Annotated in this window: 50 protein-coding genes and 1 tRNA gene; 32 read left to right on the forward strand and 19 right to left on the reverse strand. The window is 61.3% G+C overall.

The genetic code is table 11. From position 1 onward, the window contains the following. Positions 1-15 precede the first annotated feature (15 nt). The 3 genes from AB5Y98_RS18325 (at position 16) to yjjG (ending at position 2449) form a co-directional block, all read left to right on the forward strand. A tRNA-Met gene (locus AB5Y98_RS18325) sits at positions 16-92 on the forward strand. Positions 93-263: 171 nt separating this feature from the next. After that, on the forward strand, positions 264-1760 hold the full coding sequence (locus AB5Y98_RS18330; RefSeq protein WP_368232432.1) for a leucyl aminopeptidase family protein: 1497 nt from the start codon (positions 264-266) through the stop codon (positions 1758-1760). A gap of 8 nt (positions 1761-1768) precedes the next feature. After that, entirely contained in the window at positions 1769-2449 is a 681-nt protein-coding gene (gene yjjG, locus AB5Y98_RS18335) for a pyrimidine 5'-nucleotidase (protein WP_368232433.1), read from the forward strand. A gap of 82 nt (positions 2450-2531) precedes the next feature. Here yjjG and AB5Y98_RS18340 read toward each other — a convergent pair whose 3' ends face one another. The 4 genes from AB5Y98_RS18340 to elyC all read right to left on the reverse strand — a co-directional run bounded on the left by AB5Y98_RS18340 (position 2532) and on the right by elyC (position 7755). Then, positions 2532-3788: a M20 family metallo-hydrolase gene (locus AB5Y98_RS18340; RefSeq protein WP_005300504.1), complete on the reverse strand. Its 1257-nt coding sequence runs from the start codon at positions 3786-3788 to the stop codon at positions 2532-2534. Positions 3789-4974: 1186 nt separating this feature from the next. After that, a complete protein-coding gene (gene pfkA / locus AB5Y98_RS18345; RefSeq protein ID WP_005300508.1) occupies positions 4975-5946 on the reverse strand; it encodes a 6-phosphofructokinase in 972 nt (323 codons plus the stop codon). 147 nt (positions 5947-6093) lie between these two features. Next, a complete protein-coding gene (gene tpiA / locus AB5Y98_RS18350) occupies positions 6094-6849 on the reverse strand; it encodes a triose-phosphate isomerase (RefSeq protein ID WP_011706224.1) in 756 nt (251 codons plus the stop codon). A 135-nt stretch (positions 6850-6984) separates the two neighbouring features. Then, positions 6985-7755, reverse strand: a complete 771-nt coding sequence (elyC, locus tag AB5Y98_RS18355) for an envelope biogenesis factor ElyC (RefSeq protein WP_005300514.1) — start codon at positions 7753-7755, stop codon at positions 6985-6987. 101 nt (positions 7756-7856) lie between these two features. Here elyC and cmoM point away from each other — a divergent pair, with 101 nt between their 5' ends. The 13 genes from cmoM to AB5Y98_RS18420 all read left to right on the forward strand — a co-directional run bounded on the left by cmoM (position 7857) and on the right by AB5Y98_RS18420 (position 21064). Next, entirely contained in the window at positions 7857-8633 is a 777-nt protein-coding gene (gene cmoM, locus AB5Y98_RS18360) for a tRNA uridine 5-oxyacetic acid(34) methyltransferase CmoM (protein WP_010634083.1), read from the forward strand. Between the two features lie 76 nt (positions 8634-8709). Next, a complete protein-coding gene (mukF, locus tag AB5Y98_RS18365; protein WP_005300519.1) occupies positions 8710-10029 on the forward strand; it encodes a chromosome partition protein MukF in 1320 nt (439 codons plus the stop codon). Then, positions 10010-10729 carry a chromosome partition protein MukE gene (gene mukE, locus AB5Y98_RS18370; RefSeq protein WP_005300522.1) on the forward strand — a complete coding sequence of 240 codons (720 nt, stop codon included), beginning with the start codon at positions 10010-10012 and terminating at the stop codon, positions 10727-10729. Before mukF ends, mukE begins: the two co-directional genes overlap by 20 nt. Positions 10730-10731: 2 nt before the next feature. Continuing rightward, entirely contained in the window at positions 10732-15159 is a 4428-nt protein-coding gene (mukB, locus tag AB5Y98_RS18375; protein WP_368232435.1) for a chromosome partition protein MukB, read from the forward strand. Positions 15160-15330: 171 nt separating this feature from the next. Next, on the forward strand, positions 15331-15729 hold the full coding sequence (locus tag AB5Y98_RS18380) for a septal ring lytic transglycosylase RlpA family protein (RefSeq protein WP_017764581.1): 399 nt from the start codon (positions 15331-15333) through the stop codon (positions 15727-15729). A 419-nt stretch (positions 15730-16148) separates the two neighbouring features. Beyond that, the gene (locus AB5Y98_RS18385; protein ID WP_368232437.1) at positions 16149-16622 is read left to right on the forward strand and encodes a cupin domain-containing protein; all 474 of its coding nucleotides are present in this window, start codon (positions 16149-16151) and stop codon (positions 16620-16622) included. Between the two features lie 16 nt (positions 16623-16638). Further along, entirely contained in the window at positions 16639-17124 is a 486-nt protein-coding gene (locus tag AB5Y98_RS18390; RefSeq protein WP_368232439.1) for a GNAT family N-acetyltransferase, read from the forward strand. 252 nt (positions 17125-17376) lie between these two features. Beyond that, positions 17377-17688, forward strand: coding sequence for a putative quinol monooxygenase (locus AB5Y98_RS18395; protein ID WP_019838782.1), 312 nt, complete (start codon positions 17377-17379; stop codon positions 17686-17688). A gap of 288 nt (positions 17689-17976) precedes the next feature. Continuing rightward, complete coding sequence (locus tag AB5Y98_RS18400) at positions 17977-18447, forward strand: GNAT family N-acetyltransferase (RefSeq protein ID WP_368232441.1); 471 nt, start codon at positions 17977-17979, stop codon at positions 18445-18447. Between the two features lie 12 nt (positions 18448-18459). Continuing rightward, positions 18460-18960 carry a peptide deformylase gene (def, locus tag AB5Y98_RS18405; protein ID WP_368232443.1) on the forward strand — a complete coding sequence of 167 codons (501 nt, stop codon included), beginning with the start codon at positions 18460-18462 and terminating at the stop codon, positions 18958-18960. Between the two features lie 64 nt (positions 18961-19024). After that, the gene (locus tag AB5Y98_RS18410) at positions 19025-19636 is read left to right on the forward strand and encodes a DJ-1/PfpI family protein (RefSeq protein ID WP_368232445.1); all 612 of its coding nucleotides are present in this window, start codon (positions 19025-19027) and stop codon (positions 19634-19636) included. 65 nt (positions 19637-19701) lie between these two features. Beyond that, positions 19702-20187 carry a GNAT family N-acetyltransferase gene (locus AB5Y98_RS18415; RefSeq protein WP_336291844.1) on the forward strand — a complete coding sequence of 162 codons (486 nt, stop codon included), beginning with the start codon at positions 19702-19704 and terminating at the stop codon, positions 20185-20187. Positions 20188-20233: 46 nt separating this feature from the next. Then, on the forward strand, positions 20234-21064 hold the full coding sequence (locus AB5Y98_RS18420) for a hypothetical protein (RefSeq protein ID WP_368232447.1): 831 nt from the start codon (positions 20234-20236) through the stop codon (positions 21062-21064). An 80-nt stretch (positions 21065-21144) separates the two neighbouring features. Here the strand turns inward: AB5Y98_RS18420 and AB5Y98_RS18425 are convergent, their stop codons facing one another. Continuing rightward, a complete protein-coding gene (locus tag AB5Y98_RS18425; protein WP_017785290.1) occupies positions 21145-21348 on the reverse strand; it encodes a hypothetical protein in 204 nt (67 codons plus the stop codon). A 199-nt stretch (positions 21349-21547) separates the two neighbouring features. Here AB5Y98_RS18425 and AB5Y98_RS18430 point away from each other — a divergent pair, with 199 nt between their 5' ends. Beyond that, a complete protein-coding gene (locus AB5Y98_RS18430) occupies positions 21548-22435 on the forward strand; it encodes a PhzF family phenazine biosynthesis protein (RefSeq protein WP_336291845.1) in 888 nt (295 codons plus the stop codon). A gap of 68 nt (positions 22436-22503) precedes the next feature. Here the strand turns inward: AB5Y98_RS18430 and AB5Y98_RS18435 are convergent, their stop codons facing one another. Beyond that, on the reverse strand, positions 22504-23781 hold the full coding sequence (locus AB5Y98_RS18435; RefSeq protein WP_368232449.1) for an esterase/lipase family protein: 1278 nt from the start codon (positions 23779-23781) through the stop codon (positions 22504-22506). Between the two features lie 246 nt (positions 23782-24027). On the opposite strand from AB5Y98_RS18435, the gene AB5Y98_RS18440 reads away from it, so the two are divergent. Continuing rightward, positions 24028-25029 carry a Wadjet anti-phage system protein JetD domain-containing protein gene (locus AB5Y98_RS18440; protein WP_368232451.1) on the forward strand — a complete coding sequence of 334 codons (1002 nt, stop codon included), beginning with the start codon at positions 24028-24030 and terminating at the stop codon, positions 25027-25029. Positions 25030-25417: 388 nt separating this feature from the next. Here AB5Y98_RS18440 and AB5Y98_RS18445 read toward each other — a convergent pair whose 3' ends face one another. Then, positions 25418-25996: an alkylphosphonate utilization protein gene (locus AB5Y98_RS18445; protein ID WP_019838775.1), complete on the reverse strand. Its 579-nt coding sequence runs from the start codon at positions 25994-25996 to the stop codon at positions 25418-25420. 237 nt (positions 25997-26233) lie between these two features. Between AB5Y98_RS18445 and AB5Y98_RS18450 the strand changes: the two genes are divergently transcribed. The 5 genes from AB5Y98_RS18450 (at position 26234) to AB5Y98_RS18470 (ending at position 31032) form a co-directional block, all read left to right on the forward strand. Continuing rightward, entirely contained in the window at positions 26234-27463 is a 1230-nt protein-coding gene (locus AB5Y98_RS18450; protein WP_368232453.1) for a methyltransferase, read from the forward strand. A gap of 316 nt (positions 27464-27779) precedes the next feature. Beyond that, entirely contained in the window at positions 27780-29228 is a 1449-nt protein-coding gene (locus tag AB5Y98_RS18455; protein WP_368232455.1) for a chitinase, read from the forward strand. 460 nt (positions 29229-29688) lie between these two features. Then, on the forward strand, positions 29689-29817 hold the full coding sequence (locus tag AB5Y98_RS18460; RefSeq protein WP_368232457.1) for a glyoxalase: 129 nt from the start codon (positions 29689-29691) through the stop codon (positions 29815-29817). Between the two features lie 136 nt (positions 29818-29953). Continuing rightward, on the forward strand, positions 29954-30352 hold the full coding sequence (locus AB5Y98_RS18465; RefSeq protein ID WP_368232458.1) for a GFA family protein: 399 nt from the start codon (positions 29954-29956) through the stop codon (positions 30350-30352). 50 nt (positions 30353-30402) lie between these two features. Further along, entirely contained in the window at positions 30403-31032 is a 630-nt protein-coding gene (locus AB5Y98_RS18470; RefSeq protein ID WP_274181119.1) for a histidine phosphatase family protein, read from the forward strand. A gap of 47 nt (positions 31033-31079) precedes the next feature. On the opposite strand, the gene AB5Y98_RS18475 is transcribed toward AB5Y98_RS18470, so the two are convergent. Next, positions 31080-32375, reverse strand: coding sequence for a diguanylate cyclase (locus AB5Y98_RS18475; RefSeq protein WP_017780146.1), 1296 nt, complete (start codon positions 32373-32375; stop codon positions 31080-31082). A 211-nt stretch (positions 32376-32586) separates the two neighbouring features. On the opposite strand from AB5Y98_RS18475, the gene AB5Y98_RS18480 reads away from it, so the two are divergent. Next, entirely contained in the window at positions 32587-32997 is a 411-nt protein-coding gene (locus tag AB5Y98_RS18480) for an SRPBCC family protein (protein WP_095592813.1), read from the forward strand. Positions 32998-33109: 112 nt separating this feature from the next. On the opposite strand, the gene smrB is transcribed toward AB5Y98_RS18480, so the two are convergent. After that, the gene (gene smrB, locus AB5Y98_RS18485; RefSeq protein WP_017780144.1) at positions 33110-33634 is read right to left on the reverse strand and encodes an endonuclease SmrB; all 525 of its coding nucleotides are present in this window, start codon (positions 33632-33634) and stop codon (positions 33110-33112) included. 65 nt (positions 33635-33699) lie between these two features. On the opposite strand from smrB, the gene prmB reads away from it, so the two are divergent. Both prmB and aroC read left to right on the forward strand, forming a co-directional pair. Beyond that, positions 33700-34635, forward strand: a complete 936-nt coding sequence (gene prmB / locus AB5Y98_RS18490) for a 50S ribosomal protein L3 N(5)-glutamine methyltransferase (RefSeq protein WP_005300587.1) — start codon at positions 33700-33702, stop codon at positions 34633-34635. A gap of 12 nt (positions 34636-34647) precedes the next feature. Further along, positions 34648-35736, forward strand: a complete 1089-nt coding sequence (gene aroC, locus AB5Y98_RS18495) for a chorismate synthase (protein ID WP_005300590.1) — start codon at positions 34648-34650, stop codon at positions 35734-35736. A 91-nt stretch (positions 35737-35827) separates the two neighbouring features. Here aroC and AB5Y98_RS18500 read toward each other — a convergent pair whose 3' ends face one another. Beyond that, positions 35828-36649, reverse strand: coding sequence for an ABC transporter substrate-binding protein (locus tag AB5Y98_RS18500; RefSeq protein WP_268028707.1), 822 nt, complete (start codon positions 36647-36649; stop codon positions 35828-35830). Positions 36650-36973: 324 nt separating this feature from the next. Here AB5Y98_RS18500 and AB5Y98_RS18505 point away from each other — a divergent pair, with 324 nt between their 5' ends. Next, a complete protein-coding gene (locus tag AB5Y98_RS18505) occupies positions 36974-38380 on the forward strand; it encodes a DEAD/DEAH box helicase (RefSeq protein WP_010634055.1) in 1407 nt (468 codons plus the stop codon). A gap of 106 nt (positions 38381-38486) precedes the next feature. Here AB5Y98_RS18505 and AB5Y98_RS18510 read toward each other — a convergent pair whose 3' ends face one another. Continuing rightward, positions 38487-39416: a LysR family transcriptional regulator gene (locus tag AB5Y98_RS18510; RefSeq protein WP_324052790.1), complete on the reverse strand. Its 930-nt coding sequence runs from the start codon at positions 39414-39416 to the stop codon at positions 38487-38489. Positions 39417-39933: 517 nt separating this feature from the next. Here AB5Y98_RS18510 and AB5Y98_RS18515 point away from each other — a divergent pair. Further along, a complete protein-coding gene (locus tag AB5Y98_RS18515; protein ID WP_368232462.1) occupies positions 39934-43035 on the forward strand; it encodes an amylo-alpha-1,6-glucosidase in 3102 nt (1033 codons plus the stop codon). 237 nt (positions 43036-43272) lie between these two features. Here AB5Y98_RS18515 and AB5Y98_RS18520 read toward each other — a convergent pair whose 3' ends face one another. Further along, the gene (locus AB5Y98_RS18520) at positions 43273-44466 is read right to left on the reverse strand and encodes an aromatic amino acid transport family protein (RefSeq protein WP_017785303.1); all 1194 of its coding nucleotides are present in this window, start codon (positions 44464-44466) and stop codon (positions 43273-43275) included. Between the two features lie 306 nt (positions 44467-44772). After that, entirely contained in the window at positions 44773-45759 is a 987-nt protein-coding gene (gene cra, locus AB5Y98_RS18525; RefSeq protein WP_019838764.1) for a catabolite repressor/activator, read from the reverse strand. A 305-nt stretch (positions 45760-46064) separates the two neighbouring features. Between cra and fruB the strand changes: the two genes are divergently transcribed. Genes fruB through AB5Y98_RS18540 form a run of 3 tightly spaced genes read left to right on the forward strand, consistent with a single transcriptional unit; the run spans position 46065 to position 49887 of the window. After that, the gene (fruB, locus tag AB5Y98_RS18530) at positions 46065-47165 is read left to right on the forward strand and encodes a fused PTS fructose transporter subunit IIA/HPr protein (RefSeq protein WP_368232464.1); all 1101 of its coding nucleotides are present in this window, start codon (positions 46065-46067) and stop codon (positions 47163-47165) included. Next, complete coding sequence (gene pfkB, locus AB5Y98_RS18535; RefSeq protein WP_368232466.1) at positions 47165-48154, forward strand: 1-phosphofructokinase; 990 nt, start codon at positions 47165-47167, stop codon at positions 48152-48154. Before fruB ends, pfkB begins: the two co-directional genes overlap by 1 nt. Beyond that, positions 48151-49887, forward strand: coding sequence for a PTS fructose-like transporter subunit IIB (locus AB5Y98_RS18540; protein WP_368232468.1), 1737 nt, complete (start codon positions 48151-48153; stop codon positions 49885-49887). The genes pfkB and AB5Y98_RS18540 overlap by 4 nt, the downstream gene beginning before the upstream one ends. A 90-nt stretch (positions 49888-49977) precedes the next feature. Here AB5Y98_RS18540 and AB5Y98_RS18545 read toward each other — a convergent pair whose 3' ends face one another. Continuing rightward, the gene (locus AB5Y98_RS18545) at positions 49978-50229 is read right to left on the reverse strand and encodes a DUF1289 domain-containing protein (protein WP_017780135.1); all 252 of its coding nucleotides are present in this window, start codon (positions 50227-50229) and stop codon (positions 49978-49980) included. Between the two features lie 150 nt (positions 50230-50379). On the opposite strand from AB5Y98_RS18545, the gene mltA reads away from it, so the two are divergent. Beyond that, on the forward strand, positions 50380-51531 hold the full coding sequence (mltA, locus tag AB5Y98_RS18550; protein WP_005300625.1) for a murein transglycosylase A: 1152 nt from the start codon (positions 50380-50382) through the stop codon (positions 51529-51531). A gap of 113 nt (positions 51532-51644) precedes the next feature. On the opposite strand, the gene yfaE is transcribed toward mltA, so the two are convergent. The 5 genes from yfaE to ubiG form a co-directional block, all read right to left on the reverse strand. Beyond that, entirely contained in the window at positions 51645-51965 is a 321-nt protein-coding gene (gene yfaE, locus AB5Y98_RS18555) for a class I ribonucleotide reductase maintenance protein YfaE (RefSeq protein ID WP_010634047.1), read from the reverse strand. After that, the gene (gene nrdB / locus AB5Y98_RS18560) at positions 51962-53095 is read right to left on the reverse strand and encodes a class Ia ribonucleoside-diphosphate reductase subunit beta (protein ID WP_010634046.1); all 1134 of its coding nucleotides are present in this window, start codon (positions 53093-53095) and stop codon (positions 51962-51964) included. Before nrdB ends, yfaE begins: the two co-directional genes overlap by 4 nt. A gap of 65 nt (positions 53096-53160) precedes the next feature. Next, on the reverse strand, positions 53161-55428 hold the full coding sequence (gene nrdA, locus AB5Y98_RS18565) for a class 1a ribonucleoside-diphosphate reductase subunit alpha (RefSeq protein WP_010634045.1): 2268 nt from the start codon (positions 55426-55428) through the stop codon (positions 53161-53163). Positions 55429-56075: 647 nt separating this feature from the next. Beyond that, entirely contained in the window at positions 56076-56762 is a 687-nt protein-coding gene (locus AB5Y98_RS18570; protein ID WP_368232470.1) for an HAD family hydrolase, read from the reverse strand. Then, entirely contained in the window at positions 56762-57478 is a 717-nt protein-coding gene (gene ubiG / locus AB5Y98_RS18575; RefSeq protein WP_368232472.1) for a bifunctional 2-polyprenyl-6-hydroxyphenol methylase/3-demethylubiquinol 3-O-methyltransferase UbiG, read from the reverse strand. The genes AB5Y98_RS18570 and ubiG overlap by 1 nt, the downstream gene beginning before the upstream one ends. Between the last annotated feature and the right edge of the window lie 193 nt (positions 57479-57671).

Raw genomic sequence — 57671 nt, forward strand, 5'->3', positions numbered from 1 at the left:
GCAGTACAATTCGGACGCGGGGTGGAGCAGCTCGGTAGCTCGTCGGGCTCATAACCCGAAGGTCGTCGGTTCAAATCCGGCCCCCGCAACCAACTTCCTTTCTCTATTACGCCAATCCCCAGCTTGTCATCCAGCCGCCTTCGCGGTTTTTCTGCTTCGTGTCGCCTTCACGCTTGATATTGATTTTCAAGTGCAATCTGGCTGTGACCCCGCTTTGTTGGGTATCATCTCTGGTATCTCTTCATGGACGAGGGCCTTGCCCGATGATGCAACCATTTACCTATCTGCCGCCGCAGATCGACATTCACGACGCCAGCCTTGCTGCCGTTCTCACCAATGGCCTGGCCGCCAACCTGCTGATCTGCGCCGAAGAGCGGCGCGAGAGCTTGCTGGCCCTGCCCGAGCTTGCCGCCGTCGGCGCCCAGATCGCACTGGGGCAGAAAGCCCCCTACAGCCTGGTGCTGCACAATACCCTGCAACTGCTGGTCTTCCTGCCGGCCCGTCCCGCGCGCGATCATGCCCTCTACAAGCAGGTGCGCAGCTGGGTTGCGCCGCTGGCCGGGCTCAAGATTGAGCGACTGGGGCTGCATCTGGAAGGGTTTGACGAGGTCGATACCACTCTCCTGGCCGAACTGGCGCTGGCCACCCTGCTGGCGGCCAACGTGCCGCTGCCAAGTCACAAGCATCGCAGCGAAGATCCCTGGCGCTACCAGCAGATTGCGGTCTCTCCCAATTGCGTGCTGGATCTGGCGCGGATCTATGCCGAGGCCGAGGGCAACGGCATCGCCCGCCATCTGGCGGTGTCGCCCGCTTCCGATCTGACCGCCCGCAGCTACCGTGAATGGGTACGCCAGCTTGCCCAGAGCGAGGGGTGGCAGTGGCATGAGTATGATCAGGCCCAGCTGGCCGAGCAGGGGGCCGGTGCCTTCATCGCGGTGGCACGCGGCTCGGAAGACAACCAGGCCGCCATGGTCAAGCTGAGCTACTGCCCACCCAATGCGGTGCGGCGAGTGGCCCTGGTGGGCAAGGGGATCTGTCACGACTCGGGCGGCTACAACCTCAAGGTTTCCGGCAGCATGTACGGCATGCATCTGGACATGGGGGGCAGCGCGGTGGCGCTGGGCACGCTTCACGCCATCAGCCGGGCCAGGCTGCCCTACGAGGTGCACTGCTGGCTCGCCATCGCCGAGAACCACATAGGCCCGCTCGCCTACCGGCCGGGGGAGGTGGTGACCGCCCTCAATGGCACCACCATCGAGGTGGTGGATACCGATGCCGAGGGACGCATGGTGCTGGCCGACACCCTCAGCATGGCGGTGCAGGACAACCCGGATCTGCTGATCGACTACGCCACCCTGACCGGGGCCTGCAAGCGGGCGCTCGGCAGCCGCTACAGTGGCGCTTTTACCAACCGGCCCCAGTGGCTGAGCGAGCTGATCAGCCTGGGTCAGCGCAGCGGTGAGCGAGTCTGGCCCTTCCCGCTGGATGAGGATTACGACGACAACCTCGATAGCGAGTGGGCCGATCTGTTACAGTGTGCGCCCGGCGCCTCGCCGGATCACATCGATGCGGCCCGCTTCCTCAGCCGCTTCGTGCCTGCCCAGACCCCCTGGCTGCACCTCGACTTGAGTGGTTTTCGCAACAAGGGCGGCAATGGCGTAGTCAGCAGCGAGGTGACCGGTTTCGGGGTCAGATTGACGCTGGAACTGCTGGCCGGCCCGCTGGGGCGGCGCAATGAACTTGATCAACCAGAACAGTAAGGGATCCCGTGAAAGAACCAAGTTATGACTGGGTGTTGTTCGATCTGGATGAAACCCTGGTCGATTTCCCGGTCGCTCAGGCGCTGGAGCAGACACTGCACATTTACGGCGTGACGCCGACTCCGCCCAAGATGGCGGAGTACCATGCCCTCAACCACCGGCTCTGGCAGCAGTACAACTCCGGCGAGATCGATGCCGTCCACCTGCAGCGGACCCGTTTCTCCCTCTTTGCCGAACAGGTAGACGTGGCGCCGATGGCGATGAACGACACCTTCCTGCAGCAGATCATCGCCCTGAGCGTGCCGCTGGAGGGGGTGGAGGAGACTCTGCAGGCGCTGAAGAGCAAGGTGAAGATGGGGATCATCACCAACGGTTTCAGCCTGCCCCAGCGCGGGCGCCTCGACAAGCTGGGCTGGCAGGACTGGTTCGAACCGCTGGTGATCTCGGACGAGGTGCAGGTGACCAAGCCGGCGCCGGCCATCTTCCAGCACGCGCTGGCACTGATGGGACAGCCGAGTCCGGCGCGGGTGCTGATGGTGGGGGACAACCCCAAGACCGATATTGCCGGCGCCGCGGCCCAGGGGCTGGCAACCTGCTGGTACAACCCGGCCCGTCAGGATGGTCCGAGCGAGGCGACCCACGAGATCCACCACTTCGCCCACCTCTCGGCCATCGTGCTGGGCGAATAGGAACGCCATTTGCCTCTGCTGCGCAGGGGAAATGAAAAAAACAAGGCAGCCCGCGGGCTGCCTTGTCTGTATCCGGCTCTTGCTAGCGGCCGAGGCGGGCCAGCAACCAGGACTCCAGCAAGGCCACGCCGGGCGCCAGCACCGCTTCGTCGAAGTCGAACTCCGGGTGATGATGGGGCGCCGCCAGATTGGCCCCCAGGATCAGGTAGGCAGCCTGGCCGCCGTTTCGCTGCACCCGCTCGATGAGAAAGCCCGCATCCTCGCTGGCACCGAAGCGACGGGTGTGGATGGTTTCCAGCTTGAGCGCCTGGGCGAGCGGGATGATCTCCTCAAGCAGGGCCGGGCTGTTGTCGATGCCGATAGCCTCGCCCTGTTTGCGAATGAGGTAGGTGGCGCCCTGCATCATGGCCGCCCCTTCCACCATCTGCTGCACCTGGCTGAACATGTAGTCGTTGAGGGCCGGTGTGGCGCCCCGGGTCTCTCCCTGCAGCAGGGCATGGCCCGGGATCACGTTGCGGCCACTGCCCGCATGGAGCTGGCCCACGTTGATGCGGGTCATGCCGTCGCGGTGGCGGGCGATGCCGAGCATGGCGGTAGTGGCCATGCAGGCCGCCGCCAGCGCATTGCTGCCGGCGTTGGGCTCGAGCCCCGCGTGGGCGGCGCGCCCCATGAACTCCACGTCGAACTTGGTGGAGCAGAGAAACTCGGTGGGATTGACCACCAGCTCGCCGCTGTTGGCGTGAATGCCGATGTGCAGCGCCAGCAGGGCATCCACGTCATCGAGCTGGCCCCCGGCGGCCAGCGCCTTGCCGCCGCGACACCCCTCTTCGGCGGGCTGGAAGAACAGTTTGATACGGCCGTTCAGCCGATCGGCGAGGGCGGCGATCCGCTCGGCCAGCACCAGCCCGATGGCGGTATGGCCATCATGGGCGCAGGCGTGCATCCAGCCGGGGTTGCGCGAGTGCCACCCCTCCTGACTGGGGGGATGCAGCTCATCCTGGCTCTCCTCGACCTCCACCGCATCGATGTCGAAGCGAAAGGCCAGGGTCGGGCCCGGTCGGCCGCTGTCCCACAGTCCCATCACCCCCGTTATCTCTTCGATCCGGCCCAGCCAGTCCGGATGGGCACCCTGGCGCAGGGCTCGCTCCTTCTGGGCCTGCACGTCTATGTTGCGTCCCATGATGAGGTTGCTGGCCAGCAGCTTGTCACCCAGCATGATGGAGAAACCGAGTTCATTGAGGTGGTGAGCGATGAGGGAGCTGGTACGAAATTCACACCAGGCCGCTTCGGGCAGACGATGAAGATCACGACGCCAATGGCTTAGCGCATCCTGTGTCATGGTAATTCCTGCATGGCGAATCCAGCGGATATTGTGACGGGCAGGGGGGCAAGAGTAAATCCCGCAGACACAAATGCAACAGGGGGAGCCACTGGCTCCCCCTGTTTACGCTGCCGTGGCACGACAGCTCTGTTTATATACACCGACTGGTGCTAACCACCTTGTCTGCACTCATTTTCGATGAAACGACCAAAAATGACTGAATGCGGTGAATTAACCAGCGCACTGGTGCCTATCGTTGCCCATGCGGATCACGAAGTGGGCAACCAACCGGCTCAAAGCTGTGACAGCGACGGCAGAGAGACGGCAACCAGAGTGAAAAACACGGTGAAAACGGCAGTAACCACAAACTCTTTCATATTATTGTCTCCCTTGGCTGACTGATGATGGAGCCAAGATACCACAATTGCGCAGTAAAACAATAGTAAAGTGTGTTTATGTGGTCATAGTTGTCGCGTAGCGCTCGAAAGCCTCATTTTTATAAATCTAAGGCTGTTTTATCAGCTTCTAGATGGGTGTTGGGCATTCAACAGGATTTGATGGTGTTTTTATTCAATAAAATCAATGTGTTATTTTTATTTTTGTTGCGTTTCATGCAGGGTCTTATATGAGGCTTTTTTGGTTTTTTAAAATTTTGTCGGCAAAAGCAGACAGTTTTGCTGGCGATGGGGTGAGTCTGGCATGGTTTGAACTGCTGTCAGCCCCATTTTCCCTACCCCCCAGCATTTCTTGTCGTGCTCCGGGGATTTTTCCCAGTAGTGACGCCACCTTCTGGCGGCAGCGCTCTCGCAAATTTGCAGAAATCCTGCGGTTGATGACAGTCGCGCAACCATTGAACCGACCCTGTTCGACTCTTTTCACGGCATGTTGGCGGCTCGATGAGGTACTGATATGGGCTGCTGGTGGCAGGTACATGGCCACTTGATGGCAAGGAGGGTGAGCTGACTGCACAGCGCGATGGCCCTGGTTTCGCTGCGAGCCAATGGCGGGTGGGGAGGTTTGCTGGCTGCATCGCCCTGACCGGGCTGCCTGAAGAGGCGAGGGGAAGGCAGGGAGCCATGAGCGGGGATAACGGCAGACATGGCCAGAGGGTGGAATGGAAGCGGGCGTGCCGGCAGGTGGCCCGCGCCAATAAAAAACCCTCCAGCGGAGGGTTTTTTGTCACAACAACCTGAACAAGCGGGGCTTAGAACAGGGTGGTGGAGAGATCGTAGAGCTCCTGGTTGAAGGGACGCTTCAGGTTCTCGATGCAGTCGATGATGTCGTGGTGCACCATCTCGTTGCCCTGAATACCGACGCAGCGGCCACCCTGACCGGCCAGCAGCTGTTCGACGGCGAAGGCGCCCATGCGGCTGGACATGATGCGATCGCGGGCGGTCGGGGAGCCACCGCGCTGGATGTGGCCCAGGATGGTGGCGCGGGTTTCGCGACCTGTCATGGCCTCGATGTCCTTGGCCAGGGCGTTCACGTCGGTGACATGCTCACAGATGGTGATGATGGCGTGGCGCTTGCCTTTGGCTTCCCCTTCCTTGATCTGTTGCAGCAGCTTCTCTTTGTCGAAGGCCACTTCCGGCACGATCACGTACTCGGCACCGCCGGCGACGGCGGCAGACATGGCCAGGTCGCCGCAGTGGCGGCCCATGATCTCGACCACGGAGATGCGGTGGTGGGAGCTGCAGGTGTCGCGCAGACGGTCGATGGCATCCACCACCACGTTGAGGGCGGTGTCAAAGCCGATGGTGAAGTCGGTACCGGCGATGTCGTTGTCGATGGTGCCCGGCAGGCCGATGCAGGGGAAACCCTCTTCGGTCAGCTTCTTGGCACCCATGTAGGAGCCGTCACCGCCGATCACCACCAGGGCGTCGATGCCGTGTTTTTTCAGGTTTTCGATCGCTTCGGCGCGCACTTTCGGATCTTTGAAGGCCGGGAAACGGGCGGAGCCGAGGAAGGTACCGCCACGGTTGACCACGTCGGAGACACTGTGGCGCTCCAGCTTGACGATACGGTCCTGGTGCAGACCGAGGTAGCCATCATAGATGCCGTAGACTTCCAGGCCATGATGCAGGCCGGCGCGCACCACGGCGCGAATGGCTGCGTTCATACCCGGTGCGTCGCCACCACTGGTCAAAACACCAATACGTTTGATTTGTTTGGTCATGAGTGCCTCTGGATCTGAGTTGTCGAATACGAAAGGGTTAAATGAGACAAGCCACTTTTACTATATCGGCTTTCATATGGGATGCGCTGGCTGCCATAGGAAAAGCGATACGCAGGAGGGGGCAAGCGCCCCCTCCATGGCAGCCGATTACTTGGCCGCGCCAGCGATGATCTGGGAGAAGTCGTCCACTTTCAGGGACGCACCGCCCACCAGGCCGCCGTCGATGTCCGGCTGACCGAACAGGTCGGCAGCGGTAGCACCGGTCACGGAGCCACCGTACAGGATCTGTACCTTGGCAGCCACGGCGGCATCAAACCCGGCCAGGTACTGGCGGATGTGAGCGTGCACGGCCTGTGCGATTTCCGGGGTAGCGGTCTTGCCGGTGCCGATGGCCCATACCGGCTCGTAAGCCACGACGGCGTTCTCGAAGGAGGCGATACCGCAACGGTCGATCACGGCTTTGAGCTGGGTTTCGACCACGGAGTTGGTGGTGCCGGCTTCGAACTGGGCCAGAGTCTCACCGATGCACAGCACGGGGATCAGGCCGCCTTTCTGGATGGCTTCGTACTTGGCAGCAACCACGTCGTCGGTCTCTGCGTGCAGGGTACGACGCTCGCTGTGGCCGACCAGGGAGTAGGTGCAACCGAAGGCTTTGAGCATGGACGGAGCGTTCTCGCCGGTGAAGGCGCCAGACTCGTGAACGTCGGCGTTCTGGGCACCGTAGGCAATCTTGCTGCCGGCGGTCAGCTGCTCAACCAGACCCAAAAAGATAACCGGCGGGCAGACGGCGACTTGTACAGAAGGATGAGCGGCAGCCGCCGGGGTCAGTCCTTTGATCAGTGCTTCGACGGAAGCCTTGGTGCCGTTCAGTTTCCAGTTACCCATTACCAGGTGCTGTCTCATCTTCTATATCTCCTAGGCATTTGATTGCGCGACATTATATGAATTGAACCGAGCCCAAGATAGCTGACCCGGCGGCAAATGACGTAATTTTTTTTCGCTTTCCTGATCCAAATCAGGAATGAAAGGCTCGATCGCTCAATCGGTGACCTGACCCCGCAGACGGGCCCACCATACCCCAATCCATTCGTGAATGGCAGCCTCGGAATACATCAGATAGCGCCCCTTGGGCAGGTAGCTGTAGAGAGGTTGCACCACCTGGCTCTGCTTGGCGGTGTAGTCGGTGGGGGCCGGCACGGCATTGAGTCCCTGACCCTGATAGAGCGCCATGGCCCGCGGCAGGTGGGTGGCCGAGCTCACCAGCGCCACCCGCTTGCCCTGCAGGTGGCGGCTGATGCTGACCGCCTCGTCGTGGGTGTCTTTGTTGTTTTCAAACAACGTCATCCGTGAGCGGGGGATGCCGAGGCTTGCCGCCATGCGGGCGTTGACCTCGGCGTTCGAGAGGGGATCCCCCGACACATAGCCCGAGAAGATGAGCTCCGCTTGTGGATAGGCCTGGGCCAGCCGTACCCCCTCCAGGGTGCGGGCCAGGGCGATGTTGTTCTGCCAGCTGCGCTCAGGGACGGCCGGGTCGCTCACATGGCCGTTGCCGAGCACGACGATGGCCTGGATGTCCGGATGCTGGCTCACCTCGAATGGGGGGAAGGTCTGCTCCAGCGGGCGGGCCAGCTGGTAGCTCACCGGCCGCATCCCCATCAGGGCGACGATGAGCAGGGCCAGGGTCGCCAGCAGCTTGCCGGTTTTCTGAAAACGGGTGAACCAGAGCAGCAGCAGCGCCAGCAACAGCAGGGTGACGGAGAAGGGGAGCGGCATCAGCAGCTGACCCAGCCACTTTTTAAGCACAAACACGGCAGAGAGTTCCTTGAGTTTTCAGCAAATTCGGGATGTGACAGAATACCTCTCTTTTTTGGGATGGCCACAACCCTGTGGCGCAATAGTTGAGTTTCTCCTTGAAGCACGATCAGAGTTTCGACGGGCGGGCCGACAAGTTCGCCCGCAACATTTATGACTCCACCAAGGGGCGCATCCGCACCACAGTGGTCTGGAGCGACATCGAAGCCTGCCTGGCCCGCCTTGGCAACCGGCCTCTGCGCATCCTGGATGCGGGCGGCGGGTTTGGCTACTTTGCCCAGAAGCTGGCGGCCATGGGCCATCAGGTGGAGCTGTGCGATCTCTCCGCCGAGATGCTGGCGCTGGCCCGCAGCCAAATCGCCGAGAAGGGGCTGGAAGACAGAATCCGTCTCATCCATTGTCCCATTCAGGATCTTAAAGCACATGTGACCGGCACCTTCGATCTGGTGCTCTGTCACGCGGTGCTGGAGTGGCTCGCCGAGCCGCGCCAGACCTTGCTCGGTCTGTTCCCTTTCGTCAATGCCGGGGGCATACTGTCGCTGCTTTTCTACAACCGCCACGGCCTGCTGTTCCAGAGCCTGGTGGTGGGCAATTTCGATTATGTGCGCCTGGGTCTTCGCAAGAAGCGGCAGACGGCGCTGACCCCCACCAATCCCCAGCTGCCGGAGCAGGTGTATGACTGGATTGGCCGGGGCGGGCTCAAGATAATCGGCAAGACCGGGGTGCGGGTGATCCACGATTACATGCGCCACAAGCAGGATCAGCTGGAGAAGTTCGACGATCTGCTGGCCATGGAGCAGCAATATTGCCGGCAGGAGCCGTTTATCTCCCTGGGGCGCTATATCCACGTGATGGCGCAGAAACCCGCTGGCTGAGCCCCCTTTTTCGATGCTACCGGATGTAGCCGCGCGCAAGGCTTTGCGCCCAATACAACAACGAGATGACAACGTCATGATGAGTACATCCCGTACCCTGCCAGAGATGGTGGGATGGGTCAGGCAGGAGGGGCTGGCGTTGAGCCTGCCCACCGACCGGCTGGCCTTTCTGATTGCAATCAAGACTCTGTCCGAAGATGAGTCGGACCTGTCGGAAGCGGCCCTGCACGATGCCTTCGGCTACGTCAGCAACGCCTTCGGCCAGATGGACGAAACCCTCACCGGTCGCGCCAACAACGCCATCAACGATCTCATTCGCCAGCAGCTGCTGTCGCGTTTCAACACCGACATGGTGGCGGGGGAGAGCCTCTATCGCCTGTCGCGTCTTGGCATGAGCATCGTCGACTTCTTTATGGATCAGCGCCAGGTCGACTCCATCAAGCTCTCCATCCTGCTCGAGCACCTGGCGGCCGAGCTCGACACCGCCCGCAAGGCGGCGCTCGAGACCAACACCCGCGAGCAGTGGGATGCCGAGGTGCTGCCGCGCCTCACCTTCTCCCTGGAAGAGACGCTGGGGCGCATCGATCTTACCCAGCGCGCCATGGATGAGCAGCAGAATCAGGTCAAAAGCGAGATCGCGGCCCTGCTGACCCAGAACTGGGTCGATGCCATCCACAGCTGCGAGAAACTGCTGCACGAGACCGGCCAGACCCTGCGCGAGCTGCAGGATACCCTGGACGCCGCCGGCCACCGCCTGCAGGCGGGGCTGCTCAACATTCAGGAAGCGGCGCAGGGGCGCGAGGATCTGTTCCACGTCGAGGAGCTGACTCACGCCCTGCAGGGGCGCCTTGACGTCATCACCAGCTGGGGCCAGCAGTGCATCGAGTTGTGGGCCCGCTACGACAGGCACGTCCACAAATTTATCCGCAACGCCATCGACATGGACAAGAACCGCGCCTTCAGCCAGCGGCTGCGCGAATCCATCCGCAACTTCGATCAGCACAACTGGCAGCTGCGGGTGGCCGAAGAGCCCCGCCTGCTGGAACTGCGCGACGAAACCATCGCCATCCACGACGAGGAGGTGACCGGCGAGGTGCCCCTCGAGATGGAGTACATGGAGATGGTGGACATCAACCAGGAGCTGGCCGAGCGCATCGAGCGCTACCTGGCCCGCTACCCCGAGCAGGGTCAGCAGCTGGATCTCGCCGACGTGCTGCGGGAATACCTGCTGGACTACCCAGCCCATGCCCACTTCGACGTGGCGCGTCTTCTGATCGACCAGGCCGTGCGCCTGGGCCATGCCAGCGGCGAGCACCAGCTGCATCGTCAGCCCGCATGGAAACCCATTAACCAAGCTGGATCCAAGGTTCAGGCCTATGTCATTGATCAATACTGAGTTTCCCTTGCCGCTGCGGCTCGCAGAGGCGATTGCCAATCCCTTGTTTCCGCGCATCGACACCGCCTTGCGCTCCGGTCGCCACATCAGTGCCGACGAGTTCGAGCAGCACTCCGCGCTGGTGGAGTATCACCAGGAGCTGGAGATCTTCTACGGCCGCTATCAGGTGGAACTCATCAAGGCGCCGGAAGGCTTCTTCTACCTACGCCCGCGCCCGAGTGCCGACATCGGCACCACTGTGCTCTCCGAGCTCGACATGCTGGTGGGCAAGGTACTCTGCTACCTCTACCTGAGCCCGGATCGGCTCGCCTCGGAAGGGGTGTTCGCCATGGGCGAGCTGCAGGAAGAGGTGCTGAGCCTGGCCGACGAGAAGCAGCTGCTGAGGATGGTCAACAGCCGCTCCGGTGGCACCGATCTGGACAAGAAGAAACTGCTGGAGAAGATCCGCACCTCCATGCGCCGCCTGCGCCGCCTTGGCATGATCACCGCCCTTGGCAACAGTGACAAATTCCGGGTCAACGAGTCGGTGTTCCGCTTCGCCGCGGACGTGCGCTCCGATGAGGATCCGCGCGCCGTGCAGCTGCGGATGATCCAGGAGGGGGAGGCCATCTTCCACGACGACGAAATGCCGAGCAGCGACTCGCTGTTTGATGACATCGAGGCGGACCTCGATGAAGAACAACTGGATCTGGAGGTATAAAGGTGCGCGGCAAGTTCAAATCCCTGACCATGGTCAACTGGAACGGCTTCTTCGCCCGGACCTTCGATCTCGACCAGCTGGTCACCACCCTCTCCGGCGGCAACGGTGCGGGCAAGTCCACTACCATGGCGGCCTTTATCGCGGCGCTCATTCCCGATCAGTCTCTGCTTCACTTCCGCAACACCACGGAAGCGGGCTCATCCAGCGCCTCCCGTGACAAGGGGCTCTACGGCAAGCTGCAGCGCGGCCACTGCTATTCGCTGCTGGAGGTGATGAACAGTCGTGAGCAGCGGATCTGGGTCGGCGTGCACCTGGAGCAGGTGGCCAACCGTGACAACAAGGTCAACATCACCCCGTTTGCACTGGTGGATGTGCCGGAGCAATTGCAACCCACCGATCTGCTGCTGGAGAAGCTCGACGACGGCAAGGGGCGGGTGCGTGCCTTCGCCGATCTGAAAGGGGCGGCGGCCGAGCTTGGCGCCATCAAGGTCGCCAAGTTCAATACGGTGACCGACTATCACAACTTCATGTTCGAGTTCGGCATCACCCCGAAGAAGCTGCGTGATCAGAAGGATCGCGGCAAGTTCTACCGCCTGATCGAGGCCTCCCTCTACGGCGGCATCTCCTCGTCCATCAGCCGCTCCTTGCGCGAATACCTGCTGCCGGAAAACTCCGGCGTGCGCAAGGCGTTCCAGGACATGGAGGCGGCCATCTATGAAAACCGCCGCACCCTGGAAGCGATCAAGGAGACTCAGGGCCAGCGGGATCTGTTCAAGAACCTCATTACCGAGACCACCCACTATGTGGCGGCGGATTATGTGCGCAATGCCGCCGAGAAGAACCGCCTCTCCGAGCTGGCCCTCAAGGCCCGCCAGGAGCTGGCAGGCAAGCGCCGCCTGCTGGCCGAGGAGAAGCAGCGCGCCATCTATCTGGCCGACGAGGTGGAGCAGCTCACCAACCGCGAGAAGCTGCTGACCGACGAGCTGGAGTCCGCCGCCGAGCACTTGGCCAAGGTGCTGGCCGCCGTGGCACTGCAAAAAAAGATCGAGATGTATCGCGCCGATCTGGCGGATCTCTCTGACAAACTCGAACAGCAGCAGGCGGTAGTGGAAGAGATCCACGGCCAGTTGCTGGAGGTGGAAGAGCGCAAGGAGCTGGCCCAGGCAGAAGTAGACAGCCTCAAGACCCAGCTGGCCGACTATCAGCAGGCGCTGGATATCCAGCAGACCCGCGCCATCCAGTACCGTCAGGCGGTGCAGGCGCTGGAAAACGCCCGCGAGCAGTGCGAGCTGCCGGGGCTGACCGCCGAACAGGGGAGCGACACCCTGCACCAGTTCCGCGCCGCCGAGCAGAGCCTCACCAGCCGGGTGCTGGGGGCCGAGCAGCAGCTGGCGCTGGCCAAGGCGGCGGTGGCCGAGCACGAAGCGGCGCTGGCGCTGCTTTTGAGCATCGCCCCCGAGACTGCGCGCGAGGCCGCCTGGCCCACCGCACAGGCGCTGCTCAAGCGTCACATCGAAGACAAGGCTCGCATCGCCCAGGGGCAGGGGCTGCGCGCCGCGCTGGCTCGCCTCGAGAAAGAGAGCGAAAGCCAGCAGGCGCTGCTGCGCTTGCGTGACGAGCTGCAGCAGGCCTCCGGCCAGCTGATCGCGAGCCAAGACGAGCTGGAGTTGTTTCTTGAGGCCCAGCGCACCCGTCAGGAGGAGCTGGCCGAGCAACAGGCCGAGGTCAATCAGCGCCGTGCCAGCCTCGAGCATCAGGGCGCCCAGCTCGGCCGCGATATCGCGGAGCTGACCAAGCTGGCCCCGCGCTGGCTCAAATCCTTTGAAAAACTCGAGCAGCTGCGCGAGCAGAGCGGTTTGCCGCTCGCCACCGCCGAAGAGCTTTCTTCCGGCATGCAGAGCGTGCTCGACAAGGAGCGCGAGTTCGAGCAGGAGAGCAACCGCATCGCGGCGCAGAAACAGGCGTTGGAGCTGCAAATTCGCAACCTGCAGCTGGGGGCCGGCGAGGCCGATCCGCGCCTTGCCCGCATTGCCGAGCAGGTGGGGGGCGTGCTGCTCTCCGATGTCTACGACGACATCTCCATCGACGATGCCCCTTACTACTCCGCGCTGTACGGCCCGGCGCGCAGCGCTCTGGTGGTGCTCGATCTCGAAGGCGCCATCGAGCGGCTGAAAAAGCTGGAAGATTGCCCGGAAGATATCTACCTCATCCAGGGCAACCCCGACTCCTTTGACGAGGATCTGGTGGAGGCCGACGAGCTGGGTGACGCCGTGCTGGTGCGCACCAGCAAGCGTCAGGTGCGTTTCTCCCGCTACCCCGAGCTGCCGCTGTTTGGCCGCGCCGCCCGGGAAAAGCGGATCGAACAGCTCGACCTTGAGCGCGAAGAGCTGATCGAGGGTTACGCCAAGGCCGCCTTCGAGCAGCAGAAGTACCACCGCCTCTACGGTCACTTCCGCGACTTTATCGGCCAGCATCTGGATATCGCCTTCCGCCCCGACCCGGAAGCGGAAGTGCAGGCCAAACAGGCCGAGCAGCGCAAGCTGCAAGAGACCATCGCCGAGTGCAACAAGCAGCTGACCGAGGCCAAAGCGGCCGCCGCCCAGCTGACCCGCCATATCCAGCTGGTGCAGGGGATGCTGCCCTTTGCCCACCTGTTTGCCGAGACAGAGCTGGCTGCCCGTCTCGAGGCGGCTCACGCCGATGTGGAAGCGTTGAAACAGGCCGAGGCCTTTATCGCCAAGCACGGCAAGTCGCTGGAGAAGCTGGAAACCATGGTGCAGGTGCTGCGTCAGGATCCGCAGGATCTCTCTGCCCTACAGGCGGCGTTTGACGAAGCCAACGAATTGCTGGCCGAGCAGAAGCGCCGTTGCTACGCCCTCGATCAGCTGGTGGCCCGCCTGCCGCACTTTGCTTATCAGGATGCGCAAGACCTGCTGGGCAAGGCCTCCGAAATGAGCGAGCGACTCAAAGAGAAGCTTAAAACAGCCGAGCTTGCGGCCCGCACCGCTGGCGAGCAGCACAAGCAGATTGCCCAGCGCCACACCGAGGCGCTGCAGCTGCGCACCGCGCTCAACTCCAGCGTCGAGGCCAAGCGCCAGACCCTGACCGAGTTCGAGCAGGAGCTGGCGGCCATGGGGCTGACCCTCTCTGACGACATGGAAGAGAAGGCGCGCGCCCACAAGAAAGAGATTGAAGAGCTGCTGATCCGCACCCGTTCCCGTCGCACCAGCGCCGAGGCCCAGCTGCAGGTGACCAAGCGCGAGATCGAATCTCTCGGCGGTCGTCTCAAGCTCGAAGGTAAGGATTACTACGGCGCCCGTAAATCCCTGGTGGGTCACAAGGCGAGCTGGTCGCGGGTGGTGCGGCTGGCGCGGGAGACCGACGTCGAGAAGCGTTTAAATAAGCGCGAGCTGGCCTACCTTGACAGCGACGAGCTGCGCTCCATGTCGGACAAGGCCCTCGGCGCCCTGCGGGTGGCGGTGGCCCACGACGAGGCCCTGCGCGATGCGCTGCGACTGTCGGAGGGCAACCGCAGCACCGAGCAGAAGGTGGCCTTCTACGTGCAGGTTTACCGTTACCTGAAAGATCGCATCCGCAACGACATCATCCGCTCCGATGATCCGGTGGAGGCCATCGAGGAGATGGAGATCGAGCTGGCCCGTCTGGCCGATGAGCTCAAGCAGCGGGAAACCCATCTGTCGCTCTCCTCTCACGAGGTAGCGGCCAAGATCACCAACATCATCCGCCGCGAGCAGAACCGTATCCGGGTGCTCAACCAGGGCTTGCAGAACATTGCCTTCGGTCTGGTGCGCGGGGTGCGCCTCAACGTCAATATTCGCGAGGCTCACACCCGTCTGCTGACGGCGCTGGCTGACCAAACCGCCATGCACAACGATCTGTTCGCCGACAAGGAGCTCAGCTTCTCCGAGGCGATGGCCAAGCTGTTCCAGCGCCTCAACCCGCAAGTGGAGCAGGGGGATCGCAGCTATCAGGTGATGGGCGACGTGCTGCTCGACTATCGCAACTACCTGGAGCTGGAGATCGAGGTGCAGCGCGGTGCCGATGGCTGGCTGCGGGCCGAAAGCGGCGCGCTCTCCACCGGCGAGGCGATCGGTACCGGTCAGGCCATCCTCTTGATGGTGCTGATCAGCTGGGAGGAGGAGTCCCGCCGTCTGCGCGGCAAGGACATCGCCCCCTGCCGTCTGCTGTTCCTCGACGAAGCGGCGCGGCTTGATGGCAAATCCATCGCCACCCTGTTCGAGCTGTGCGAGCGGCAGGATATGCAGCTGCTGATCGCCGCGCCCGAGAACATCAGCCCCGAGAAGGGCACCACCTACAAGCTCATCCGCAAGGTGCAGGGCAAGCACGAACACGTGCATGTGGTGGGTCTGCGCGGCTTTGGCTTCGCCGATGACAAGCTCATTGCCTGACAGAGGCTGGCGGACGAGGTATGAAAACGGGAGGCTTGGCCTCCCGTTTTGTTTGGAAACTGTGGCAAAGTAGCGGCGCGGCCATGGCAGGCCGGCACCACGCCGGTTCGCTCATGCCCGCTACCGTTTTATTGGCATCGACAACCCCGTAGGGGAGCAAGGACAAGGCACATGGTTGAAAAGGGGCAATTTTTGCGAAAGGGACTGCTGCTGTCGCTCACCGTGCTGCTGGCCGCCTGCAGCAGCCGCTATGACGAGAGCCATGGCGGCAGCTGGCGTGGCTATAGCGAGACGGGACTCGCCTCTTATTATGCCGATCGCTACCACAACAAGCGCACCGCCAGCGGTGAGCCTTATCAGCGCCACGCCAACACCGCCGCCCACATGGAGTTGCCCTTCGGCGCCATGGTACGGGTCACCAACCTCGCCAATGGCAAGAGCGTGGTGGTCAGGGTCAACGACAGGGGCAATTTCCCCCGCGGGCGCATCATCGATCTCTCCAAAGCGGCGTTCAGCGCCATCGGCAATCCCCGATCCGGGCTTATCAAGGTCAGGATTGAGGTGCTCTAGTCACCGGGTCTGCATGTACTGGTGCCCCTCCATACCCGGGCCACTGGAAGAGGGCGCTTCCCAGTGATCGCGGGCCATCTTCTTCATTCCATTGGTGATGTTGCCAACACGACTTCCCATTTTCCGGTGTGCCATTAAGATAGCCAAACGAAAATCAGGGAGTCTTTGCCATCTGGCGGCAATCGGTCAGGCGGGCATCGGGCAGGAGCAGGGGAGGTTGAATGCATATGGAACACCCCTTGCCGTGGGTGGAGGCGATTCTGTCTCCCTTCAAAGGGGTGACAGGGGATGATTTCACCGGCGTTTGCTGCAACCGGGCATGGCATGGTGTGTGAGACACCCCTTCAACCCCCTGCCCATGCTTCGCCGCTAAGGAGCAGGCTATAAAGAGAGACGTCATTCACAGGGAGGATCAGAACATGACTGACAAGCGCGCCATTCAGGCAGCGGCCATCCCCGAGCACAAGGCAAAGTCCCTTTATCCGGAGCCCTTTGCCTCCTTGGTCAAGCACCGCACCCGGCGCAGGTTGGGGGATCATTTCGGCCTCGCCAATTTCGGGGTCAATCTGACGACCCTGGCACCGGGGGCCGTCTCGGCGCTCAAGCACCATCACGGCCTGCAGGACGAATTCGTCTATGTGCTCTCGGGCAATCCCACCCTGCGCCACGGGGAGGAGGAGTACCGGATGTCGCCAGGGGAGTGCATCGGCTTCAAGGGTGGCAGCAGCCTGGCCCACCAGTTGCTCAATCACGGTGAAGTGGACGCCGTCTATCTCGAGGTGGGGGACAGGCTATCAGGGGACACCGTCGACTATCCCGATGACGATCTGGCCCTGGTACAGGGTGCCGATGGCGCCTGGTCAGCCAGACACAAGGATGGCAGCCCCTACTAGAGTGCCTCTTTGCGCAATGAGAGAGACCTCCATGGTGTTCAGCCCCTTTTCTGCTGTCAGGGCAGAGGATTTTCTGCCGCTGCTCAACGATGAGACGCTGCGAAAGCACCTGATCCCTCACCCGCTTTTCGATGTGGCCGGGGTGCGCGACTGGATGGCGCACAAGCTGGGAGTCGACGCCCGGCCAGGCTGCCGCGTGCGCGCCATCTTCCTTGACGGCACCCTGGTGGGATGGTGCGGCATCCAGCCCGATAACGAGGAGGTGGAGCTTGCCATTGTGCTCGCCAGGGCCGGCTGGGGAAGCGGCGTGGCGATTTTCAACGAGATGATGGGGTGGGCGAGGGAGCTTGGCCATCGGACGATCCTCTTTCACCTGCTGGATACCCGCCCGCCTTACCGCTCCCTCGCCAGACGGGCCATCTGGGTGAGGAAAACACGCCTGGGCGAATACCCCTTCACTACCTATTGCCTTGACGTTGAATCCTGGTCTGCAGACCCTTAGCCCTTAGCCAGGGGGTTGCAAGCCGTGCCGCCTCCTAGCGGGTCACGTTGACGCCCTTTGCGCAATGACCCCTCCCGCTCGTTTGTTCCTCTGTGCACGGCGTGGTGAACACTGTGTTCATTCTGCCCCCCTATATGGCCCCCACCGTCCTGCCTACACTGGGCAACTTCTGATGGGGGGCATCCGGCACTATAAATAGCTGTCCAGGCTGCACTCTCTAGTGTGTTGACGATGTAAAACGGAGAAGGATGGATGAAAAAAGAGACAGACAAACTGGTGTCGATCGCCGTGCTGAAGGCCCGCACTGGCATGAGAGAGCAACTGCGCCGCGAGCTGCTCAAGCTTATTGCGCCGACGCGGCGCGAGCCGGGCAACCTGGATTACGTGTTGTTTGAATTGCAGGAGGAGCCGGGCACCTTCTACATGCGCGAGGCGTTCATCAATCAGGCCGCGCTGGACAGCCACTGCCAGACGGACTATTTCCAGGCCTTTGCCGCCCAGGCCGAGGTTCTGCTGGCAGAGCCGCTGCGGCTGATTTTTATGGAGGAGGTGAGCCTTCCTTAAACCTATCGGGCCCAAGGTTGGCCCGATTTCTTCCCATGCCCGGTGCCGCACCGGACGCTATCCCCTGTCATCTTCCCCTTGATTTGCTTTCCTCCATCCTCCGACGAGGGAAGTCTCATCACACTTATGCCACCTGTTTGTACCTGCAACCTTTTCATCTCCAGATTGTTTAGTAAGATACCCAAATGAAAATCAATATTGGGGCCAAACCCCGCAGCATCGTCACCATCGCGGGGGCTGTGATGGGGGCATTGGTCGTCATGGCGCCGAACAGAGCAGAGGGATGAGATGGAGATAACACTGGCAGGGATCCCGCCAAGTGAGTTTGAACAGCGCTTTGCGGCCGTCAAGGAGGGGATCTTTCCCTATGTCGAGGCAGTGTTTGGCTGGGATGACGAGATGCAGCGCGCGCGGTTGACCAGCGAATATGAGCCGCATTGGTTCTCGTGGATCCTGGCAGGGGGCGAGCGAGTCGGCCTGCTCTGCTGCAAGCCATACGAGGATGCGCTGCACGTCCATCTGCTGATCATCTTCCCTCGCCATCAGGGCCGGCAGCTTGGTTCTGCCGTCATGGCGCGGCTGCAACGGGAAGCGGCACGTGAGGGGAGGGTGCGGGTGACCCTGTCCAGTTTTACCGTCAATCAGGGGGCGCTGCGGTTTTATCGGCGCCTCGGTTATCTGGTGGTGGCGGAAGAGCCGGCGTTTGTCTCCTTGTCCCGGCCGGTGACGAGAGAAGAGTCATGGGGTGCCCATGCTTGAGGGAGCGTATTGATGGCAAGGCTGGATATTTTAACGGTTCCCGACCCCAGGTTGAGAGTCAAGGCCGAGCGGGTTGAGGATATTGCAGCTGTGCAAGACCTGATCGATGACATGCTGGAGACCCTCTATGCCACCGACAATGGTATTGGTCTCGCCGCCACGCAAGTGGGGCGCAAGGAGGCCATCGTCATCATCGACCTGTCGGAAAAACGGGATCAGCCGCTGGTATTGATCAATCCGCAAGTGATAAGCGGCACTGACCCGGCGCTTGGCCAAGAGGGGTGTCTGTCCATACCCGATTATTACGCCGACGTCGAACGTTACAGCACAGTGGTGGTGTCGGCAGTGGATCGTCATGGCGCCCCGATAACGGTAAAGAGCAGCGATTTCCTGGCCGTCGTGATGCAGCATGAGATCGATCACCTGCAGGGAAATCTGTTTATCGATTATCTCTCGCCGCTCAAGCGCACTATGGCGTTGAAGAAGGTAAAAAAGCACCTCAAGGCGACATGACGCGATATTTCATGCGGCACGTTACATAACCATTTGATTATCTGCACAGAATGACGGGGTTACCATGTACAAGGTTGGTATTGTTTTATTTGATGATTTCACCGATGTGGATTTTTTTTTGATGTATGACCTGCTTGGGCGAAGCAAAGATAGCTGGTCGGTGAAAATACTGGGAACCAAACCGGAGCATGGCTCTGCACTGGGTATCAACGTAAAGACGGATGGACATGTGACGGAAGCCCGTGATCAGGATGTGGTGCTGATCACCAGCGGGCAGCGTGGCATCCCTGCCGCGCTGCAGGACCATGAGTTTATGTCCGAGTTGCAACTGGAGCCGCAGCGGCAGCTGATTGGCTCAATATGCGCAGGTTCATTCATATTGCATGAACTGGGTTTGCTGAAGGGAAAGAAATTGACAACCAACCCTGCAGCCAAAGCCCGGTTGCTGGAGATGGGGGGAGATGTTCAAGACTCTCCCCTGGTAGTGCAAGGAAATATTGCAACGGCAGGCGGCTGCCTCTCCTTGGTTTATTTGATTGGCTGGGTGGCCGAACGGTGTTTTGGTCCGGAGAAGCGCAGGTTGATCCAGTCTCAACTTATTCCTGCCGGACAAATGGAAATCTTCGAAAAACTTATATCTTCCACCATCAGAGATGCTGAGAATGCGTTTGACTGATGTCATCCAATGCTCCTGAGCTCGGTTCAGACCATGACAAACAAGCGCTATGACAAGGATGGTGAATGAACCTTGCGTTCAACAGGATCAATCTGGCCCGAGACTACGATTTTTGTGTGGCAGCGCGCCGGGACGCTTATGTGTGCAGCTTCCATCGCGACGAGGGATTTGACGCGTTTCTGGCTGGCTATCGGGAGCGGATGACGACGAGGCTGACCAGCCGGGAGTGGCATTATCTGCATGTATGGCGCGGTGGCGAAATAGTAGGGCAGCTGGAATTTCGGACCTCTTCATCCGAGCCGGATAGCGGTTATGTTCACCTGATCTATTTGACGCCGCAGGCGCGCGGACAGGGCCTGGCCGCATTGCTGCTCCAGCACGTTGCCCACACAATGCAGCAGGCCGGTTGCCGGCGGGCAGTGCTGTCGGTCAGCCGCCTCAACCTGCGTGCGCTGCGTTTCTATCGACGCTGCGGGTGGCGATATCTTGGGCCAAACCCCAAGCATGCTGAAACAGATTTCTATGAATATTGGTTACCGGATGCGCCCTGAATGACGATATGAACAGGGCAGGCTGCAAGCCACTGAAGGAGATGAGATGAACAAGGTGCAGTGGGCTGTTGGTGAGAAAGGCAAAGCGCCGGTGAAAATGGCGCTTCGTTGGGGGAGTCTGGTGCTGGTGTCGCTGCTGGGCTGGCTGCTGGCTATGATGCCGGCCCACGCCGAGGAGCCGCAGCTCGCCGCCGAGTATCAGCCCCTGGTGCAGCGGGTGATCGATGCCGCCAAGGCGCGGGATCAGCAGGCGCTGGCCCGCCAGATCAAGTACCCCTTCAAGCAGGAGTATCCCATCCCGGTCATCAATAATTCGTCCGAGATGGTGGCCCGTTTCGACGAGGTGTTTGATGAGGCCATTTTAAAGCGCATCGCCAGCTCCCGGGCCGGGCAGGATTGGCAGGCCATGGGCTGGCGCGGCATCATGCTCGGCAGTGGCGAGGTGTGGCTGGATTTCGATGGCAAGGTGATCGGTATCAATCATCAGACGGCGCAGGCTGCAAAACGCAAAGCTGAGCTTGTCGCCAAACAGAAAAGTGATCTTTATCCCAGCTTGCGGGAGTACAAGCGCCCCGAGCTGATGTGGCAGACCGAGAAATTTACCATTCGCATCGACGAGTTGGGGGATGGCCGCTATCGCTATGCCTCCTGGGCTAAGGGCAAGGCACTCAGCGACAAGCCGGATCTGGTGCTGAAAAATGGCACCGTCAGGGTGGAGGGCACAGGAGGCAACCACACCTTTCAATTCACCAGCGGCCCTTACCGCTACGAGTGCGCCGTGACCGTTTTGGGTGAGCAGGGCATGCCGCCGGGCGAGCTGGTGGTCTATCAGAACGAGGTCGCCATCATGCATCAGCCGGTGATCAAGGTGCTCTGATATCCCTTGATCTGCCCGGAACGTTCAACGCGCGGCCAGGAGCCGCGCTTTGGTTGTCTGCAGCGGCTGATGGCTTTCCTCTAGCCCTGCGGCACTCGAACCCCCTTGTCGAGGTAGAGGCTGCTGTAGTGAGCGCGATGAGTGACGAACATCACCTGATGACGGCTGCCATCGGAGAGGATGATGAAATCACCGGCCTGGGCGGGGCTGTGCAGGCTGATCTCATGTTCGGGGGCGGTCAGCTTGTCGACCTCCTCCTTGAAGGTGAGGGTGTAAGAATACATAGGGTGCTCCACTGCAGAACCTTATACAGACACGCCTCAAAGGTAGTTGCTGCCACCCGGCTCTGCGGCGCCCAAGCGGCACCCGTGTACCATTTAATTTACCGGCCACGGCGGGCTCGCTATCTTATGGAAAGCGGCCTGCGGCATGTGCAAGCACAGTCGGCAGGCCAGGGTTATCAGTCATCGTCAGGAGCAAGTCATGACAGAGCCAGCAGCACAGTGGAAACCCGAGTTGGTGCGTATTGCCGCCTTCTCTTCTGGGGAGACGGGAGGCAATCCGGCCGGGGTCTGGCTTGGTGCTCAGCTGCCCGCTGCCGAGGAGATGCAGCGCATCGCCGCCGAGGTGGGTTTTTCGGAGACGGCCTTTGCCGCGCCGCTCGTCATTGCCGATGGGCCGGCCGGGACGGCGGCGCCGCAGTGGCGGGTGCGTTACTTCTCTCCACTGGCCGAGGTGCCTTTTTGCGGCCATGCCACCATTGCCCTTGGGGTGGCGCTGGGCCGCCGGGTTGGCCCCGGTGAGTATGGGTTGCAGCTCAATCAGGCCACCATTTCGGTATCGAGCTGGCTGGATGGGGAAGGGGAGTGGCAGGCGGCGCTGCAATCGCCCCCCACCAGCAGCAAGCCAGCCCCCGCCGCGCTGGTGAGCGCCGCGCTGGCGCTGTTTGGTTATACCCGGGCAGATCTGGATCCCCGCATTCCGCCGGCCCTTATCCATGGCGGCGCCGATCATCTGGTGCTGGCCCTTAACAGCCGCACGGCTCTGGCGGCCATGCACTACGAGATGGCCGCGGGGCGCGCCCTGATGCAGCAAGAGGGGCTGGTCACCATCTTGCTGGTTCATGCCGCCCGCGAGCAGCTGTTTCATACCCGCAACCCCTTTGCTTATGGCGGTGTCTATGAAGATCCCGCCACCGGTGCGGCCACCGCGGCCTTTGCCGGTTACCTGCGGGACCTGCACTGGCCCCACGGTGGCATCATCGATCTCTTGCAGGGGGAGGAGATGGGGATGGCATCTCACCTGCACGCCGAGATCCCCCCCGAGCCTGGCAGTTCAATCCGGGTATTTGGCCGGGCCCGTCTGATGTAACCCAGCCAATAAAAAACCGCCAGCTGGCGGTTTCTTACTTTATGTCGGGGCAAACCGGCCGCTTTGGCCTATTGCGGGTCGTGCTCCTCAGATGGGATCTGTTCCTGGTGATCGCTCTGTAGCCAGTGCAGCAGCAGGCGAGCCACCTGCGGGCTGCCAAGCAGCGCCATGTGACTGGTGCGATAGGCAATCATGGTATGGGCGGGGAGAAAGGCCAACTGGTGGCGTGCCTCGTCATGCAGGCCAAGGGCACTGCGCAGGGGCACCAGACCATCACCAATCAACCGGTCTGCCAGCAGACTGCGTTTGGCCGCCGTGGTGGCCGCAATGGCAAAACAGCGGACTCCGCCCGGCAGGGGTAAGGGCGTACGAGGATCGGCCAAGGGGGAAGAAAGGGGGCTCAGGGCAGGGCATGGCTCCATCACCTTGCCGTGGCGCAGATCCTTGATGCCGGCGCTGCGCAGCTGTGCCAGCCTGACGAACGGCTCGCTGTAGGCCGTCACTGGCAGCAGTCGTTCCAGCCAGTGACCCACTGATTCGAGCGGCGCGCCATGATGGGGCGTGCCGAGAAACAGCAGATTTTTAAGGTGAGCCGGCCATGCCAGGGCGGCCATGTCGGCGTTGTGACAGGCGCTGCGGATCACCAGCCCGCCCATGCTGTAGGCCAGCAAGCTGATCTCGCCAAGGCCGCCGGGCCAATGGGCTGCCAGTTGTTCCAGCTGACGGGCCAGTGCTTGACCGTTCTGTACGATGGAGAGGCCCGAGTTGTAGCGCACATAGATGGGCACGTAACCCAGCGCCTTGGCCAGCATCTCACCGTGGTTGACCGGCGCATCCTGATGCCGGGTCTGCCACTGCAGATCGTTCATGCACAGCCCGTGCACCATCAGCAGCACCCGCCCGCGAGGGGGCAGTTGCGCGGGCAGGCTCTGCCAGCTCAGGGGCTTGCCGAGATAACGCAGAGTCATGGGGGTGGCCAGGGCATTGTGACTCTCGACCAGCTTGTCCCCCATCACGCCATTGAGGGTGGCGAGCAGGGCGGCGCGGCCGGGCGTGTCGGGAATGTGCTGCAGGGGCGGGGCTGGCGGCAGACGGGCAAGCAGGGTATGGAGGCCGCTGCCCAACGCGCTGGCGGCGCCATGTACCCCCTTGTAGACCAGCCCGGTGATCCCCGCCGTCTTTCCTTCCACCCGCCCCTTGAAGCCCATGCCGTTCAAGACCGCCTGATGGACGGCTTCGGTGAGCTGTATGGTCGCAGGCAGGGCCTGAATGAACAGTCGGGTCAGTTCGCGAATGTCCGCAAGATGCCAGGAAGAGGCGGGTGGTGGTGCGGTTGGTTGCGTCATGAGAGCCCTCTGTGAAGGTATTGCCGGCCTGCTCCTGCCCGGCCGCGAACAGCGTGCACGAAACCAGCTTGCGCCCTTTGCCCCAGGTTTGCCAGTAATGCGCCGACGGTTCTTGGCAGGAAAAACTACCTCGTGCGCCTAAATGCTACGAGCGTGATCCTTCCTTGGTGCGAGTCGGGTCACGGCAGCGGGCAGTAAAATCCACTCTACTTCTTTTCCATATGGCACCGAAATGGGGAGGTGAGAATGTCACTGTTTGATGAGCGCAGGGTACAGGATCTCTGTGCCCGCTTGCTGGAGGGCACCGATGAGAAGGGGTATTCACTCGATAGCAAGCATGGCCGCGGGTTGCGAGATCTCTTGCAGGCTGTGGGCGGAGTCAAGCCGGTGGGGCGAGGGGCTCGTTATGTGCTGACTGCTGCCGGGTGTGCTTATCTCACCGGACAGCTGGCGCAAGTGGCGCCAACGATGGCGGACAGGCGTGACACTGTACGTGCTCTCGGGGTGGACCTGCCTGCGTGCCTCAACCAGGCCAGTTTTCATGCCCTCTGGTATGGGGACAGCAAGAGCGGGATAGGTCCAGATAATGATGCTATCGACATAACATTGACACAGGATGAGGTGGTCCGGCTGCGTACCATGAGCCCGTTGCTACTCATTGATAAGAGCGGCCAGCGCCATGATATGACGGCACAGTTGGCGCTATTGGGAGAGCTGGTCTTGCCGGAGCGTTGTCTTTGCAAGTTGCAGGGCATCGAGTGGCAAGGACAGCAGATAGTCACGGTGGAGAACAAGGGGGCCTTCGTGGATTACCCGTTGCAAGCAGGGGAGTTGTTGCTTTATGTGCCTGGCCGCAATACCAGACTGGCGCGGCAAGTGATCCCGCTACTGCCGGCGGTTGTGCCTTGGGCCCATTTTGGTGATCTGGATCAGCGGGGATTGGATATTGCTACCGAGCTGGCCCATGCCCTCCGTCGTCCGTTGGCGCTCTGGTTGCCAGACACCTTGATGGCCTATGTTCATCACTATGCCTGTCCTTTGATCCGCCGTCTGGAAGGGCAACCGATCAGCAGAGGCAAGATCCCCTGGGGGGTAGTACCCGTGAGCGGCGGGGAGGACAGACTGCTGGCAGAGGCCATGACGCATCTAGTCTCAAACGGATTGTGGTTGGAGCAAGAAGTATTGGTGCTGGCCGGGGGTTGGCAGTCATGGCAACTCGAGGTGTTTTGCGAGCAAGGCAGCCAATAAAAAAACCGCCATCAGGCGGTTTTTTTGTTCTGCCGGCCCTTATTTCAGGGCTTTTTTCAGCTTCTTGATCTTGCCTTCATGTTTGGCAATTTTCTCGAGGCGGGCGGCGATCTTCTTCTTAATCTCTTTCTTGCTGACTTTGGCCATCTGGCATGCTCCTTTTGCAATGATGACACTCAAGGTGTCGGGGTTGGTCAGTCCATGAAACCCCAGAGTGCCACAGGGTAGCTGATGACACCAACCTTTCGCTCAAAATAACGGCAGGCAGCATGCCGGCGTAGGGCCTTGTACTGCAACGCTACGAAGCCAGAGCAGAGGACGGCAGGGCAATCGGCAGCCATAAAAAAAGCGCCCCGCGGGGCGCTTTTGTATCGGTGTATGAGGGTGATCAGGCCTTTTTCAGGTAGGCGGCGACCAGCACGATCTGCACGCCGTTGACCTTGCCTTCGATGTGCAGCGGGTTGTTGGTGAGGCGGATGCCCTTCACCAGGGTACCGCGCTTGGCGGTGAAGCCCGCCCCCTTGACGTCCAGATCCTTGATCAGGGTCACCGAGTCACCTTCGACCAGTACGGCGCCGTTGGAGTCGACGGTCGGTACGCTGTCGTCATCCTCGCTGGCCAGGCCGGCTTCGGCCCAGGCCTTGGTCTCGTCTTCCATGTACATCATGTCCAGCATGTCCTGGGCCCACACCTCGCCCTGGGCGGAGAGGTTTTTCAGCTGGCGCCACGCCATGACCTGTACCGCAGGGACCTGGCTCCACATGCTGTCGCCCAGGCAGCGCCAGTGGTTGACCACTGTGGTTTCTGGCTGCTCCAGCTGGCCACGGCAGGTGTCGCACAGGGCAACGCTGTGATCATCATCGCTGGCCGGAGAGTGGGGGACCGCGAAGGCAGTCAGCGCCTGCTCGGCACCGCACAGTTCACACTTGGCGCCCGCGCGCGCTTGCAGGATGGCATTGATGGTCATGTTTTGGTTCCATTCACGTTGGTAAAATGGCCCGCGCTGGGCAGGCCAAGATAATGAAGGGGCGGAATATACCACAAAACCCCGCTCTTTGTCAGGCTAAGCCCCGCCGCAGGCCTATGGCGGGCCGGAGGGATTGACCTAAGGGACTCTCTTTGCCCGTGCTGAAGCCCGGTGATGGTGGCACAACCACGCCGGCGCAGCATGGATGAGAGTGCTTTTTGGCGCGGGATCGCTAGAATGAGCCTCCATTTTGACGGCAGAACAGGGGCGCGCGTGCTGGCTCAACGTTTTCAACAACTGGATCGACTGCTGAGCGAAGCCCGGCACTGGTGGCAATACCAACCCTATCATCACCTTGACCTCGCCTTTGCCAAGACGGCGCCGGCGCTGGCCGAGCGGCTCAATGCCCTGTCGCTGGCCGAGATTGAGCGGCTCGATGGCGACATGCCCGCTCTGTGCGAGCTGCTGGCCCCCTGGATCCCGCAAGGCGCAGCGCTGCATGCCCTGAGTGCGTTGCCGATCCTGACGGGCGACCCCATCCCGTGCGAGCGGACCATGGCGATGTACATGCCGGGGCGCAAGCAGGCCCAGATTGAAGCCTTCACCGCCTGCCTGCCCGCCCATCGCGGCCCCTATCTGGAGTGGTGTGCAGGCAAGGGCCACCTGGGGCGGCTGGTCTCCCTGCACCGTCAGGCCGAGGTGTTGAGCCTGGAGCTGCAGGCGCCCCTGTGCGAAGAGGGGCGCCAGCTGGCCGCCCGTGACGGCGCCCGGATGGCATTTGTCTGTGCCGATGCCTTCGCCGATGAGACCGCCCAGCTGATCGCTCCGGCCCATCACGCCATGGCGCTGCACGCCTGTGGCGAGCTGCACACCCATCTGATTGAACTGGTGGCGGCGCGCGGTGCCGAGGGGGTGACCCTCTCCCCCTGCTGTTATCACCTGATCCGCACCAGCCACTACCGCCCGCTCTCCGGCCCGGCCAAGGCCAGTGCGCTGCAGCTTGCCAAGAGCGATCTGAAGTTGCCGCTGCAGGAGACGGTCACCGGTGGCGCCCGCATCGCCCGCCTGCGCGAGCAGGAGGTGGCCTGGCGGCTGGCCTTTGACTGCCTGCAGCGCCAGGTGCGCGGGGTGGATGAATATCTGCCGGTGCCCAACATGCAAAAGAGCCTGCTGACCGGTACCTTCGAGGATTTCTGTGGCTGGGCCGCCGAGCGAAAGGGGCTGGTGTTGCCGGCCGGCCTCGACTACGCCGGGTTTCTGGCAAAGGGGGAGGCGCGTTATGGCGATGTCGCCCGCATGGAGCTGGTGCGTCACCTGTTTCGTCGACCGCTGGAGCTCTGGCTGGTGCTGGATCGCGCCCTCTTCCTGCAGGAGCAGGGCTACCGGGTGGAAGTGGGCGAGTTTTGCGACAAGCCCATGACTCCCCGCAATATCCTGATCCGCGCGGTGCGCACGCCAGAAAGATAAGCGGCGGGGCCCTTCGTTGCGGGGTCTGTTGCAGCGGCTTGCTGTTTAACCTTCGAGGTCGCCGACTGGGGCGTTTGTTTCGTTGAAAGAGCGGCTTTATCGCTCTTTTTTCATTTTTCTTCGGTTTATTTACATATATCCGGCCGCCGCGTCAAAACATCGGTTCACAATGCATTTTATGGGGGCCGACCGACAGAGTGAATTGGCTCACAGTTCCGATAATATTCTTAATTTTCATCGTGAATTTAGTGGCTGATAATATTACTCTCGAGGCGACTCTTATCCCGACGTTATTCTGACATAAGGACTGTCTGTTATGTTCAAGCCTACACATTGTGCCTGGCTGGTTGCGGCTGCCTGCGCATTGCCAAGTCATGCCATGAATATTCAACCCGACCCACAAAATGCCGGTGGATATGTGATTGCCGCACCGGATCTGGCGGCGGTTGAAAAATCCAAGACGGCCAATCCCATGTACGGGATTTGGGCAAAGGCGTTGGCGACACGTTCCAATACCATTGTTGATGCCATCAAACCGAGGGCAGCGAGCAATCCGGATAACGTCAAACGGGTCGAGCGGGTATTCACCGAATCGGACTGGGATTATTTAACCCAGATGGCGGCACCTGAATATACCTACGAGCGCTTCTTGCGGGCGGTCGGTAAATTCCCGGCTTTTTGCGGTGAATATACCGATGGCCGTGATGCCGATGCCATCTGCAAAAAATCCATCATCACCGCTTTTGCCCATTTCGCCCAGGAGACCGGCGGCCACATTGCCAAGGAGAATATCTCCGACAACCCGCTGGCCCTGGAGGAGTGGCAACAGGCGCTGGTGCACGTGCGCGAGATGGGCTGGTCGGAGGGGCAGACCGGCTACACCACCGGCTGCGGCCAGAACGACTGGCAGAACAAGAAGTGGCCCTGCAGCACAGGGCAGGGTTATTTCGGTCGCGGCGCCAAGCAGCTCTCCTACCATTTCAACTACGGTGCCTTCTCCGAGGCGATGTTTGACGGCGATGCGACCGTGCTGCTTAACAACCCCGGGCTGGTGGCGGACTCCTGGCTCAACCTCGCCTCCGCTATCTGGTTCTTCCTGACCCCGCAGGCTCCCAAGCCTGCCATGCTGCACGTGATTGACCGCACCTGGGTGCCCTCCCAGCGCGAGATCGCCGCAGGCATCGGCTACGGCTTTGGCACCACCATCAACGTCATCAACGGCGGCATCGAGTGCGGCGAGCAGAACAAGGACAAGGGTCAGCCGGTCAACCGCATCCGCTACTGGGAAGGGCTGGCCAAGCATTACGAGATCCCGCTCAAGGCCGACGAGAAGAACACCTGCTGGCAGCAGACTCCCTATGGCAGCCTCAACCTCAACGGCGCCACCGACGTGCTCTACACCAACTGGGATGGCAACTGGAAATACTACCCCGACAGACCCGGTGGCTACTCGTTCGAGTGTGAGCTGGTGGGGTTCCAGACCGCCTACTCGGCGCTGGTGCCAGGAGATTACGAGAAGTGCGTGACCAACTTCTACGGCTCCCACGCCAACTGGCCCAAGGTGCGAGTGGTGGCCAAGCTGGATCCTGCTCCGGTTGACCCGACCGATCCCCCGGTGGGCGATGTACCTGCCTGGAGTGCCAGCAAGGTCTATACCGCGGGCAATCAGGTGAGCTACAAGGGGGCCATCTATCAGACCAAGTGGTGGACCCAGGGCAATGAACCGGGCAAGGGGGATCCCTGGGTGCTGGTGCCGACGAAATAAAGCAAAGCGGCCAATATCAATTCGCGAGGTGGTTGATAACAGCTTTTCAAGCCAATGCGGGGGACATATTGTCCCCCCTTTCAATATCCGACATGGAAAAATTGAGCTTGCATTTAATTTGGCAAGAGAGGGCGATACTCCGGCCCCTATCACTTATATGAGGGCCCGATGAGGGGGTAATAGCCGGCAGCCACCGATGCTGATGCAGGAAGTCAGTCATCTATATCGGACTGACTCACGGACTGACTCATTTTTTATCTTGGGGGCTGTTAGCTGAATTTTATTCAGCTGGGCATTGATGATGTGTGGTCTTATTGAACTGCCCTTTGTTTTATCCATCAGGCATGTCTCACCCAGCCGATATTTTATCGGGCGACGACATGCAAGAGTTAAAAGGATTGGCCGCCATCTCGCCATGGAATATAACTGCGCAAATGAGTCAACATCAGGGATCAACCCCATGTTCACTATTGTCGTGCATGTCGAAATCCCGCAGACAGAGGTCGGGGAGGGCATCAAGGCGGCCAAATTTCAGGACCCGGAAGGCAGCCGGATTACATTGCAGGATCGCTGGCTGCCGGCCTCGTGAGCCATCCCGCAACCGGTTTTGTGATGGGGGCGGTGGCCGACGAGGGCGCAACATGGTACTCATCTGATCCGGTAGTGGCGGCGATGGCGCGGTCAGGTCAGCGACGGCAAGCGACAATAAGGCGCAAGGAGGAGTGATGAAGGGACATTGTTTGTGTGGCGGGATTGAGGTCTCGGCCGGTGATCACCAGGAGGTGGGGTTGTGTCACTGCAGCACCTGTCGGCGCTGGTCGGGCGGCCCGCTGTTTGCGGTGCACTGCGGCAAGGAGGTGCACTTTAGCGGGCTCACCCCGGTGGCCTATCGCTCCTCGGAGTGGGCGGAGCGGGGCTTTTGTCCCAGCTGCGGCACCCACCTTTTCTATCACCTGTTGCCGACGGATGAGTACATAGTGCCGGCCGGCCTGTTTCAAAACGAATCTTTCCAGCTGGCGAGCCAGATCTTCATCGATGAAAAGCCCGATTTTTACGAGCTGAAAAACGAGACACCTACCCTGACTGGTCAGCAGGTGTTCGAGCAGTTTGCACCCAAGCCGTGAGCATGGGGGCGAGGTAGCGTAAGCATCGGCCGCAATGAAAGGAACAGACCATGCAATTGGTAGTGATGCGCCACGGGCAAACCCCGGCCAATGCCGAGGAGCGCTATCAGGGGGCGCTAGATATCGGTCTGAGCGACACCGGCGTGGCCCAGATCAGTGCGCAGGCAAAGATGCTGGTCTTGGCGCAGGCCCCGTTTCAGCAGCTGCTGAGCTCCCCCTTGCTGCGGGCACGGCAAAGTGCGGCCCTGGTGGCGAGTGAACTGGCGCTGCCGGTGATCCTTGCCCCCGCGTTTCGTGAGCGCCATGTCGGGGTGTTCGAGGGGCTGACCCAGCAAGAGGCGCGGGAGCGTTATCCTGCGCTGTGGGCCCGCAACATCACCCGGCGCTGGGCCGAGGCACCGCCCGGCGGCGAATCGCTGGACGAAGTCATTGCCCGGGTCGGGCAGGGATTGGCGGAACTGGCGCAGAGTTGCCATCAGGAGCGGGTGTTGCTGGTGGCGCACGGCGTGGTGGCCAAGGTGATCCGGGCGCTGACCGTGGCGGGATTTGACGACTTCTTCGAGTGGCAGCTGGCCAACGGAGCCCTGCTGGAGGTGTCGCTGGCATGTGACGACGCTGGCGGGCCGCTGCGTCTCTTTGCCCGTCCGGGCAGTGAACATGGTCTCGCTACTTTGAATTGAGGAAGGCGCCAGGCCTGATGATTGTCTATCAGGCTTGGCGTCGCCTATCAGGGGGAATCTGGCAGCGCCTTCCTTGAGCAGTTGCGCCCCTGTTTCTTGGCCAGATAGAGGGCGGTATCGGCCCGGCGCACCATGCGCTCCACCGTATCCTGCGGGCCCAGGCTGGCACTGATGCCGACGCTGATGGTGAGCGGCACCTCGGTGCCTGCGCCCAGCTGATGCAGCTGCGACTCGACGGCGAGGCGGATCCGCTCCGCACTGGCCCAGGCCAGCTCCAGCGAGGTTTCCGGCAGCAATACGATGAACTCCTCGCCGCCCCAGCGGCCCAGCATGTCCACCTCCCGCAGCTGTTTGGCAACCCGCTTGACCAGGCTCAAGATGGCCTGATCGCCCTGTTGATGGCCATAGGTGTCGTTGATCTGCTTGAAGTGATCGATGTCGATCAGCAGCAGGCTCATGGTGTGACTGAAACGCTGGCAGCGCTGCATCTCCAGCTTGACCAGCTCGTCGAAGCGGCGCCGGTTGGCGATCCCGGTGAGGGGATCCGTGGTGGCCGCCACCTTGAGCTCCTCCACCAGCTTGGCCCGCTCCGAGATGTCCCGCAGGATGGCGGTCATCTCGGTGGTCTGGCCCAGGTTGATCTTGGCGATGGTCACTTCCAGCGGAAATTCGCTGCCGTCGCGGCGCAGCCCCATCACGGAGGCGCGGGCGTGCATGGGGCGCGAGTTGATGGGGGAGTTGCTGAACGCCTTGAAATAGCCGTCGTGGTTGGCCCGAAAGCGCTGGGGCAACAGGGTCTCCAGCCGTTTGCCGAGGTAGCTTTCGTCCACCCCGAACATCTCGCAGGCGGCGGTGTTGATAAGCTCGATGCGCGACTCGCTGCTGACGCTGATGATGCCGTCATAGGCGGAGTTGACCACCGCCTCGAAGCGCTTGCGGCTCATTTTGAGCGCCTCTTCCAGCTGCTTTTTGGCGGTGATGTCGATGGCGGTGACCATGATGCGGGTGATGCGGGACTGCTCGGGAATGATGGGGGAGATGACAAAGCGCCACCAGCTGGTGCGCGACAGGGTGTCGATGGGCAACTCGCTCTCAAGCCCCGTCTGCTGGCTCACACACTCGTGCATCGGTTGCTCTATGCTGCCGGTGATGTAGCGGGGAAACATCTCGCCCAGGCGCTTGCCGATGCAGCCCAGCACATCCAGCTCGAAAGCCTGGGCAAAGGTGTCGTTGGCGGAGATGAGGGTAAAGCGATCGTCCTTGTCGAGGGAAAACACCGCGACGGCGGCACCGATGGCATCGAGAGAGGACTTGATATCGGCGTGGGAACCCTGTGTGAACATGCAACCTCCATGGCGAATAACATATTGATATTCAGTATAGTGCGGCCGCTTTGATGCCCGGTTGGTGGGATCCGGGCAGGGGCCGGCCACAGAGCGCTTGCTCTGGCAAACTGGCCGGTCGGCCCGGATTGGGCTTTACTTGCGGGCATCTACAAACGGCACCGGATCCGGCGCAGCGGTCTGGTCAGCGCAACGAAGCAGGGAGGGGGAGATGAAGATCAGCATCGAGGCACATATCGAGCAGGAGATAGAGGCGGTCTGGTGGGCCTGGAACGATCCAGACTGCATCGCCAGGTGGAATGCGGCCTCCAGCGACTGGCACACCACCAGCAGCCGGGTCGATCTGGTGGTGGGTGGGCGCTTTTGCCATCACATGGCCGCCAAAGACGGCAGCGCCGGTTTTGATTTCACCGGCACCTTTACCCGGGTGGAGGCGCCGACTCGCCTCTCGTTCTTGATGGATGACGGGCGCGAGGTGGATGTGCAGTTTGCGAGCGAGGCGGGCGGCACCCGGGTGCAGGAGACCTTTGATGCCGAGTCGAGCCACACCCTGGCCCAGCAGCAGGCGGGCTGGCAGGGGATCCTCGACAACTTCAAGCGCTACGTGGAGGCGGCAGGCTAGGGGAGAGGTGCCAGTACCAATAAAAAACCACCGCCAGACGTCGGTGGTTTTTTATTGCGTCTTGATTGCTGGGCTTATACCGCTGGCGTTGCCGGCGGGTGGCTCGAAGGCGTTACTCTTCGATATCCAGCAGCACCAGGATGGCGCTGTCACCGCCCCATTCGCGGGGGGCCTGATGGAACGCCTGCACATTGGGATGCTGGGCCAGCCAGCTTGGAATGCGCTGCTTGAGGATATGTTTGCCGATGCCGTGCATCACCGAGGCGACGTGAATGTTCTCTTTTTGGCAGAGAGTCAGCAGGGCCGCCAGCTCCTGTTTGGCCTGCTGCTGGTTCATGCCGTGCAGGTCCAGGTAGATCTCCGGCGGATAGCTGCCGCGTTTGAGCTTTTTCAGCTCGAATTTTGACACATCGTCGCGCACGTAACGGGTCGGTCCATCCTCTTCCAGATGGGGCTGGTATTCATCGCTGAAATAGTGGTCAACCCCAAGGGATTCGCGGCTCTCACGCATTTCGCGTTTCTGCTTGACCGGGCGTAACTCGGCCCTTATGGTATCTTGCTTGATTTTCCGGGTACCTTTTATCGCATCGCGGAACAGCAGGGTTTCCTCGTCTGTCGGTGAGGGCGTTTTTTTCATCAGGTACTCGTCTTGCTCGCTGTATAGAATTCTCGGGCCGGATATTACTCGACTTGGAGGTGGATTTGGACAAGATATTTATCGATGAGGTGGTTGCCGAGATGCACACCATCCAGGACATGTTGCGCTGGGCCATGAGTCGTTTCAACGACGCCGGGATCTTCTACGGACATGGTACCGACAACGCCTGGGATGAGGCCGTGCAGCTGGTACTGCCCGCGCTACATCTGCCGCCGGACGTGGATCCGGCCATGCGCCACTCCCGCCTGACCACCAGCGAACGGCACCGCATCGCCGAGCTCATCATCCGCCGCGTGCAGGAGCGCATTCCCGCCCCCTACCTGACCAACAAGGCCTGGTATGCCGGTTGGGAGTTCTACGTGGACGAGCGGGTGCTCATTCCCCGCTCCCCCATCGCCGAGATGGTGGCCAATCGCTTCGCCCCCTTCCTGAAAGACGAACCGACCCGGATCATGGACTTGTGCACCGGCTCCGGCTGCATCGCCATCATCATGGCCCACGAGTTCCCGGAAGCGGAAGTGGATGCCATCGACATCAGCGTCGATGCCCTCAACGTGGCCGAGCGCAATATCAACGATCACGGGCTGGAGCAGCAGGTCATTCCGATCCGCTCCGATCTGTTCCGCGATCTGCCGGTCGGCGACAAGTACGATCTCATCGTCTCCAACCCGCCCTACGTGGATTCCGAAGACATGTCGGATCTGCCGGACGAGTTTCGCCACGAACCCGAGCTGGCACTGGCCTCCGGCTCCGACGGCCTCAAGCTCACCAAGCGCCTGCTGGCCAATGCCGCCGATTTCCTGAAAGACGATGGCGTGCTGGTGGTCGAGGTGGGCAACAGCATGATCCATCTGGAAGCCCAGTTCCCTGACGTGCCCTTCACCTGGGTGGAGTTCGAGAACGGTGGTCACGGCGTGTTCGTGATGACCCGTGCCGAGCTGGTGCAGTACCAGGACCATTTCGCGATTTACAAGAGCTAAGCAGGAGCAAGCATGGCAGGGAACAGTTTCGGCCAACTCTTTCGGGTTACCACCTTCGGCGAGAGCCACGGCCTGGCGCTGGGCGCCGTGGTCGACGGCTGCCCGCCGGGGCTTGAGATAAGCGAGGCGGATCTGCAGGGGGATCTGGACCGGCGCAAGCCCGGCACCTCCCGCTACACCACGCCGCGCCGCGAGCCGGACGAGGTGAAGATCCTCTCCGGGGTGTTCGAGGGCAAGACCACAGGCACTTCCATCGGGCTGCTCATCGAGAACACCGATCAGCGCTCCAAGGACTACTCCGACATCAAGGACTTGTTCCGTCCGGGCCACGCCGATTACACCTATCACCAGAAGTACGGCCAGCGCGACTATCGTGGCGGCGGTCGCTCCTCAGCCCGTGAAACCGCCATGCGGGTGGCGGCGGGGGCCATTGCCAAGAAGTACCTGAAACAGGTGCACGGCATCGAGATCACCGGCTTTCTCTCCCAGCTAGGCCCCATCAAGGCCGAAGCCTTCGATGCCGCGCAGATCGAGCAGAATCCCTTCTTCTTCCCCGATGCGGGCAAGCTGGAAGCGCTCGATCAATACATGCGCGACTTGAAGAAAGAGGGCAACAGTATCGGTGCCAAGGTGCAGGTCATCGCCAGCAATGTGCCGGTGGGTCTGGGTGAGCCGGTGTTTGACCGCCTCGACGCCGATATTGCCCACGCCATGATGGGCATCAATGCGGTGAAAGGGGTGGAGATCGGTGACGGGTTTGCGGTGGTGGAGCAAAAAGGCTCCGAGCATCGCGACGAGATGACCCCGGCCGGCTTTGCCAGCAACCATGCGGGCGGCATTCTGGGCGGCATCTCGTCGGGTCAGGATATCGTGGTGAGCTTAGGCTTAAAGCCCACCTCCAGCATCACGGTGCCGGGCAAAACGATCAATACCGAAGGCGAGGCCATCGAGATGATCACCAAGGGTCGCCACGATCCTTGCGTCGGCATTCGCGCCGTGCCCATCGCCGAGGCGATGCTGGCCCTGGTGTTGATGGATCACCTGCTGCGCCACCGTGCCCAGAACCAGGGCGTGCTGACGCATACTCCGCAGCTGCGCTGATCGGCCAGTTCACCACTCGGCTGATCGGGTGGCGCAGTCACACACAGGCACAATGAAAAGGCGACCTCAGGGTCGCCTTTTTGATGGCCATTCACCCCCTCTTGGCGAGTGGGCCGGGGGGCGTGTCGGCCGCCGGGTTGTCGAGCCGGCAGGTGGGCGGGGTGGGGTTGCCGCTTGCCGGCGGCAGGTTGGCGATCGCCGCATCGACCCGGGCCAGGGTGTCGTCATCGATGGCGCTGTTGGCAAACATCAGGCTGACCGGCTGGTGGTGGAGCAGCAGCTGGCAATGGATAAAACCGTCGGCCCCCAGCTGTTGCAACCGGTAACGGGCGTATTGCCACTCGACGATGATGCCGTCGAGGCGGCGGGCCAGCAGCAGATCGATCAACCGATCGTCGCTGTTGTATTCACTCGCCTGTTTCAGGGCCGGGCAGGATGCCATCAGCTGGGTCGGCCGGGTGCCGCGCAGCTTGCCAAGGCGCAGCTGGCTTTGCTGGCAGAGCCCTTGCAGGCTCTGCACATCCTGCCAGGGTTCACGCTGACCCGGGATGGGATCGCTGCTCAGCAGCACAAAGGTGCTGCGCCGATAGGGGGCCGAGAAGCGGGCAAAGGCGCGCCGCTCCGGTGTATCGAGCGCCCCCATGGCGAGATCGAGTTGCTGCTGCTCTATAAGATGCAGGGCCCGGGCCCAGGGCAGGTTGCGAAAGCGGGGCGTGAGCCCCGCCTGGGCCAGGATCTGGCGGGTCAGGCTCACGTCCAGCCCATCCAGCGTCCCCTGGGCATTGATGTAGCTGAACGGAGGCCAGTGACCCCAGGCGACGGACAACCTGGTGTTGGCCTGCAGCGGCAGAGTGAGGGCAAGCATCAGCAGAAACAGCCAGTAGCGGCCGGCAGGCAGAAAATGAACACGCATGAACCTGAACCTCCTTGTTGCAGGATCGCCGCGGCGGCGTCGCCATGGTCTGGCATCAAGCATAGCCTGATTCGAATGAGTTCTTGAACGGCTTTTCTCGGCGGGACGGTGACCGGATTTTGGCAAACATGCTGGGAGGAACATCACATTTTTCTCGTTTCTCCTCAATAACTCCGTTAGACTGCGCCCCTATTCTTTCCCCTTTGCTCTGCTCCCCGGGGAAATCGTTGTGTTCTCAACAGGCCCGGATCTGGCGAGATGGCATCGGCTCAGCAGAGGAGCCCCATCACGGATCCCCGGCGCCCCTATCCCTAGCAGGTAACTATGAGTTTTACTTCCCTCGGTCTGGCCGAACCCTTGTTGCGTGCCGTTGCCGAGCAAGGCTACGACACCCCGTCTCCCATTCAGCAACAAGCGATCCCGGCGGTACTGGCTGGCCGTGATCTGATGGCCGCCGCCCAGACCGGGACCGGCAAGACCGCAGGTTTTACCCTGCCGATGCTGCAACGCTTGACCGAGAGCAAGCGCAAGGTTTCCCCGAATCGCATCCGTGCCCTGGTGCTGACCCCGACCCGCGAGCTGGCCGCCCAGGTGGGCGAGAGCGTGCGCAACTACGGCAAGCACCTGCCGATCCGCAGCCACGTGGTATTTGGCGGCGTGAGCATCAACCCGCAGATGATGGCGACTCGCCGTGGTCTGGACGTGCTGGTGGCCTGCCCGGGCCGTCTGATGGACCTTTACAACCAGAACGCCGTCAAGTTCGATGAAGTCGAGATCCTGGTGCTGGACGAAGCGGACCGCATGCTCGACATGGGCTTTATCCGCGACATCCGCCGCATCCTGGCTCTGTTGCCGAAAAAGCGTCAGAACCTGCTCTTCTCCGCCACTTTCGCCGACGAAATTCGCGAGCTGGCCACTGGCCTCTTGGACAACCCGGCGGTGATCGAAGTGACCCCGCGCAACAGCACCGCCGAGCGCATCGAGCAGCTGGTGCACCCGTGCGACAAGGCCAACAAGATTGCCCTGCTGAGCCACCTCATCTCCAGCAACAACTGGCAGCAGGTGCTGGTGTTTACCCGCACCAAGCACATCGCCAACCGGGTTGCCGAGAAGCTTGAGAAAGACGGCATCAGCGCCGCCGCCATCCACGGCAACAAGAGCCAGGGAGCCCGTACTCGCGCCCTGTCCGGCTTCAAGGATGGCAGCGTGCGCGTCATGGTGGCGACCGACATCGCCGCCCGCGGCCTCGACATCGACAAGCTGCCCCAGGTAGTGAACTTCGAGCTGCCAAACGTGGCGGAAGATTACGTGCACCGTATCGGCCGTACCGGCCGTGCCGGCGCCGCCGGTCACGCCATCTCCCTGGTGGCGGCTGACGAGGGCAAGCTCATCAAGGCCATCGAGCGGCTGACCAAGCAGAGCATCCCCTGCGAGCAGGTGGCGGGCTTCGAAGCCTCCCGCGAGACGCTCGATAACATAAGCCGTGGCATCGGTGCGCCGCTGCGCAAAGAGCCGCGCGATCCGAGCGAGCAGCGCCGTGCGCCGCGTCCGCAAGGTCAAGGCCAGCGTCAGGGTGCCGGTCGTTCCGGCAATGGCGCCGGTGGTAACGGTGGTGGCAATCGCACTGGCAACGGCGGTAAGCCCAAGCCCCAGGGTGGCCAGCGTCCGGCCGATGGTGCCGGCAAACCGGCCCAGGCTCGTCGTCCGCGCCGTTCTACCCATAACCAGTAAGCGGTTCGGGAGCTTCTCTCCCGCGCTCAACGGTTGAATAGAAAACCCCGCCAAGTTGGCGGGGTTTTTTGTGCCTGCGGTTTGCAGCAGGATGAAAAGAGGTGGCTCAGGCTGCAAGCAAATGGCGACGCTTGCCGACCTGTGTCTGGATCTGTTGACATAGCGTTTGAATATTCGGTTCATCCATTTTCTCACGGGAAATATAGATGCCAACCGTGCCTCTGTTATATTCCTCCGCCATCTCGAGTGGGACGATACCGAATTTTGAGAAGTATTCTCCCATGCTGCCTGGATACGGCATGACCGCATTGCTGGTATTCACCAGATCGATGGCAGCCATCAACGAATTGGAGCTGTAAATGATTTTATCATTGAGCTGCATCTCTTCATGCTCTTTCTTTTTGATTGCCATATCCTCGACCAGATGAAGATATTTAGGTTCATCCGTGGTAATCAACAGGCTGGGGTAATAAACCAGATCCTGCTTGCTGCAAACTTTCCCTGAGAGGGGATGTCCAGCTCTGACAAATACGGCATCGCTGGCGGTAAAGAGCGGGATGAATATCAGGCTGTAATGTTTATCCAGACCATGGATTTCATGCCCCAAGAACAGGTCGATATGATTGCCCAGGAGCAAGTCCAGCAGTCTCAGATGATTACCGACTTCGATATTGATGGCGCAAGACGGGTTGGCTGCGCGGTAATGCAGGGTGACAGGTTGCAGCACATGCTGCCACCAGGCGTGACCGGTTCCCACTCTCAGGGGCTGGGCTGCTCGCTCGCGCAGGATGGCGAGTCGTCTGAGGGTGTCATCGTAGATCCGTTGCATCATGCGGGCCTGGGTCAGCAACAACTCGCCGGCTGCCGTCAGCGCCACACCGCCAGCCTGTCTGATGAGCAGGGGCGTACCCAGACTCTCTTCCAGTTTCTTCATGTTGTGGGTCAGCGTTGGCTGGCTCAGCCCCATGTGCCTGGCGGCGAGACTCACGCTTTTGTGGGTCGCGACTTCAATGAATTGTCTGAGGTGTTTGTCCACGGGAAATAACGTACGTTCAGGATCAAGCGGAGCGCCACGCTAGTGCAAGCATGGGTGACTGTCAATCGCCTCCGTGTCGCCGCAACAGTTTTTGTGTGTGTCTCCTCACGTTGTTTTCTATTCGAGTTGACCGGTAACCGAGTTTATTTTGTGAATGGGATCACGCAATACAGCCTGGTTATAGATGATGGCTATCCCGCCATTATGGTCGTCTATGTGTTTTTCAAGGCCTGCTGGTGTAGGCTAGAAAATACAGCTTATGGCTGTCATTAGAATAACGAAATAATAAATAAAGTAACGAAGGGAATATATGAAAATCCATCCATTGGCTTTATCCGTGTCATTGTTGTGCGGCGGAATGCTCTTGTCCGGTTGCAACGATAATAGTTCATCTGCAAGTGATAATACTATTGAGGCGAAAGCCCCCTGGGATTTTGATCTCTATCTGGTCGGGGAGTTCAGCGGTTGGGATCGTGAAGAGAAGTTCAAACTGGTCTTCAAAGATGGAATATATCGATTGGACAACCTGAAGATGAATTCAGGCATGTCACCGTTCAAGGTCGCGGGCCCCGAATGGACGAAATATCCTGACTTTTCTGCCGATAGCCGCAACGAGACCAGCATCTTCCCCGAACGGCGCTATCCCATGTACTACCAGAATAACGGACAGAACAATCGCTTGGTGGTGACCGAAAAAGGGCTGCTCGATATTCAGGTCAAGGTGACCAATGCCGATCTGGCGGCCCCCGTCGTCGAATTTACCATGGTGCGTGATGACCCCAATTACGCTGAAAACCTCTATCTGAAGGGCATAGACGGCAATCTCGAACCGCTCTTGCAGATGATCTACCAGGGCGACAAACGCTATGTGGTGGTGGCCAGGCTGGCTCCCGGAGAGCACAAGATTAAGATGGCCTCTGCCCAGGACGGGATCGGCTTTGGTACCAGCGGCACCCTGTCATTGAATGATCCCGCCAGGATGCAGCGCTGTGACAGCAGTTGCCAGCTGGCATCCCTGTCGGTGTCACAGGCGGGATATTACAAGTTTGTCCTCGATGCCAGTGAGGATGAAAAGGCCCCTGTGTTGCTGATCAATGCCGCGACGGACGAGGATCTGCGCTTGATCAATCCTCATGAGGGGCATGAGCTTATCGAGAAGCGGGAATACCAGACCCATATACCCGGGGTCAAGGAGGTTGCCACCTTCTCGGTCAAGCAGGCCGGGGCCGACTATCGCAGCTATGCCCAGTCGACGACCCAGGAGCTGCGGGATCCGGGGGATAGCTTCACCACCTATCAGGAGCAGGCCGATCTGCCCCGGCTGCGTTCGGGCAACATGGTGTTTGACGCCTTGTTTACGCTGGCGACACACGAGATGCGCCAAAACAGCGTGTCCCAGGTCAAGGATGGCAGTTACGGCGGCGGTCAGGCGATCCCCTGCGACTGCTTCGAAACGGGGGCCAAGTGGCATTATGTCTGGACGCGGGATCTCTCTTACGCCACCGATCTGGGGCTGGGGGTGCTGGATCCGCAGCGGGCGCGTAACTCCCTGCAGTTCAAGCTCTCCGATTTCAGAACCGAGCTGAAGCAGGGCCTCGACGGCCTGATCCCGCAGGGGCGCCAGATCATTCAGGATACGGGCACGGGGGGCAGCTGGCCCATCAGCACCGATCGCATGGGGTGGGCACTGGCGGCCGAGCAGGTGTTGGCGGCATTGCCGGCCGAGGAGCGCAGCGCCTTCCTGCCCGAGGCGTTTGAGGGGCTGCGCAATACCATTGAGAGCGATCGCCTGGCGGCCTTCGATAATGGCGATGGCCTCTATGGCGGGGAGCAATCCTTCCTCGACTGGCGTGACCAGACCTATGCCAAGTGGATCAAGACCGATATCGCCCACATCGGCATGAGCAAGTCCCTCTCCACCAATGTCCTCCACTACCAGGGTCTGATGCTGGCAGCGCACCTGGCCGCCGAGCTGGGCCAGGATGAGCTGGTGACTCGCTACAGCCAATGGGCCGCCGCGCTCAAGCAGGCCATCAATCGGGCCTTCTGGCTGGCAGATGAGAAGATGTATGCCAGCCTGATCAATACCGCTACGGATCCGAGCCCGGCCTACAAGTTCGATCTGCTGGGGGAGTCCCTTGCCATCCTGGCGGGCATTGCCGATGAGGCGCAGGCCAGGGAGATCGTCAGCCGCTATCCCATTGGGCCTTATGGTGCCCCTGTCTATTTCCCGCAGCAGCCCGATATGCCGGTCTACCATAACCGTGCCATCTGGCCCTTTGTCTCCGCCTACGGACTGAAGGCGGCGGCCAGGGTGCAGAACGTGGCCGTGGCCGATCGCCATGTCGACTCCATGATGCGTGGGGCCGCGCTCAACCTCTCCAACATGGAGAATCTGGAGTGGCTCTCGGGCCAACCCTCTCTGATGGATCTGGCTCAACCCGACTTGACGGGGCCTGTCATCAACTCCCAGCGTCAGCTCTGGTCCGTTGGTGGCTATATCGGCATGGTGACCAACACCCTGTTTGGCTACAACGTGGAAGAGCAGGGGATCCGTGTCTCGCTCTTTGTCACCAGTCACCTGCACAGGCTGATGGGCGCCAGACCCGAGGCCGTGCTCAAGGGGCTGAATTACCGTGGCAAGCAGATCGAGATCAAGCTGCAGCTCCTGGATGTCGGGGAGGAGGGCAGTTACTACCCGGTGCGCGGCATCATGCTCAACGGTGCCCCCGTGGGGGAGTTGATCAGCGAGGATATGCTGGCTGCCAGCAACCAGATCGAGGTCCAGTTGGGGGCCGGCATTGCCGATGAACAGGGGATCCGCCTGATCGAGGACGCGGCACCGCTGGACGTGGAAAACCGCAAGGTATTCGCACCGACCGAGCCCACCCTGCTGGGAGTGACCGAGCAAGCTGGCAAGCTGGTCGTCACATGGCAGGACAGCGTCAATAAAGGGGCGCTCAGCTACAACCTGTATCGCGATGGCAAGCTGGTCGCCAAGGGACTCGAGACGGCGGGAGAGTGGGTCGATGACCTGCGGCTGCAACCTGGCATGGCCTATTGCTACAGCGCGGAGGCCATCTATCCCGAGTCCGGTAACCGCTCCCATCATGCCAAGCCGGTGTGCTACCAGCCAGAGACCCAGCGCATCGCGGTCGATGCTGTCACGGTGTCGCATACCGGCACCCTCACGGCAGCCGATACGGCCATCTCCATGCCCTATCTGAAAGATTGGGGCCGCCCGGAGGATACCGTCCTGGTGCGCAATGTCACACTGGATGGTCAGCGCGCCATTCGCCTGCAGTACAGCAATGCCCAGCACGCCATCAATCTGGGGGTGACCAACGGGGTGAAGCGGATATCCGTGCTCAGTAAGGGCCTGGTGGTCGCAGGCGGCACTGTGCAGATGCCCCATGTGATGAAGGAGGGGGAGATCAAACCGCTGCGAGACTCGACCCCTGTCATCGTTAACGTGCCGGCAGGGCAGTACGACATCCTGGTGAGCGACTTCTATAACATGAGCTATCTGAAGGCGAACGATACCTACAACGATGCCGGCGGGCGGGGCGGGCCGGTCAACCTGATCGATCTGGCCAGCATCACTGTCTCGGCTCGTTAAGCCAACTCAGCGGACAAGCCGGGCTGTGGCCCGGACTTGTCCCGCTGAAGAGTGCAAAAAGCCCTGCCACTCTGGCAGGGCTTTTCTGTATTGGTGGTGGCTCAGCCCAAGCCTGGAAAGTGCCCTGGCTGTTGCGGGGAGAAGGCGCCACTGCGATGGCCGCAGCGGAAATGACAAGGCCCCGTCAACATCCGTTGGCGGGGCCTTGTCATTGGGGGATTTAATACCGGCTCTGGCTTAGAGCGCCGGCAACAGTCCCATGCTGACGCTCACCTGCACCCCGACGATCAGCACGCCCATGGCACCGGCCAGGCCCAGGGCCAGCACGCCACCCGGGGCGCGGTAGTGGTGCGTCTCGGCCTGCTTGCGGCTCTGCCACACCAGGGCCACCGGCAGCAGTACCGCCAGTATCGCCAGCGCAATGGCGGCGTAGCCGAGCGCCATGATGAAGCCCTGCGGGAAGTAGAGGGCAAACAGCAGGGGCGGCACGAAGGTGATGAGGCCGGTTTGGGTGCGGCCCTGCCAGTTGTCCTTGCGACGGGTCACCTTGGCCATGAAGTCAAACAGCCCCAGGGTCACCCCGAGGAAGGAGGTGGCCAGCGCCAGATCGGCAAACAGGTGCATGGCCTGGTTGAAGGCGGGCCAGCTTACCAGCTTGCCGACGTTAGCCAGCAGGCTGTCCAGCGCGCCACCGCTCTGGAGCAGGGCCTGTTGACCCAGCAAACCCAGGATGGCGACCTGCCACAGCACGTAGAGGATGAGCGGCAGGGCAGAGCCCCACACGAAGACCCGGCGCAGCTGCTTGGGGCAGTCCCCCAGGTAGAGCATCACGCTTGGGATGGAGCCGTGAAAGCCGAACGAGGTGAAGATGACCGGCAGACCCGCCAGCAACAGCCCCTGACCGAGCGGCAGGGAGAGCAGGTGCTGCCCTTCGGTGCGCGGCAACAGCAGCGCCAGCACCGCCACCATGATCACCAGCTTGACGGTGAACATCAGCCGGTTGAGGTAATCCACCTGCTTGGTGCCGACACAGACCATGCCGCCAAACAGCAGGGTAAAGGCCCAGGCCGCCTGCTCCTGACTGAGGGGGAGGCCGGCATCGGCCAGCGCCTGAGCCAGCAGGCTGCTGCCGCCGCTGATGTAGGCGGAGGCCAGCGAGTAGAACAGCATCAGGATGCAGAAGGAGGCGATGCGCTTGCCCCAGGGGCCGAGCAGGTGATCCGCCAGCTGGTGCAGGTACCACTTGCCGGTGTTGAGGCTGGCTTCCACCTGCAGCATGGCGGTAAAGGCCATCAGGGCCCAGAGACCGATCATCAGCAGCAGGGTGGCGGGGCCGCCGAGCGACGAAGAGGCCAGCGGCAGGGCCAGCATGCCGGCGCCTATGGTGGTGCCGGCAATCAACAGGGTACATCCCAGGGTTTTGGTATTCATGGTGTCCATCCGAATCGAGAAACTGCGCGGTGCGCAGCAGGCATATGAGGTGTTGGCAAGGCGCCTCCGGGGTCGAGACCGGAGGCTAGCAATATCGGAGTGAACCCATCGTTACGAAAAGCCTGTGGTTGTAAAAGTTGGTTGCCAAGTTAACGGATCAAAATGGTGGAAACAAGCCTGAAAAAGCGGATTTTGTACTGGGTTGGCAGAATATGTGGAAATAAATGATGACAGATATGGTTTTAGACTGGTGAAAAAACGCGCCGCTGCGAGGGGGGGCCGCAGCGGCGCGCCATGGAGAGGGGATCAGCGGCGGCGTTTGAGGGTGCGGCTCACATAGTGGAGGCCGCACTGATATTCGCCGCCAATCGCCTTGAGGGCCAGCTCCAGCGCCTGGCTGGCGAGGGCATCGTGCTGCTGGGGGAGGGAGTTGATGCCAAAGGGGAGGAAATCGAGCAGGCGATCATCGCCGAAGGTGGCCATGGCGAGCCGGCTCATGTCGGTCTCCTGCTCAAGCAGATAGTCGAGCACCCCCTCCATCAGGATGTAGGAGGTGGCCACCAGTGCCTGGGGCAGCTGGCCGAGCTGTTGATGCAGCGTCTTGATCAGGCGATAGCCTTCGGCGCGGGAGAAGTGGGCCCCTTCACACAGATGGCAAGCCGTGCTGTGGCTGGCAACAGCCTGCTCGAAGCCCGCTTTGCGTTCACGGCTGATCGTGAGCACCGGCAGCGCGGTGATCAAAGCGATGTGCGTGATTGCCGGCGAGAGCAGGGAGGCGGTGAGATCAAAGCTCGCCTTCTGGTTCTCGCTGGCGACGGTGACGAACTTGTCGGCCGCCATGGCCCGGTCGATGGCGAGCACCTGGATGCCGCGCGTCTGCAGGCCGAGGTAGAAGGGATCTTCGGGCGGCAGGCAACTGGCCACCAGCAGCGCATCCACGTGGCGGCTGGCCAGCATCTCGGCCAGCTCCTTCTCGGTGGCGGGGTCATCTTCCGAGCAGACGATCAGCAGCTGATAACCCTGTACCCGCGCCCCTTGCTCCAGCCGTTTGGCGAGCTTGGCGTAACTGGCGTTCTCCAGGTCGGGCAGGATAAAGCCCAGGGTCCTGGTCTGGCCACCGCGTAGGGAGGCGGCGCGGCTGTCCGGCTGATAGTTGTGGGCGGTGACCACCGCCATCACCTTGTCGCGGGTAGCCTGGCTGATGCGGTATTGGTCGGCCTTGCCATTGATCACATAGCTGGCCGTGGTGCGCGAGACACCGGCGAGGGCGGCGATTTCATCCAGTTTCATCATGTTGGCTCTGTTTGAGTTGCAAGGCCCACGGGCACTGCCTGGTGAGGGCACCGAAAAGTGTGCGCGGGATCATATCATTGCAAAGCACTCTTTGTGGGTACTTGATCAATTCGCTGAAACGATTCAGTCTGAGTGTAAGTGAAACGATTCAGCTTGTCAGCAGACAATCGATGGCCGGGCATAAAAACCCGGCATGGCTCCCGAAGGGATGCAATCCGGTCTATTGTCAGCTGGCGAGTGGCACGAATGGTTATGTTTGATGCGCCGGTACGGTCAGACCGCCCGGCACCTGATGGAGAATCTCTATGTTGAAGTTGGCGCGACAGCAGATCCTGCTGGGGCAGTCGGTGGCGACCAAGGCCGAAGCCATTGCCCTGTTGGCAGGCAAACTGACCGAAGCCGGTCTGGTGGAGGCGGGGTACGTGGAGGGCATGCTGGCCCGTGAAGCGCAGCACGCCACCTATCTTGGCAGCGGCATCGCCATTCCCCACGGCACCACCGACACCCGGCATCTGGTGAAGAGCACAGGCGTCATGGTGGCCCAGTTCCCCAATGGCATCGAATGGGATGAGGGGCAGATCGCCTACGTCGCCATCGGCATCGCCGCCAAGTCCGACGAACATCTGGGCATTTTGCGCCAGCTCACCCACGTGCTGGGTGACGAGCAGGCGGCAGCCCAGCTCAAAGAGGCCACCGATGCCGACGCCATCATCAATATCCTGACCGGTGCGACTGCGCCCAAAGAGGTGCAGTTCCTGGCCCTGGCCGACTTCCCGGCAGACGATCGCGATCAGCTGCTGCTGGGCGCCGCCGCCCGCGCCAAATCCGCCGGCTGGGGCGATGCCGCCATGGTGAGCGCGCTCTTGGCAAGTGAACCCGCCTACCTGGGCGAGGGGATCTGGCTTGCTCGTGCGCAAGCTGCCCAGACCGGTTGGGTGCTGGCCACGCCTAGCACTGCACTGAACGCAGGGGATCTGCCGGTCAGCGCCCTGCTGCTGCTGTGCGCCGCAGATAGCGGCCATCTGGCGCAGCTCGACAACCTGGCCAAGCTGGCGGCTGCCGGTCAGCTCGCCACCTTGGCTGGTAGCGAGGGGCTGGCCATGCTGCAAGCGGGCCCGGCGAGCGGTCTTAGTGAAACCTTCACCATCATCAACCCCCACGGGTTGCACGCCCGTCCGGGCGCCATGCTGGTCAAGGTGGCCAAGGAGTATGAATCCGACATTCGGGTGGCGAACCTGGATGGCAGCGGCGAGGCGGTCTCCGCCAAGAGCCTGATGAAGGTGATCGGCCTTGGCGTCAAGTGTGGCCATCGTCTGGCGTTTCGCGCCGAAGGGGCTGATGCCGAAGCGGCCCTCAAGGGCATAGGCGCCGCCATTGCTGCCGGTCTGGGCGAGGGGGCGCACTGATGGACATAGTGACCATCACCCTCAACCCGGCGCTCGATCTCACCGCCCGTCTGGAGGCGATGAGCCTGGGCGAGGTGAACCTGGTGAACGAGGCCAACCTGCGTGCGGCGGGCAAGGGCATCAACGTGGCCATGGTGCTCAAGGACTTGGGCCGCGACGTAGGCGTCACTGGCTGGCTTGGCGCCGATAACCAGCAGAGCTTCGTCTCCCTGTTTACGGAGCGTGCCCTGGCCGATCACTTCGTGCGCGTGGCGGGCAGCACCCGCATCAACGTCAAGATCTCCGAGCAATCCGGCCGGGTCACCGATCTCAATCTGCCGGGGCTCACCATCCATGAGGGTGAAGTGGGCGCGTTGGAGCAGGCCATCGACGAATTGGCCCCTCACGCCGACTGGTTTGTGCTGGCAGGCAGCCTGCCCAAAGGGGTGGCCCCCGATTACTGTGCCCGCCTCATTCGCCTGCTCAAGGCCAAAGGCAAGCAGGTGATCTTCGATTGCAGCGGCGCGGCGTTAAGCGAAGGGATCAAGGCGGCGCCGACCCTGGTCAAACCCAATCTGGAGGAGCTCGGCCAGTGGGCCGGCCGCCCCGTCAAGACCCTGAGCGAGCAGGCCGAGTGTGCCCGTGCGCTGCAGGCCAGCGGGATCCCCAACGTGGTGATCTCCAACGGCGCCGACGGCCTCATCTGGTTTGCACCGGATGCCGTCTGGCAGGCCATTCCGCCGCGCATGCAGGTGGTCAGCACGGTCGGTGCCGGTGACTCCCTGGTCGCCGGTCTCGCCCATGGTCTCAGCCTTGGCTGGACGCCGGAGCAGACCCTGCGCCTCGCCACCGCCGTCTCGGCGCTGGCGGTCAGCCAGGTGGCGGTCGGCTTTGACGATATCAGTGTGCTCAACCCCTTGCTTGAACAGGTGCGCGTACAGCGTCTGGATGCGTTGGCACCGGTTCAATGCCATACCCCCTCAATGGAAAACTCAGGAGATGCCCAATGAAAGCAATCTTGGTTACGGCTTGCCCGGCGGGCATTGCCACCAGCTTTCTCGCTGCAAAACGGATAGAACAGCAGGCCAAACTGGCAGGCTGGGAGCTCACCCTCGACGTCGGCTCCAGCGTGCAGCCCCGTCAGGTGCCGAGCAAGGAGCAGATTGCCGCCGCCGAGCTGGTGCTGGTTGTTGCCAGCGCCCCGGTGGATCTCGCCGCCTATGACGGCAAGCGGGTCTATCAGGGCAGCATGGATCTCGCCCTGCAGGATCCGGCCGCCTTGCTGGACGCCGCCGCCAGCGGCGCCAGCGTCTATCGCCATCAAGCCGTCTCCGCCGTTGCCAATGCTGCCACAAAACCGGCCGCCGCTGGCAAACGCATCGTCGCGGTGACCGCCTGTCCGACCGGGGTGGCTCACACCTTTATGTCGGCAGAAGCGCTGGAGACCATGGCCAAACAGCTGGGTCATCAGATCAGAGTCGAAACCCAAGGCTCGGTCGGTGCCCAGAACGCCCTGACTGCCGAGGAGATTGCAGCCGCCGATCTGGTGTTCCTCGCCACCGACATCGAGGTGGACATGGCCCGTTTCGACGGCAAGCCGGTCTATCGCACCAGCACGGGCGCGGCGCTCAAGAAGACCCGCGCCGAGCTCGACAAGGCGTGGAGCGAGGCGAAAACCTATCGTCACAGCGGCGCCAGCCAACCCAAGAAAGAGGAAAAAGCTGGCCCCTACAAGCACCTGCTGACCGGTGTTTCTTTCATGCTGCCCATGGTGGTGGCGGGCGGCCTCATCATCGCGCTCTCGTTCGTGTTCGGGATCGAGGCGTTCAAGGTGGAAGGCACCCTGGCGGCGGCCCTGATGAAGATCGGTGGCGGCTCCGCCTTTGCCCTGATGATCCCGGTGCTGGCCGGCTACATTGCCTACTCCATCGCTGACCGCCCGGGCCTCGCCCCCGGCATGATCGGGGGCATGCTGGCAAGCTCGCTGGGTGCCGGTTTCCTTGGCGGCATAGTCGCCGGTTTCCTGGCCGGTTACAGCGCCAAGTACCTGAGCGACAAGGTGCGCCTGCCGGTGACCCTGGAAGCGCTCAAGCCCATCCTGATCATTCCGCTGTTTGCCAGCCTGTTTACCGGTCTGGTGATGATCTACGTGGTGGGCGGCCCGGTGGCCGGCATCATGAATGCCATGACCGAGTTCCTCAACAACATGGGCTCTGCCAACGCCGTGCTGCTGGGTGTCATCATCGGTGCCATGATGTGCTTCGACATGGGTGGCCCGGTCAACAAGGCAGCCTACGCCTTCGGGGTCGGCCTGCTGGCCTCCAAGACCTACGCTCCCATGGCAGCCGTGATGGCCGCCGGCATGGTGCCGGCACTGGGGATGGGGATCGCCACCTTCCTGGCCCGCACCAAGTTCATCAAGGCGGAGCAGGAAGCGGGCAAGGCCTCCTTCGTGCTGGGTCTGTGCTTCATCTCCGAGGGGGCCATCCCGTTTGCCGCCAAGGATCCGATGCGGGTCATCCCGGCCTGCATGGCGGGTGGTGCGCTGACCGGTGCGCTCTCCATGCTGTTCGGCTGCGAGCTGATGGCCCCCCACGGCGGTCTGTTCGTGCTGTTTATCCCGAACGCCATCAGCAACGTCATGATGTATATCGTGGCGATTGCGGCAGGCTCGCTGCTGACCGGGGTGGCTTACGCCATGCTCAAGCGCGGTGAAGAGCAGGCCAAGCTGGCCACGGCATAAGCCTTGCCATCCGACAACATCTCATAGTGTCAAAAAGAAAAGCGGCCTGCGGACCGCTTTTTTATGTTGCTCATCAAAGGAAGGGGGAAACTAGAAGTCCCAACCCGGTTGCTCTTGCGGTTCGTTCTGGGCTGCCTCCAGCGCTTTGCGGCGGGCCGCCTCCACCCGCGCCTTGCGGCCCCGGCACAGGCGCATCACCTCCTGCTGCTGAGCCGGGGTCATGGTAAGCCAGTTGAAGCGCTCTTCGCGGCTGCGCAGGCACCCCTTGCAGTAGCCCTTGTTGTTCACTTCACAGACCCCGATGCAGGGGCTCTGCAGCGGGAAGATCTCGAGCTGTTCCATCCATGGCCCCTCACACCTTGTTACCTTGTTATAACCCAGAAGATCCCCTTTGGAGAAATCCGTCGTCGCAGGCTTGAAGGCGTTTGCTTTCCCCCTGCAAATTTGGCATCTTCCCCGCCGAACATGACGCTTGGTGTTATATGAGGACATATGAATAAACACGCGTACTGGCTGACCGCCGCTGTGCTGGGGTTGGCCGGTTGTGCGGGCAACTCTGAGCAAGCCCAGGTGCCCAAAAACAAACCTGATGCCAGATGTTTTCTCAACTGCGAGGTGCCGGAAAATCTGGGCAAGCAGTATCTGGACGGCATGCTGCCCGACGATCTGGTGCGGGTTGAGCGCGTCAACAGCCGCGTGCGCGCCGACTACAGCAAGTTCGGCCCCCAGAGCAGGTTGGTGCTGGAGCGCTCCGGCAAGATGACCCGCCGCTATGGCGAACTCTATCATCAGCTCTCCCGCTGGGTGGCGAACGGCGGCAATCCCGCCGACATTACCCGCTACGGCATCAGCCTGGCCCAGCTGGGGGGCTCGGATCGGATGGGCAACGTGCTGTTCACCGGTTACTACTCGCCGGTGCTGGAGGTGCGCCACCGCCCGGATGCGAAATACAAGTACCCCATCTACGCCATGCCCAACTGCGGCAGTCGTTGTCCGACCCGGGCCCAGATCCACCAGGGGGCGCTGGCCAACCGCGGGCTGGAGCTGGGCTACAGCAAGTCTCTTATCGACAACTTCCTGATGGACGTGCAGGGCTCGGGCTTTGTTCACTATGGCGATGACGACAGGCTGCAGTATCTGGGCTACAGCGGCAAGAACGGTCACGGTTACGTCAGCATCGGCCGGGTGCTGATCGATCGCGGCGAGGTGCCCAGGGAGCAGATGTCCATGAAGGCCATCAAGGAGTGGGCTAACCGTCAGCCGGAGGAGAGCGTCAAGGAGCTGGTGGAGCAGAACCCTTCCTATGTCTTCTTCGAGCGTCGCCCCACCAACGACGTGATCGGGGCCGCCGGCATTCCGCTGCTGCCGATGGCGGCGGTGGCCGCTGACAAGACCCTGCTGCCGATGGGCACGCCGATCCTGGCGGAAGTACCGCTGCTGGACAAAGAGGGTAACTGGACCGGCAAGCATCAGCTGCGGCTGTTGATCGCGCTGGATGTGGGCGGAGCGGTGAAGAAGGGCCACCTCGACCTCTACCACGGCATGGGCGAGAAGGCCGGTGTCGCGGCCGGTCACTACAAGCACTTCGGCCGGGTCTGGAAGCTGGGTCTGCACCATGGGCCGACCGCCGCGCCCTGGCTGTAAGGCCCTGTGGGGGCGGTTGTGCATCAGCCGCCCGAAGGCATAGAGATGGATGTAAAAAAGCCGCCGGAGCAATCCGGTGGCTTTTTGTTTGCTGACGCGAACCTGAGGGGGTCTCAGCCCTTCTTGATGTCGAGCCGGATGGCGCCCACCGGTTTGCAGCAGCAGGGCAGGCACTCTCCCTGCGAGACAAAGGCGAGCGGCACGGCGGCATAGTGCACCTTGCCTGCCAGCAGCGGCGTACGGCAGGCACCGCAATAACCGCTGCGGCACTGGAACTCCACGTGATGACCGTGACGCTCCAGGGTCTCCAGCACGCTCTCGCCGGGGTGGGCGTGCAGCACGCCATCCCGGGTGTGTACCTGCGGTGCGCCCGTCTCGCTCTTGGCGGGGGCGGTGTGCAGGGGCTCGGTCAGCGTGCCGGTGGCGTCACTCACAGCTCGAAATCACCCAGGTCTTCGGCGTTCACTTCGCTGTCGATCTGACCCACCAGGTAGGAACTCACTTCCACTTCCTGCGGGGCGACCTGCACGTTGTCGGAGGAGAGCCAGGTGTTGATCCAGGGGATCGGGTTCTGCTTGGCGCCGGCAAAGGCCGGTTGCAGGCCAACGGCGGCCATCCGCAGGTTGGTGATGTACTCCACGTACTGGCAGAGGATGTCCTTGTTCAGGCCGATCATGGAGCCGTCCTGGAACAGGTACTCGGCCCACTCCTTCTCCTGGATGGCGGCTTCCTTGAACAGATCGAAGCAGGCCTGCTCGCACTCGCGGGCGATCTCGGCCATCTCGGGGTCGTCCTGGCCGCTGCGCATCAGGTTCAGCATGTGCTGGGTACCGGTCAGGTGTAGCGCTTCGTCGCGGGCGATCATCTTGATGATCTTGGCGTTGCCCTCCATCAGCTCGCGCTCGGCGAAGGCGAAGGAGCAGGCGAAGCTGACGTAGAAGCGGATCGCTTCCAGTGCGTTGACGCTCATCAGGCACAGATAGAGCTTCTTCTTGAGCTCGCGCAATGTGATGGTCACCTCGCGGCCGGCCACCTGATGGGTACCTTCACCGTGCAGGTGGTAGAGCGCGGTCGCTTCAATCAGATCGTCGTAGAAGTGGCTGATGGAGCCGGCGCGCTTCAGGATCTGCTCGTTGGTGACGATGTCGTCAAACACCTGGGCGGGGGTGTTGACGATGTTGCGGATGATATGGGTGTAGGAGCGCGAGTGGATGGTCTCCGAGAAGGCCCAGGTCTCGATCCAGGTTTCCAGCTCCGGAATGGAGACCAGCGGCAGCAGCGCCACGTTGGGGCTGCGACCCTGGATGGAGTCCAGCAGGGTCTGGTACTTCAGATTGGAGATGAAGATGTGCTGCTCGTGGGGCGGCAAGGCCTGGAAGTCGATGCGGTCGTGGGAGACGTCCACCTCTTCCGGGCGCCAGAAGAAGGAGAGCTGCTTCTCGATCAGGCGCTCGAACACTTCGTGTTTTTGCTGGTCATATCGGGCCACGTTGACCGACTGGCCGAAGAACATCGGCTCCTTGAGCTGGTCGTTTTGGGTCTGGCAGAAAGTTGAATAGGCCATGGTTGTCGAATATCGCGAAGTAGGGGAAACAGGAGGGCGGGAGTTTGTCGCTCCCGCCCGGTTCATCAGATCTTGCAGGCGCCGCCGGCACAACCGTCATCTTGCAGATCGGTCTGGGCATCGTCCGCACCATCACGGGTGTTGTGATAGTACAGGGTCTTGAGGCCGTATTTGTAGGCGGTCAGCAAGTCCTTGAGCAGCTGCTTCATCGGTACCTTGTTGCCTTCGAAACGGGCGGGATCATAGTTGGTGTTGGCGGAGATCGCCTGATCCACGAACTTCTGCATGATACCGACCAGCTGCAGGTAACCATCGACGCTCGGTTGCTTCCAGAGCAGTTCGTATTGATCCTTCAGGCGGTCATACTCGGGCACCACCTGCTTGAGGATGCCGTCCTTGGAGGCCTTGACAGAGACCAGGCCGCGCGGCGGCTCGATGCCGTTGGTGGCGTTGGAGATCTGGCTGGAGGTCTCGCTCGGCATCAGGGCGGTCAGGGTGGAGTTGCGCAGACCCACGGTGCGGATCTCCTCGCGCAGCGCTTCCCAGTCCAGGTGCAGCGGCTCGTTGCACAGGTTGTCCAGATCCTTTTTATAGGTATCGATGGGCAGGATCCCCTGGGCATAGGTGGTTTCGTTGAAGGCCGGGCAGGGGCCGAACTCGCGGGCCAGCTGCACGGATGCCTTCAGCAGGTAGTACTGGATCGCCTCGAAGGTGCGGTGAGTCAGCGCCAGACCAGAACCGTCGGAGTAGCGGGCACCGTTCTTCGCCAGGTAGTAGGCGTAGTTGATGACGCCGATCCCCAGGGTGCGACGGTTCATGCTGCCCTTTTTGGCGGCCTTGAGCGGGTAGTCCTGATAGTCGAGCAGGGCATCCAGGGCGCGCACGGCCAGCTCGGCCATCTCTTCCAGATCTTCCAGCTTCTCGATGGCGCCCAGGTTGAAGGCCGACAGGGTGCACAGGGCGATCTCGCCATCCTCGTCATCCACGTTGTTGAGCGGCTTGGTGGGCAGCGCAATCTCGAGGCAGAGGTTGGACTGGCGCACCGGCGCCACGCTCGGATCGAACGGGCTGTGGGTGTTGCAGTGGTCCACGTTCTGGATGTAGATGCGACCGGTGCCGGCGCGCTCCTGCATCATCAGGGAGAAGAGATCCACCGCCTTGAGGGTCTTCTTGCGAATGCTCGGATCCTGCTCGTACTTGACGTAGAGCTCTTCGAACTTGTCCTGGTCTGCGAAGAAGGCATCGTACAAACCCGGCGCATCGGACGGGGAGAACAGGGTGATGTCGCCGCCCTTGATCAGGCGCTGGTACATCAGCTTGTTGATCTGCACGCCGTAGTCCATGTGACGGACCCGGTTCTCTTCCACGCCGCGGTTGTTCTTCAGTACCAGCAGGCTCTCAACTTCGGTGTGCCACAGCGGGTAGAACAGGGTGGCCGCACCGCCGCGCACGCCGCCCTGGGAGCAGCACTTCACGGCAGTCTGGAAGTACTTGTAGAAGGGGATGCAGCCGGTGTGGAAGGCTTCACCGCCACGGATGGGGCTGCCCAGACCCCGGATGCGACCGGCGTTGATGCCGATGCCGGCGCGCTGGGACACGTAACGCACGATGGCGCTGGCGGTAGCATTGATGGAATCCAGGCTGTCGTCGCACTCGATCAGCACGCAGGAGCTGAACTGGCGGGTCGGGGTGCGCACGCCGCTCATGATCGGAGTCGGCAGCGAGATCTTGAAGGTCGAGACCGCATCATAGAAGCGCTTGATGTAGTCCAGACGGGTATCTTTCGGATACTTGGAGAAGAGGCAGGCCGCTACCAGGATGTAGAGGAACTGCGGGCTCTCGTAAATTTCGCCGGTGACGCGGTTCTGGACCAGGTACTTGCCTTCCAGCTGCTTGACCGCGGCGTAGGAGAAGTCCATGTCGCGCCAGTGGTCGAGGTGGGTGTTCAGCTCCTCGAACTCGGCCTGGCTGTAGTCTTCCAGCAGGTGCTTGTCGTACTTGCCCATGTCCACCAGCTTGGCGACGTGCTGGTAGAGGTGGGGCGGCTCGAACTGGCCGTAGGCCTTCTTGCGCAGGTGGAAGATGGCCAGACGGGCGGCCATGTACTGGTAGTCCGGGCTTTGCTCGGAGATCAGGTCAGCAGCGGCCTTGATGACGGTTTCGTGGATATCGGCGGTACGGATGCCGTCATAGAACTGGATGTGGGACTTGAGTTCCACCTGGGAGACCGACACGTTGTCGAGACCCTCGGCAGCCCAGTCGAGCACGCGGTGAATTTTATCCAGATCGATGGGTTCTTTGTGGCCGTTACGCTTCGTCACAAACAAGTTCATTGGCTGATGACCTTTAGTTGATTCCCGAAAAACCATCGCACGGCGTTGGCCTCCGGCCCGGGAAGGGCGATGGAGGTGGGTACCTATTGTGCGATGAATCACAAGATATAGTGTTATTTTGAATTCGAGCTACAAGATAGTGAGGTCTGCCCGGCTTTGCAATCTGTGGATAAGGCAATTGCTGTGGATAAATTGTGGGTGTTGTCGATGGAGTTAGTGGACGCTCACAGCGAACGGGTTTTCATCCGTCCGATCCGGTAAATGCAAGTCTGATGATCGAACATGGAAAATTTAAATAACTTTTTTTGCTTGCGAAAACGGGGTGTTTTTACTAGCAAATTCAGCCTGATTATCCCTTGTGCAGCAAGGGTCAAAAGGTGTCCGATCCCGCTGCCGCACTGCTTGTCAAACCGGCAAAACGGGGGATGAATTGCCGATCCTCCGTTTTGCCGATCGAGTGACCAGATGGGCGTCATTTTCACCGCTCAGCTCAAGGGATGGTCGCAAAGCTGCGTCTGATATCCATCTCTTGTGTTATCCACCTGCTGCGTTATCCAAGAGAACCCAGGCGTGGAGCTCCCCCTGATCATCCACTTCTATATGTATCCACGGCAGCCTTGCCCGACTGCTCAGGCAGGCGGCGGCCGCTAATCCAGCTCGTAGCGCAGCCAGTGATGCAGAGCCTGCACGGTATCAAAGTGAAGATCGGCGCCCCACTGGGCGGGATCCTCGTCGTCATTGAGGTAACCCCAACCGGCGACGGCGGTACGCATGCCGGCGTTGCGGCCCGCTTCGATATCCCGCACATGATCCCCCACATAGAGGCAGTGAGCTGCTTCGACCCCCAGCTTCTCACAAGCAAAGAACATGGGGGCGGGGTCGGGCTTGCGTACCGGCAGGGTGTCGGCACTGACAGTGACGCCGCAGCTGGCAAGCTGTGGCAGGGCTGCCAGCAGTGGCTCGGTGAGAAAGCCCGGCTTGTTGGTGACTATGCCCCATGGGAGCTGTTTCTCGTCGAGCCACTCGATAAGATCCACCATTCCCTCATAGGGACGGGTACCGACGCAGAGATTGGCCGCGTAGTAGTCGAGCAGGGCATTGCGCAGGCGGGTGGCCCCCAGCTCTTCAAGCAGTTCGTCGCCGAGGCCCGCTTTCAGCAGCCCGAGCGCTCCGTGGGAGGTGGTCTGACGAATAATATCGTCAGAGAGCGGCGCAAAGCCTTCGCTGATCAGTACATGGTTGACGGCGGCCCCCAGATCCGGGGCTGTGTCGAGCAGGGTGCCGTCCAGATCGAACAGCACACCGTGCAGGGGCAGAGGGTGAGAGGCGCTCATCAACCGTGCTCCGGGCGGACAAACTCCACCATATAGTTGACGTCGACATTCTTGCCGAGCTTGAACTGGTTGGTGAGGGGGGTGTAGTGGACGCCGCTCATGTCCCGCACCAGCAGGCCAGCCGCTTCACCCATGCGACACAGTTCGGCCGGGGTGATGAATTTTTTGTGATCGTGGGTACCCTTGGGCACCATCTTCATCAGGTATTCGGCCCCGATGATCATCATCAGATAGGATTTGGGGTTGCGGTTGATGGTGGAGACGAACACCCGACCGCCCGGGCGCACCAAGGTGGCGATGGCGCGCAACACGGAGGCGGGGTCCGGTACATGCTCCAGCATCTCCATGCAGGTGACCACGTCATACTGGCCGGCGGCCTCCAAGGCATGGGCTTCGGCGGTGATCTGGCGATATTCGAGCTCGACACCCTGCTCAAGGGCGTGCAAGCGGGCGACGCCGAGGGGCTCCTTGCCCATGTCGATGCCGGTGACCTTGGCACCACGGCGGGCCATGCTCTCGGAGAGGATGCCGCCACCACATCCGATATCGAGAATGCGCTTGCCAAACAGACCGCCACTTTTGTCGGTGATCCAGTCAAGGCGTACCGGATTGATTTGATGCAGGGGTTTGAATTCACCCTCCATGTCCCACCAGCGGGAGGCGATGGCTTCAAACTTGGCGATTTCTGTCAGATCGACATTGGCATCACTGTTCATTTTTCGAAGATCCTGTGGCAGGGCGCCCGCTTCTGAGTCATGGGCGCAATCTATTGTCCTGGCGGGCATTATAACGGACGGACTTTGTCACACCAGCCCGATCTGATACCCGATTTGTGGCTTAAGGTATTTGGCTCAGTGTGTTACCATGTCGCGCTGTTTAAGCCAAAGAACAACTAATTAGGGATAAGGC

The organism is Aeromonas sp. s3, from assembly GCF_040907805.1.
GTDB classification, from domain to species: Bacteria; Pseudomonadota; Gammaproteobacteria; order Enterobacterales; family Aeromonadaceae; genus Aeromonas; species Aeromonas dhakensis.

Bases quoted from the DNA above. Each gene is read 5' to 3' on its own strand.
- AB5Y98_RS18330 (WP_368232432.1), top strand. From the start codon at position 264: ATGATGCAACCATTTACCTATCTGCCGCCGCAGATCGACATTCACGAC.
- AB5Y98_RS18340 (WP_005300504.1), bottom strand. From the start codon at position 3,788: ATGACACAGGATGCGCTAAGCCATTGGCGTCGTGATCTTCATCGTCTG.
- pfkA (WP_005300508.1), bottom strand. From the start codon at position 5,946: ATGACCAAACAAATCAAACGTATTGGTGTTTTGACCAGTGGTGGCGAC.
- tpiA (WP_011706224.1), bottom strand. From the start codon at position 6,849: ATGAGACAGCACCTGGTAATGGGTAACTGGAAACTGAACGGCACCAAG.
- mukF (WP_005300519.1), top strand. From the start codon at position 8,710: ATGATGAGTACATCCCGTACCCTGCCAGAGATGGTGGGATGGGTCAGG.
- mukE (WP_005300522.1), top strand. From the start codon at position 10,010: ATGTCATTGATCAATACTGAGTTTCCCTTGCCGCTGCGGCTCGCAGAG.
- AB5Y98_RS18380 (WP_017764581.1), top strand. From the start codon at position 15,331: ATGGTTGAAAAGGGGCAATTTTTGCGAAAGGGACTGCTGCTGTCGCTC.
- AB5Y98_RS18385 (WP_368232437.1), top strand. From the start codon at position 16,149: ATGACTGACAAGCGCGCCATTCAGGCAGCGGCCATCCCCGAGCACAAG.
- AB5Y98_RS18390 (WP_368232439.1), top strand. From the start codon at position 16,639: ATGAGAGAGACCTCCATGGTGTTCAGCCCCTTTTCTGCTGTCAGGGCA.
- AB5Y98_RS18395 (WP_019838782.1), top strand. From the start codon at position 17,377: ATGAAAAAAGAGACAGACAAACTGGTGTCGATCGCCGTGCTGAAGGCC.
- AB5Y98_RS18400 (WP_368232441.1), top strand. From the start codon at position 17,977: ATGGAGATAACACTGGCAGGGATCCCGCCAAGTGAGTTTGAACAGCGC.
- def (WP_368232443.1), top strand. From the start codon at position 18,460: ATGGCAAGGCTGGATATTTTAACGGTTCCCGACCCCAGGTTGAGAGTC.
- AB5Y98_RS18410 (WP_368232445.1), top strand. From the start codon at position 19,025: ATGTACAAGGTTGGTATTGTTTTATTTGATGATTTCACCGATGTGGAT.
- AB5Y98_RS18415 (WP_336291844.1), top strand. From the start codon at position 19,702: ATGAACCTTGCGTTCAACAGGATCAATCTGGCCCGAGACTACGATTTT.
- AB5Y98_RS18420 (WP_368232447.1), top strand. From the start codon at position 20,234: ATGAACAAGGTGCAGTGGGCTGTTGGTGAGAAAGGCAAAGCGCCGGTG.
- AB5Y98_RS18425 (WP_017785290.1), bottom strand. From the start codon at position 21,348: ATGTATTCTTACACCCTCACCTTCAAGGAGGAGGTCGACAAGCTGACC.
- AB5Y98_RS18430 (WP_336291845.1), top strand. From the start codon at position 21,548: ATGACAGAGCCAGCAGCACAGTGGAAACCCGAGTTGGTGCGTATTGCC.
- AB5Y98_RS18435 (WP_368232449.1), bottom strand. From the start codon at position 23,781: ATGACGCAACCAACCGCACCACCACCCGCCTCTTCCTGGCATCTTGCG.
- AB5Y98_RS18440 (WP_368232451.1), top strand. From the start codon at position 24,028: ATGTCACTGTTTGATGAGCGCAGGGTACAGGATCTCTGTGCCCGCTTG.
- AB5Y98_RS18445 (WP_019838775.1), bottom strand. From the start codon at position 25,996: ATGACCATCAATGCCATCCTGCAAGCGCGCGCGGGCGCCAAGTGTGAA.
- AB5Y98_RS18450 (WP_368232453.1), top strand. From the start codon at position 26,234: ATGAGCCTCCATTTTGACGGCAGAACAGGGGCGCGCGTGCTGGCTCAA.
- AB5Y98_RS18455 (WP_368232455.1), top strand. From the start codon at position 27,780: ATGTTCAAGCCTACACATTGTGCCTGGCTGGTTGCGGCTGCCTGCGCA.
- AB5Y98_RS18460 (WP_368232457.1), top strand. From the start codon at position 29,689: ATGTTCACTATTGTCGTGCATGTCGAAATCCCGCAGACAGAGGTCGGG.
- AB5Y98_RS18465 (WP_368232458.1), top strand. From the start codon at position 29,954: ATGAAGGGACATTGTTTGTGTGGCGGGATTGAGGTCTCGGCCGGTGAT.
- AB5Y98_RS18470 (WP_274181119.1), top strand. From the start codon at position 30,403: ATGCAATTGGTAGTGATGCGCCACGGGCAAACCCCGGCCAATGCCGAG.
- AB5Y98_RS18475 (WP_017780146.1), bottom strand. From the start codon at position 32,375: ATGTTCACACAGGGTTCCCACGCCGATATCAAGTCCTCTCTCGATGCC.
- AB5Y98_RS18480 (WP_095592813.1), top strand. From the start codon at position 32,587: ATGAAGATCAGCATCGAGGCACATATCGAGCAGGAGATAGAGGCGGTC.
- smrB (WP_017780144.1), bottom strand. From the start codon at position 33,634: ATGAAAAAAACGCCCTCACCGACAGACGAGGAAACCCTGCTGTTCCGC.
- aroC (WP_005300590.1), top strand. From the start codon at position 34,648: ATGGCAGGGAACAGTTTCGGCCAACTCTTTCGGGTTACCACCTTCGGC.
- AB5Y98_RS18500 (WP_268028707.1), bottom strand. From the start codon at position 36,649: ATGCGTGTTCATTTTCTGCCTGCCGGCCGCTACTGGCTGTTTCTGCTG.
- AB5Y98_RS18505 (WP_010634055.1), top strand. From the start codon at position 36,974: ATGAGTTTTACTTCCCTCGGTCTGGCCGAACCCTTGTTGCGTGCCGTT.
- AB5Y98_RS18520 (WP_017785303.1), bottom strand. From the start codon at position 44,466: ATGAATACCAAAACCCTGGGATGTACCCTGTTGATTGCCGGCACCACC.
- cra (WP_019838764.1), bottom strand. From the start codon at position 45,759: ATGATGAAACTGGATGAAATCGCCGCCCTCGCCGGTGTCTCGCGCACC.
- fruB (WP_368232464.1), top strand. From the start codon at position 46,065: ATGTTGAAGTTGGCGCGACAGCAGATCCTGCTGGGGCAGTCGGTGGCG.
- pfkB (WP_368232466.1), top strand. From the start codon at position 47,165: ATGGACATAGTGACCATCACCCTCAACCCGGCGCTCGATCTCACCGCC.
- AB5Y98_RS18540 (WP_368232468.1), top strand. From the start codon at position 48,151: ATGAAAGCAATCTTGGTTACGGCTTGCCCGGCGGGCATTGCCACCAGC.
- AB5Y98_RS18545 (WP_017780135.1), bottom strand. From the start codon at position 50,229: ATGGAACAGCTCGAGATCTTCCCGCTGCAGAGCCCCTGCATCGGGGTC.
- mltA (WP_005300625.1), top strand. From the start codon at position 50,380: ATGAATAAACACGCGTACTGGCTGACCGCCGCTGTGCTGGGGTTGGCC.
- nrdB (WP_010634046.1), bottom strand. From the start codon at position 53,095: ATGGCCTATTCAACTTTCTGCCAGACCCAAAACGACCAGCTCAAGGAG.
- nrdA (WP_010634045.1), bottom strand. From the start codon at position 55,428: ATGAACTTGTTTGTGACGAAGCGTAACGGCCACAAAGAACCCATCGAT.
- AB5Y98_RS18570 (WP_368232470.1), bottom strand. From the start codon at position 56,762: ATGAGCGCCTCTCACCCTCTGCCCCTGCACGGTGTGCTGTTCGATCTG.
- ubiG (WP_368232472.1), bottom strand. From the start codon at position 57,478: ATGAACAGTGATGCCAATGTCGATCTGACAGAAATCGCCAAGTTTGAA.